The following is a 54,791-nucleotide window of genomic DNA, read 5'->3' on the forward strand; positions in this document are numbered from 1 at the left end:
CCCGCGTACAGGCCTCCGCCGCCCACCGCGACGACGATCGTGTCGATCGAGGGCTCGTCCTCGAGCAGCTCCTCGGCGAGCGTGCCGGCGCCGGCCGCGACCTCGACCTGGTCGTAGGCGTGCGCGAGCGCGGCCCCGGTCTCGTCGGCGAACTCGACGGACGCACGGTGCGCCTCGGCGAACTCGGCTCCCACCCGGCGGACCTCGGCGCCGTACGCCTCGATGCGGTCGACCTTGACCTGCGGCGCCGCCTCGGGGACGAACACGGTGGCCCGCACGCCCAGCTCGCGCGCGGCGAACGCCTGGGCGAGGCCGGCGTTCCCGCCGGACGCCACCACGATGCCGGCGTCGGTGATCTCCCCCGACTCGAGTCCGGCGAGCTGGCGGTTGAACGCACCGCGCGTCTTGAACACGCCGCAGTGCTGGAGCAGCTCGAGCTTGAGCCACAGGGAACCGTCCGCCGAGGTCTGCCACAACGGCGTGCGCCGCACGCGTCCTTCGATCCGGCTCGCCGCCGCCTGCACGTCCCGCCTCGTGACCGTCACGCCCTCCAGTATCCCGTGCCTAGACTCGGGCGGTGCCTCCCCGTTCGCCGCTGCCGCCCCGTCACGGGCTCCAGGCGGCCTGGCTGCGCACGCCCGACCGCGATACGCAGGGACCGCCGTGGCCGTCGATGGTCGCGTGGCTCGAGCACGAGGTCGCGCCGCATGCCGACGTCCACGCGATGCTGGCGGACGAGCGCTTCGTCTACGACGACCTGACGCCCGTACGTGTCGGCGATCCCTACGCGCCGCACACGTTCGTGTGGTTCCACCGCGACCTGCGCGACGAGGTCGAGGTCCCCGGCGAGATCCGCATCCTGCACCGCGACGAGCGGGTCCTCGTGGTCGACAAGCCGCCGTTCCTCTCGACGATCCCGCGCGGCCGCCACGTGCTGCAGAGCGTCGTCGTGCGGCTGCGCACCGAGCTCGACCTGCCCGAGCTGACCCCGCTGCACCGGCTCGACCGCGTCACCTCGGGCGTCCTGCTGCTCGCGACCGAGCGCCGCTGGCGCGGGCCGTACCAGACGCTGTTCGAGCACCGGCAGGTCAAGAAGACCTACCGCGCCCTCGCCCCGTGGCAGGAGGCGCTCGAGTCGCCGGTCGTCATCCGCAACCACCTGCGCAAGGACCGGGGCGCCCTCCGCGCCGAGGTCGTCGCCGACGCGCCGGTCAACGCCGAGACCCTCGTCGAGATGGAGGAGCGCCGCGGCGACCTCGCGGTCTACCGCCTCAGTCCCCGCACCGGACGGACGCACCAGCTGCGGATGCACCTGGCCGGGCTCGGCAGCCCGATCGTGAACGACCCGCTCTACCCGACCGTCGCCGACGTCTCGGTCGACGACTTCTCGAGCCCGCTCCAGCTGCTCGCGAGCGAGCTCGAGCTCACCGACCCGGTCGACGGCACCGAGCGCCGCTGGGTCAGCGGCCGGACGTTCCCGCTGACGTGACTCAGTGGCCCCCGCCGATGGCGGCGGGACCGGCCTCGCGGCGGATGTCGATGACGTGCCCCGTCATCGGCGCGACGAGGACGTCGAGCGAGCGACGCGCGACCTCCTCGGACGACAGCAGCGTGCCCTCGGGCTCCTCGCCGAACGCCTTGGTGCGCATCGGCGTGCCGGTGCGCTCGGGGTTGACGCAGTTCACGCGGACCTCGCCGGCCCACTCGTCGGCCAGCGCCTGCGTGAGGTTCACCGTGGCCGCCTTCGCCGAGGAGTACAGCGAGTAGCCCTTGCGGCCGCGCGTGTAGGACGACGACGTGAACAGCAGCAGCGAGCCGTTGGACTCGGCCAGCAGCGGGCGGAACTCCTGCGCGATGAAGATCGGGGCGAGGTAGTTGATCTCGGTGGCGGCCCAGATCGTCTCCTCGGACGTGTCGGCGAGGTCGCCGATCGGCAGCACGCCGGCGGTGTTGACGACGAAGTCGACCCGGCCGACCTTCTCCACGACCTCGCGCGCGGCCTCGGCGACGTCCTCGCGGCGGTCGACGTGCGTGCCCGTGGACGAGCGGGAGAACGCGAACACCCGGGCACCGTAGGACTCGGCGAGCTTCGCGATGTCGCCGCCGATGCCGTAGGAGCCGCCGAACACGACCATCGTCCTGCCCTCGAGCGCGGCGCGGTACTGCTCGTCGTCGAGCTCGTCCGGCGTCTCGGCCGAGGCCAGCTGGAACAGCTTGTCGGCGATGTAGACGTCGATCGGCTCGGTGACCTTCATGTTCCGCTCGTGGCCCTGGACGACCGCGATCGGCACGTCGGGGCGGTAGCGCAGCACCACGGTGCAGTCGTCGGTGGCGGTGAAGTCGGGGTCCTGCCACGCCTTCTCGTAGGCGTCGCGGATGATCGAGGACCGGAAGGCCTGCGGGGTCTGGCCGCGGCGCAGCAGGTCGCGGCGCAGCACGTCGGAGATCGTGTCGAGGTCGCCCGTGCGCTCGTCGTGCACCTGCACCACGGTGTCGGCCGACGGGATGGCGGTGTCGACGGCCTCGTACGTGCCGAGCGCGGCGACCACGTCGGAGATGATCGTCTGCGACACGAGCGGGCGCACCGCGTCGTGGAACAGGACGTTGCACTCCTCGTCGCCGAGCGCCTGCAGCGCCAGGCTGGTGGTCTCGTTGCGGGTCGAGCCGCCCTCGAGCACCTGCGTGACCTTCGGGTAGGCGCCGTCGCGCACGATCGCGTGCACGGGGTCCAGGTGGCCCTGGGCCATGAGGATGATGATCTCGTCGATCGCGTCGGCGGCCTGGAACACCGAGATGGTGTGCTCGAGGATCGTCTTGCCGGCGATCTTGATCAGCTGCTTCGGGATCGCCAGCCCCACGCGGGTCCCGGTGCCACCGGCGAGGATCACGGCCACGTTGCGCAATTCGGTCACCAGTCGAGGTTACCGGGGAGGAACTCCTTCAGGCGCCGGGGCGCATGACGGCGTCCTGCTGCTCGCGCTTCCAGGCGCGGAAGCCCTCCTCGGTCTCGCCGCGGCGCCAGTAGGCCGAGACGGAGATGTCGGTGCGCTCGACGCGGCCGTCGAGCAGGTAGGGACGCACGGACTTCAGCAGCGCGGACTCGCCGTGCACGAAGGCCTGCACGCGACCCTCGGGCCACGGCCAGGCGCGCACCGCGTCGTCGAGGAGCGTGGTGGAGCCGGGCGCCGCGCCGTTGCGGTGCAGCCAGCGCACGTCGGCCTCGCCCGAGCTCGGCAGGTCGATCTCGTGGCCAGGACCGTCGATCTCGACGAACGCCGTCGCGCGGGCGCCGGGCTCGAGGGACGCGAGGGACGCGGCGATGGCCGGCAGGGCCGACTCGTCGCCCACGAACAGGTGGTGGTCGGCGTCGGGTCGGGGCCGGTACGCGCCGCCGGGGCCGCGGAACCGCAGCGTGTCGCCGGGCTGCGCCGAGAGCGCCCAGGGCCCGGCGAGGCCCTCGGTGCCGTGCGTGACGAAGTCGATCGCGAGCTCGCGGGCCTCGGGATCCACCCACCGCACGGTGTAGGTGCGCAGCACGGTGTCGTCGCCGTCGGCGAACACCAGCTTGACGTAGGTGTCGGTGGAGTCGAGGTGGTGCGCCAGGTACTCGTCGAACGCGGCTCCGCCGAGCACCACGCGGCGCAGTCGCGGGGCCAGGTCCTCGGTGCGCTGGACGGTCAGTTCCACCTCGGTCTTCTGAGCCACGCTGTGTAGCCTAAACCGCGTGACCCAAGGCTTCGATCCCACGACGTTCGACACCCAGATCCGCCCGCAGGACGACCTGTTCCGCCACGTGAACGGGCCCTGGCTGCGCGACACGCCGATCAAGCCCGACCGGGCCACCGCCGGCGGGTTCGTGGACCTCGTCGACGAGGCCGAGATCCTCGTCCGCTCCATCGTCGAGTCCTGCGCGGCCGAGCCCGAGGACGACGAGCAGCGCAAGATCGGCGACCTGTTCGCCAGCTTCATGGACACCGAGCGCATCGAGCAGCTCGGCGCCGCTCCCCTGGCCGACGACCTGGCCGCCATCGACGCGATCGACTCGATCCCCTCGCTCGTGCGCACGATCGGCGCGCTGGAGCGCTCGGGCGTCAACAGCATCATCGGCCTCTACATCGCGCCCGACCGCGGCCAGCCCGACCGCTACGTCACGCACGTGGTCCAGGCGGGCATCGGCCTGCCTGACGAGTCGTACTACCGAGACGAGCAGTTCGCCGAGATCCGCGACGCCTACCGCGACCACGTCGCCGCGATGCTCCAGCTGGCCGGCTTCGACGACGCGAGCGACCGCGCCGACCGCGTCCTCGAGCTGGAGACCGCGATCGCCTCGCACCACTGGGACCGCGTCGCCGTCCGCGACGCCCAGAAGACCTACAACCTCAAGACGTTCGCCGAGCTCGGCGCGCTGACCCCCGCCTTTGACTGGCAGGCGTGGGCGCAGGCCGCCGGCATCGACCTGTCCGTCCTGGCCGAGGCCGTCGTCTCGCAGCCGTCCTACCTCGAGGGCCTCCAGGGCCTCCTCGACGAGGGGTCGCTGCCCGCGTGGCGCGACTGGCTGCGCTGGCAGCTGGTCCACGGCGCCGCGCCGTTCCTGTCCAACGACTTCGTCGAGACCAACTTCGCGTTCTACGGCAAGACCCTGCAGGGCACCGACGAGCTGCGTCCGCGGTGGAAGCGCGGCATCGGCTTCGTCGAGGGCTCGATGGGCGAGGCCGTCGGCAAGATCTACGTCCGCACCGAGTACCCCGCCGTGGCGAAGTCGCGCATGGAGGAGCTCATCGCGAACCTGCTCGAGGCCTACCGGATCAGCATCCGCGAGCTGCCGTGGATGAGCGACGAGACCAAGCAGCGCGCGCTGGCCAAGCTCGACGCGTTCACGCCGAAGATCGGCCACCCCGAGTCGTTCAAGGACTACGCGGCGCTCGAGACCGACCCGGCCGACCTCGTCGGCAACGCGCGTCGCGCGCAGTCCGTGGCGATGGACCGCGAGCTGGCCAAGATCGGCCAGCCCATCGACCGCGACGAGTGGTACATGACCCCGCAGACGGTCAACGCCTACTACAACCCGACGATGAACGAGATCGTCTTCCCCGCCGCGATCCTGCAGCCGCCGTTCTTCGACGCCGGGATCGACGACGCGGTGAACTACGGCGCGATCGGCTCGGTCATCGGCCACGAGATCGGCCACGGCTTCGACGACCAGGGCTCGCAGTACGACGGCACCGGCGCCCTGAGCAACTGGTGGACCGACGAGGACCGCGCCGCGTTCGACGGCCTCGCCGCGAGGATCATCGCGCAGTACGACGACCTCAGCCCCGAGAACGCCGACGGCCAGACCGTCAACGGCGCGCTCACGATCGGCGAGAACATCGGCGACCTGGGCGGACTCGGCATCGCGTACCTCGCGTTCAAGCTCGCGCAGGAGGGCAAGCCCGCCGACCCGATCGACGGCCTCACGCCCGACCAGCGCTTCTTCCTGGCGTGGGCGCGCGCGTGGCAGGGCAAGGTGCGGCCGGCCGAGACGATCCGTCGCCTCACGGTCGACCCGCACTCGCCGCCGGAGTTCCGCTGCAACCAGGTCGTGCGCAACATCGACGCCTTCTACGAGGCGTTCGGCGTGACCCCGGACGACGCGCTGTGGCTCGACCCGGCCGAGCGCGTCACGATCTGGGCCTGAGGTGACCTGGGCGCACCAGCGACGCGCCCTGGGCACGCTCGCGCTGGCCCAGGTCGTGGGCGGCATCGGCAACGGCGCCGGACTCGCCGTGGGCGCCCTGCTCGTCGAGGACGTCAGCGGGTCGGCCGGCTGGGCGGGCCTCGCCGTCGTCGCGATGACCCTCGGCGCCGCCGGCTTCACCGTGCCGCTGTCGAACCTCGCCGTGCACCGCGGGCGTCGGCCCGCCCTGACCGCGGGCTGGCTCGGCGGCGCGCTCGGCGCCGTCGCCGTGATCGCGGGCGGCGAGTGGCGCTCGCTGCCGCTGCTGCTCGTCGGGTTCCTGCTGTTCGGCGCCAGCACGGCGGCCAACCTGCAGTCGCGGTTCGCCGCCGCCGACCGGGCCGAGCCCGCACAGGTGGGCCGCTCGATCTCGCTGGTCGTGTGGGCCACGACGATCGGGTCGGTCGCCGGCCCCAACCTCACGGGTCCGGGCGCCGCGGTCGCCCGCGCACTCGGCATCCCCGAGCTGGCGGGCCCCCAGGTCTTCTCGGCGCTCGCCTTCACGGCTGCCGGGATCCTCACGTGGGTGCTGCTGCGGCCCGACCCGCTTCCGCGCCGCGACGCCGCCGCTCCCCCGCCGCCGCGGATCGCGGCCGCGCTGCCCCACGTCCGCGGCGCCACGGCGATCGCGATCACGTCCGTCGCGTTGTCGCACGCGGTCATGGTCGCGGTCATGGCGCTGACGCCGGTGCACATGTCCGGCCACGGCGCCGAGCTCTCGATCATCGGCCTCACGATCAGCCTGCACATCGCCGGCATGTTCGCGCTGTCGCCGCTGTTCGGCTGGCTATCCGACCGCTGGGGTCCCGAGCCCACGATCCTGCTCGGGCAGTCCGTGCTGATCCTCGCCTGCGGCATCGCGGGCACCGCCGGCTCGTCCGACGTGCAGATCACGATCGGCCTGATCCTGCTGGGCGTCGGCTGGTCGATGTCGGTGATCGCCGGCGCGGCCCTGCTCACCCGCAGCGCCGCCCCGGAGGTCCGGCCGCTGGTGCAGGGCTTCAGCGACCTCACGATGAACCTCGCCGGCGCGGCCGGCGGCCTGATCGCCGGCCTCGTGGTCGCCGTCTGGAGCTTCGGCGCGCTCACCGCCGTCGCCACCCTGCTGACGGTTCCCGTCGTCGCCACCGTCGTGCTCGCGTCCCGCGCGCCCGCTCGCGTCGACTGACGGATTCCCCGACACTCACCCTCGGCGGGCAGCCGGGACCACTAGGCTCGCCGCGTGACCGATCAGATCAGGTTCGTGCTCCCCGAGTCCGACATGCCCACGCACTGGTACAACATCGTCCCGGACTTTCCCACGCCGCCGCCTCCGCCGCTGCACCCGGGGACGCACCAGCCGGTCGGTCCCGACGACCTCGCGCCGCTGTTCCCGCCGGAGCTGATCGCCCAGGAGGTCACCTCCGAGCGCTTCGTCGAGATCCCCGAGCCCGTGCGCGACGTCTACCGCCAGTACCGTCCGTCGCCGCTCGTGCGCGCCCGGCGCTGGGAGCAGAGGCTCGGCACCTCGGCGCGCATCTACTACAAGTACGAAGGCGTCTCGCCGGCCGGCTCGCACAAGACGAACACGTCCGTGCCGCAGGTGTACTACAACGCCATCCACGGCATCACCCGCCTGACCACCGAGACCGGCGCGGGCCAGTGGGGCACGGCCCTGGCGTACGCGTGCTCGCTGTTCGGTCTCGAGTGCGAGGTGTGGCAGGTCGGCGCCTCGTTCGACACCAAGCCGCAGCGCCGCACCCTCATCGAGGTCTTCGGCGGCAAGGTCCACCGCTCCCCCAGCCGCCTCACGGAGTTCGGCCGCTCGTTGCCCGAGGACCACACCGGCTCGCTCGGCATCGCGATCAGCGAGGCCGTCGAGGTCGCCGCGCAGGACGAGACGATCAAGTACGCGCTCGGCTCGGTGCTGAACCACGTGCTGCTGCACCAGACGATCATCGGCGAGGAGGCGCTCAAGCAGCTCGCGCTGGCGGGCGAGGACGGCGCCGACCTCGTGATCGGCTGCGCCGGCGGCGGCTCGAACTTCGCCGGCCTCACCTTCCCGTTCCTGCGCGAGAAGCTCGCCGGCCACCAGTCGCCGCGGATCCTCGCCGTCGAGCCGGCCTCGTGCCCCACGCTCACGCGCGGCGAGTACCGCTACGACTTCGGCGACACGGGCGGCATGACCCCGCTGATGAAGATGTACACGCTGGGTCACGACTTCGTCCCGTCGCCGATCCACGCCGGTGGCCTGCGCTATCACGCGATGGCGCCGCTGGTGTCCCACGCCGTGCACGAGGGCCTGATCGAGGCGACGGCGCTGCACCAGAGCGAGTGCTTCGACAGCGCCATCGAGTTCGCGCGCACCGAGGGCATCGTCCCGGCGCCCGAGTCCTCCCACGCCCTGGCCCAGGCCCGCCGGGCCGCCTTGGAGGCCTCCGAGAACGGCACCGAGCCGGTCATCGTGGTGGGCCTGTCCGGTCACGGTCTGCTCGAGCTCGGCGCGTACGACTCGTACCTCAACGGCCGGCTCGAGGACGACCCGCTCTCGGACGAGGACCTGCAGGCGGCCCTGGCGAACGTCCCCGTCATCTGATCTGATGCGGGGCATGGCGATCGAGGTGCGCCCCGCCACGGAGTTCGAGGACGTCCGCACGATGGTGGGGCCCAAGCGGCCCGACTCCGACGTGTGCTGGTGCCTCAGCTACCGCGTGCCCGGCAAGGTCAACCGCGAGCTGCACCGGCAGGCCCGCGGCGAGAAGGTCCGCGAGCTGATGGCGCAGGGGCCGCCCGGCGTGCTGGCCTACGACGGTGACGAGGTCGTCGGGTGGGCCGCGATCCACCCGCGGGCCGACACCTCCTTCGCCACGAACCGCAAGATCCCGCACGTCGACGACCTCGAGGTCTGGAGCCTGTGGTGCGTCCGCGTCCGCCCCGGCCATCGCGGCCAGGGCATCGCGCACCACCTCGTCGAGGGCGCCGTGGCGTACGCGCGGTCCGAGGGCGCGCCCGCCGTCGAGGCGTACCCCGTCGACAACGAGGGGGCGAAGGTCGACCTCACGATGGCCTACGTGGGCACCCGTGCCCTGTTCGAGCGGGCCGGCTTCACGAAGGTCGCCGACACCGAGTCGGTCCTCAACCGGTTCCCGCGGGTGCTGATGCGCCTCAGCCTCTGAGCGGCCACGGACCCCATCGACGCGGCGTCGTCGGCACGTCCACCGGCTCCGGACTGCCGGACGACCAGCCTGCCTCGTAGCCCGAGTCCACCAGGTCGTCGTCGAACTCCACCTCGATCATCCAGGGAACGTCGCCGCTGGGCCCACTGCGCCACTCGCGCATCGTGCCCTCGACCAGCGCGAAGACCGCCCGCTCCAGCTCGTCGAGCAGGTCCGGAACGGATTCGTCGCAGGCGTCGCAGCCGCAGCCCGGCCACCAATTCCGGTACCGCAGGCCTGCGGTGATCTCGACGCCGGGAAGTCCCGCCAGTGGGAGGAGCACGGTGATTGGCGTGCCGTCGCCCGACGTCGGCGTGAGCGTGATCCGGGTCCGTTCGCCCTCCGGGTTCTCGGTCCGCTCTACGTCGTACGTGCGCTCGAGGTGGTCGATGAGCGCCCGGGCGACCTCGACGACCGGCGCGAACCGCTCCGGGTGCCGACAGGTGCTGTAGGAGTCCTCGGGCGGCTCCAGCCACCGGGAACCGTACTCGATCGGGCGTCCGTCGCCGTCGAGCCAACTTCCGAGGTCCAGTCTCGGGCGCACGTAGTTCCAGAGCCGCGTCCGCGGCACGGGGAACGGCAGCACGTGCGTCGCAGGATCGGCTCCGACCACGGAGGCTCCGCCGAACGCGTCCTCCACGACCGTCACCCGGTCGGTGGTCACCTCGCCGATGCGCACGGCGACGATGGCGCCGTCGGCCGTGAGGAGGGTGTAGGGATCGGCCAGGTAGCCGATGCCGCGCTCCTCCAGCGCTTGCTCGGCCTCGTGCCAGTCGACGCCGGGCGCCGTCACCCGCCGGCCGAGCAGGTCGTGGGCGACGACGCCGTCGCCCACGATCTCCAGCCAGCCGACCACCTCGCCGTCACCTCGGCGGTGCGGGATCCATCCCTCGGGCAGCATGCGCCAACTCTGTCAGAGTCCCGTCGACCATCTCCAGCACGCGGTCGCAGTGCCCGAGGACGTCGTGGTCGTGGGTGACCATGGCGACCGCGACGTCCGCGTCGCGCGCCCGGTCGGCCAGGACCTGCACCACCTCGTGGCTGCGGCGGCGGTCGAGGGCCGCGGTGGGCTCGTCGACCAGCAGCAGCGAGGGGTCGTTGACGAGGGCGCGCGCGATGCCCACGCGCTGACGCTCGCCACCCGACAGGTGGCCCGGGCGGTGCGTCGCCCGGTGCGCCATGCCGACCGCGTCGAGCACGGGCACGGGATCGACACGCCTCCGGCCGGCCAGCCGTCCGGCAAGGCGCACCTGGTCGGCGGCCGACAGCGCGGGCAGCAGGTTGCCGGACTGGAAGACGAAGCCGATGGTCGCCAGGCGGAACCGCGCCGCCGCCCCCTTCGACAGTGTCGAGAGGTCGGTGCCGTGCACGCGGACCGAACCCGAGTCGGGCTGCGACAGGGCACCGGCCACCGCCAGCAGCGAGGACTTGCCCGAGCCCGACGGTCCCACGACCGCGACGAGCTCTCCGGGGCGCACGGTCAGCGAGACGCCGTCGAGGGCGCGCACGCGCGAGTCTCCGTCGCCGAGCTCCAGCGTGGCGTCGACGATCTCGAGGGCGGGGGTGGGGTCAGTGGTCATCGTCGGCCTCCCAGCGCGGCGAGCGGGTCGATGCGAGTGATGCGCAGCACCGAGACGGCTGCGCCGAGCAGGCCAAGCACGATGGTGAGCGCGGAGGCGACGGCGATCGGGCCGGCCTCGAGCTCGAACGGCATCGCGGCGGGCATGACGGCGCCCATCGCGACGCCCGCGGCGACGCCGATGCCGGTGAAGACGACCAGGACGAGCGTGGCCTGGGCGAGGCTGTCGCGCAGCAGGTAGCGGCTGGAGGCGCCCATCGCGCGCAGCACCGCGAGGTCGCCGGCGCGCTGGATCGTCCAGACGGTGAAGAAGGCGCCCACGACGAGCGCGCAGATCACGTAGAGGAAGACCTGGATCATGCTGAGCGTCATCGTCTCGGCCTCGTACCCGGGCGAGGCGTTGAAGGACTCGGTGAGCGTCATGCTCGTCGTCCCGGCCTGCTCGTCGATCGCGGCGAGGTCCGGCTCGGCGCCGTCCTGCGCCTGCACGGCGATCGCGCTGTAGAGCGGGTAGTCGGCCGCCGCGACGGTCGCGGCGGTGGGCGCGCCGGGCTGGACGGCGTTCGACGCGATGAGCTGCCACGTCTCCAGCGGCAGGTAGGCGACGTCGACGTGGCCGAAGGTGGCCTGTCCCTCGGTGAACCCGACCACGGTCAGCTCCACGTCGATGCGGTCGAGCGTGACGACGGTGCCGATCCGGACGCCGTCGTCCTTCAGCGTCTCCGAGACGACGATGCCGTCCGGCGTGCCGAGTCCCTCACCGCTGGACGTGCCCGGGTTCAGGAATCCCCCGGCGTCGACACCGAAGAGCGTGAGGTCGACCTGCTGGTCCTCGTCGGTCGTGGAGTTCACGATGCTGACGCCCATCGGCTCGGCCGCGTCGACGCCCTCGGCGTCACGCCACGGCGCGAGCTGGTCCTCCTCGAGGATCGAGCGGCTGAAGGCGTTGTCCTTCATCGTGCCCTCGTCGAAGGCGACGGCGGTGACGGGCATGGCCTTCAGCCCGGACACACCGTCGTTGACCAGGCCGGTGGACAGGCCGGACAGCAGGACGACGAGCACGGAGATCAACGAGATCACCGTGCCCATCAGGACGAAGCGGCCACGGGCGAACCGCAGCTCGCGCAGCGCAAGGAACATGGGACTCCTCGAGGGTCGGCGCATCCCGACACACTGTCGGGAAGATACCGACAGTGTGTCACTCGAGCCCTGAGCGGTCAGTCTCGGGGCAGTCCCGACTCCAGCAGCGCGACGACGTCCGCGGCCGTCGACGCAGGATCGGCACCGTGCTGGACCGCCTGGACGCCTGCACCGAGGACACCGTGCACGAGGGGCACGAACCGCGCGGGCGCCCCGAGCTCGGCCGTCACCTCGGTGACCGGCCGCAACAGCTCGTCGTGCAGCACCATGAGGTCGTCGAGCCGGGCCGGCGAGAACTCGGCCTGGCGCAGGTGACCCTCCAGGTCGTGCTCGCCGTCGGCGGTCATCCGCATCGTCGTCTCGACGAGAGCCCGGAGCCGCTGCAGGCCGGGCTCGACGTCGCGCAGCGCCTCGGCCAGCGACTCGTTCCAGCGGCCGAACGCCTCGATCGCGACGGCCACCAGCAGGTCGTCCTTCGAGGGGAAGTAGTCGTAGAAGCTCGACCGCGACATCCCCGCACGCTCGGTGACCGTGCGGGGGTTGAGCCCCGCCGCGCCACCCTCCTTCAGGACGGCCTCGGCGGCGCGCACCAACGCGGCACGCTGTGCTGCGCGGTGCGCGCCGACCGTGGGCGCGGAGATCTTGGGCATCGGCCCATTATGGCCTGACGGTGACCTTCCGGGGCGCCGACGTCGAGGCCTTCGTCTGCGACGAGCCCACGTAGACCGCGCGGATCCGCTGGCCACCGGTCGAGCGCAGCCGGACCGTGGCGACGGCCTTGCCGTTCCTCAGGCTCACGGTCTTCAGGACGCGCCCGCCGGACACGAACCGGACCTTCCCCGTGGGCACGTGGCCCGCGGCGCGGACGGTCGCGACGACCTTGACCGGCTTGCCACGCTTCACACTGCCCTTCGCGGCGAGCGACGTCCGGCTCGCAGCCTTGACGACCGTGACGGTGACCGGCGTGCTCGTGGACGCCGCCGCCGAGGCCGAGCCCGTGAAGCGGGCCGTCAGCCGGTGGGTGCCGACCGCGAGGCGCGGCAGCGTCACCGTGGCCCTGCCACCCGTCACGCGAGCCCGCGCCACGACCTTCGACCCGTCACGCAGTTCGACCGAGCCGGCCGTGGCCGCTCCCCCGAGCGTCACCGTGGCGGCCAGGCGCGCACCGTACGCGGCGCGCGACGCCGAGACCTTCAGGCCCGTCGTCGTCGCGAGCTCCGCGCCGAACGCGGCGGAGGCCTTCCCGAGACGCAGGAACACCGTCTCGCCGGTGGCGTCCTTGAGGCCGTCGTTGTCGGTCACGGCGTACAGCGAGCCGTCGGCCGCGATCGTGAAGCCCTCGAGCTTCTCCTGCGTCCAGCCGTTCGTCGCCCGCAGCTGCGGGAGGACGTCGATGGCGAGTCGCTTCTCCACGACCGGCAGCTCGTCGCCGGAGTCCTTCGGGACCGAGAAGGTGTAGATCCGCTTGTTCCGGGCGGCAGGGCCGTTGAGCTTGTCGCGCTCGATGACCGCGAAGGTGTCGTCGTCGATCGCGGTGATCTCCGACAGGCCCACCCAGTCGCCGCTGCCGCGCAGCGGGCTCTCCAGCTCGTAGCCGAACCAGTGGAACGTGCCGTCGGCGACGTCGTACCGGCCGATCCGCACCACGTCCTCGCCGGTGAGCGGACGCTGGAGGGCGAACCAGACGTGCTCGCCGTCCGCGTCGTTCGTCGCGGTCACGCCCTCGAGACCCCACTTGCCCAGGCGCGCCGCGACGTCGGCGGGCAACGCGACGCGCTCCCGCACGGCCCCCGCGTCGTCGGTGCGCACGAGCACGTTGCCCGGGCCGGTCGCCCCTTCGGAGGCGAGCCAGAAGCCACCCTGGGGGCGCTTGATCAGGCCCTCGATGTCGAGCGCGGCCGGAGCCCCTCCGTCCGTGACCGCCACCGAGTCGGTGATCCGAGCCGGGGTGGCCGAGACGTCGACCCGGTAGAGCGTGCCGTTCTTGATCACGGTGTCGGCCGCGGTCCACAGCGTCTTCGCGTCCTTCGGGTCGCCGGACAGGGCGCCGAGCGCCTGCCAGCCGATCGGCGCGCCGCCCTGGTCGTCCGACACGATCGACGGGAACGCCGCCTTGCCGGGCTCCCAGGAGTAGAGGCCCACGGTGGCGCGGACGCCGACGCCGGCGTCGTCCGTCTCGCTGGACACCGCGAAGAGACCGCGCGACGGGATCGGCAGCAGGCCCTCGGGGCCGTTCGTCGTCGGCATGATCTGGACGAACTCCGGGTCGGCCGGATCGCTGACGTCGTACACGGCGACGAAGTTGCTGCGCTCGGAGCCGACGAAGGCGTACGGCGTGCCGTCGAACTCGGCGACCGCGAGGCCCTCCGGCTCGGCGCCCTTCTTGGCGGCCCGGTCGTCGTTGTGGAGGCCGTGCCGCACGGCGATCCGCTCGAAGGTGTTGCCGGCATCCCAGACGACGTCGCCGTCGGTGTCGAACACGGTCCAGCCGCGCGTGCCGCCCTTCCAGTCGCCCTCGTTGGCGGTGGCCAGGTGGTCGTCGCCGATCCAGGCGACGGCGTCGGGCTCGCGCGGGGCGGCGGCCAGTGAGTCGGTCAGCGAGATCGCGCCGTCCTTCTTCGCGTCGACGCCGGACAGCGCTACCGAGCCGGCGCTGAAGGCCTTCTCGACCTCACCTGTGGCGGTGTCGATCAGCACGATGCCGTTGTTCTCCTGGAGGGTCACGGCGAGCGTGCCCTTCCCGTTGATGGAGACGTACTCCGGCTCCGGGTCCGTCGGCTCGGCGATCCCGGCGGCGCCGAGCACCGCGGGGTCGAGGTCGACGCGGCGCAGGCTCCAGTCGGCCGGCGCGCCCTCGAGGTCGAGCAGCTGCACGAAGCCCGCCGGGGCCTGCGGCAGGTCGCCCTTGGCGCGGCCGGCCGGCGTCGCGTCCTCGTCGCGCTGGTTCTCGATCGCGATCGCCGCCACCGACGTGCCGGGGTCGAGGGCGATGGAGTCGGGCTGCCCGCCCAGGTCGATGCTGCGGACCCGCACGCCGTCGGACAGGCGCACGACGTCGAGCCGGCCGCTCGGCTCGGTGAAGGATGCGGAGGTGTCGACGACCACGAGGACGTACTTCCCGACGATGCTCACCGACGTGGGCTGGTCGTCGGCGTCGCCGAGCTCCTCCAGCGACAGCGAGCCCTCGCCGCGCGGCGACGACGGGTCGCTGATGTCGAGGAAGCCGATGCGCTTGCCGAGGGCATCGGTGTAGACGAGCGTCCGGCCGTCGTCGGACACCGCCGAGATCTCGGCGACCGTCTCGGCCGAGGCGGGGGTGCCCGCCGGGACGTTCTGGAACACGGGGTACGTCGCGACCCGGTGGAAGGACTTCTCGGGCGCCGCGTCCGCGGCGGAGGTGGTCAGGAGCGGGAGGGCCGTGGCCAGCACGGCGGTGCCGGCGAGGCACGCGAGGGAACGAGACACGGCGTCACCCTGACGGGCCCGGCCCAACTCCGGGCCGCGTCAGGCTGAACGCCGCGTGAACTCATTCCTGCCGGTCGGGTGGCGCCATGTCGCCGCCGGGACCACCGCCGGCCGGGCCACCGCCCCCGGGGCCGCCGCCCATGCCGCCGCCGGTGGACTCCCCCGCCGTGACCGACGCGACCTGCTGACCGTCGACCAGCACGGTGTACGTCCGCCCCGCCTCGATGTCGTCGTTCGCGACCACGAGGTTCGCGGCCGCCTTGGAGAGGGTGTGCGTCGCGACCTCCCGGCCGTCCTCGTCCTGCACGGTCACCTCGGCGCCGGCGGCCGCGGTGCCCAGGCTGGCCTGGAGCCAACCCTGCTCCGACCCGTCGGCAGGAGCCTCGGCCATGCCGGCGCTGCCGACCGCGACGAGCGATCCGCCGTCCACCGTCGTTCCGCCGGCGGCGTCGAGCGCGCCGTTCCCGTCGCGTGTCGGTCCGTCGACGACGACCGTGCCGCCCGTGATCGTGCTGGTGCCGTTCGAGTCCAGTCCGTCGCCCTCGGCGTCCACCGTGACAGTGCCGCCCGCGATGACCAGTTCGACGCCGTCCTCGGCCGCCATCGACTCGCCCGAGCCGCTGGACGCGTTGACGCCGTCGTCCGTCGCCGTGAGGTCGACCGTCCCGTCCGTGATGCTCACGACCGTGCCCTGGATCGCCTCCTCGGAGTCGTCGACGGTGACCTCGCCGCCGGAGATCGCCACGATCGCCCCGGCGTTGATCCCCTTCTGCGACGGGTCCTGCTCGTCCGCCGGGGCGGTCGCGGTGACGTCGAGGGATCCCGAGACCACCAGCGCGTCGGTCGTGGCCGAGATCCCGTCGTCGCCCACGTCCGCGGTCACCGTGGCGCCGTCGAGGAGGACGTAGCCCGTGCCGTCCTCGGTGTCGTCGTCCGACTTGAGGCCGTCGCCGCCGGCACGGATCTCGATCGTGCCGCCGTCGAGGGCGAGGTAGTCCTTGCCGCGGATGCCGTCGTCGCCGGCCTCCACCGTGATCTCGCCGCCCAGCACCACGAGTCCGTCCTTCGACGTGATGCCGTCGGCCTCCTGCGAGGTCACGGACAGGGCGCCCGAGCCCGCGATGGTCAGGTCGTCCGACGACCACAGCGTCGCGTTCGCCGCGTCCTCCTCCTCGTCGTCCGCCGCCGAGCCCGCGCCGTCGGCCAGCGCGTTCTGCGATCCCTCGGCCAGCACCACGGTCACCGCGTCGGCCTGCGTCACGACGAGGGGCGAGTCCGACTCCGACGTGATGTCGACGCCGTCGAGCACGAGCCTCACCTCGCCGTCCCCCTCGCTCGACACGACGACGCGGCCGTCGTCGAGCGAGCCGGACAGCACGTACGTCCCGGCCGCGGAGATCGTCACCGTGTCACCGTCGACCGTCGCCGCGCCCTCGTCCGAGCTGGTGGAGCCGCCGTCGGCGAGCGTGATGGTCGTGGCGCTCGCGGTGTCGACGGTGTCCTCGGCGTCGTCGCCGTCCGCGTGCGGCTCCGCGTTGTCGGCGAGGGCCTCCTGAGCCGTCACGGCGCCCGTGGCCGAGGTCGAGCCCGCGGCGGCCTCCTCACCACCGCACGCGGACAGCAGCAGCAGCAGTCCGGCGGCGGCGGTGGACAGAGCGATGCGGTGCTTCCAGGTCGAGGTCTTCATCGGATCTCCTTGAGGATGCGCGCCCACTTCAGGCGCGGCAGGTCGGGGTCGAGCGCAGCCAGACCGACCGCGAACTTCGAGAGGGTGGTGGGTCGGTGGCCCCGGCGCCACAGCAGCCGGTCGAACGCCGACGGGGTGGAGGGGCTCTTGGTCTCAACGATCGCGAGCCCCGGGCGCGCGAGGTGGGCGTCTCGCTCGCCGCGCAGGTCGGTCCAGCCGAGGTCGTGGTCGATCGTCACGCGGCTGCCCTCCGGCAGGAGCAGGGTGCGGCGTCGGTACGAGGTCACCACGACCGGCCGCAGGTCGGCGGCCGTTACGCCCGTGATCCGGCCGACCGCCAGGGCCGCGTCGACGAACGCCGCGTCGAGTCCGGGGTACTCGATCCGCTCCTTTACGGTGGTGCCGCGCGGTCCCGGGACCTTCACCTCGAGCCACGTCGTCCCGGTGTCCACGTACGAGCGGGAGCGCACCTTGAACCGGCGCCGGCGTCCCCGGCCCGCCAGGTGGAAGGCCGCGAGATCGGCGGTGTCGTAGTACGTCGAGCGGTAGGCGAAGGCGCGCCGTCCGTCGATCTCGAGCTCGCGCGTCCCCTCCGGAGCGGCGTCGAGCAGCGAGGCCACCTCGTCCGCCGGGACCAGGTACTTCCGGTCGACCCGCGTCAGCAGCGCGGCGTCGTCGACCAGCTCGTCCAGCCCGATCGGCGCGAGCCGCTCGGGGGCCACGAGCGTCATCGGGCGCCACCGTGGACGACGAGCGTCGTCGTGTCGTTCACCAGGTCGGTCCGCCGGACCTCGATCTTCGCCGGCTCGGCGCCCAGCAGCGCCTCGAGGTGCGCGGCCAGCTCACCGCGATCGGTGATGGCGCGGTCGATCACGAGCTCCTGGCGGCTGCCGCCGATCGTGAAGCGCTGGTGGTCGCCGATCCACAGCACCGCGAGCAGCGCCACCATGAGCGCCGGCGCGAGCCACGAGTCGGCCGGCGCGAGCCCGCCCAGCAGGCCCAGCGCGAGGGCCACGAAGTAGTAGGCGACCTCGCGCTGCGAGAGCTCCTCGGACCGCAGTCGGATGATCGACAACACGCCGAAGATGCCCAGCCCGAGTCCGGCGCTGACGCCACTCGAGGACAGCACCGCCGCCACGGCGAGGACGCCGACGTTGACCGCGAGGTACGCCACGACGAGCTCGCGGCGGCCGCCGCGTGGGAGGAACAGGACGAAGACCATCACCGCGACGGCGACGAGGTCGGCTGCGTAGCCCAGGTAGGAGTTCATGGTGAACAGCAGACCAACGGCACGTCAGCCGTCCATGTGGGCTCGTTGTGCGCCTGCTGTGGGCGCGGGCGTGCGTCAGGGCACGAGGACGATCTTGCCCCGCACGCCACCCTGCTCGCTGAGGCGATGCGCCTCGACGGCCTCGTCGAGCGGCAGCACCGCGCCGATCTCGACCTCGAACGAGCCGGCGGCGATGAGCGGCAGGACCACGCCGAGCGCCTCGTTCCGCCAGCCCTGCTGCTCGGGCGTCAGCGGCTCGGGCGAGCCGCCGGACCACGCCTGCAGGCCCAGCTCGTGGTACTGCGCGCCCTGGACGATCGTGCCGATGCGGGTGCGGTCGACCAGTGCGAGGCTGGCCTCCAGGGCCTCCTCGGTGCCGGCGCAGTCGAGCGAGACGGTGTAGCCCTCCGGAGCCGCCTCACGCAGTCGGTCCAGCAGGCCCTCGCCGTACGTCACCGGGACCGCGCCGAGCTCGCGCAGGCGGTCGTGGTTGGCCTCGCCGGCCGTGGCCACGACCTGCGCGCCGCGCGAGCGTGCCAGCTGGATCGCCGCCTGGCCCACGCTGCCCGAGCCGCCGTGCAGGAGCAGGCGATCACCCGTCTCCACGCCCAGCGAGTTCAGCACCTGGTAGGCCGTGGAGACCGGCACGCCGAGCGCCGCGGCCACCTCGAAGTCGACGCCTGCGGGGAGCGCCGTGAGGTTCGCCGGGTCGGCCAGCACGTGCGTGGCGTAGGTGCCCTGGGTGTTCTGCAGGACGACCGCGTCACCCGGGCCGCAGCCGTCGACGCCCTCGCCGACCGCCACGATGACGCCCGCGCCGTCGAAGCCCACGCGCCTCGGCTCCTCGAACGGGGGCGACGGCCGGATGCCGGCCCGCAGCTTCGTGTCGATCGGGTTCACGCCGGCGGCCCGGATGCCGACGAGCACCTGGCCCTCGCCGGGCAGGGGCTCAGGTCCCTCCGTCACCTCGAGGACCTCGGGTCCGCCGGTCTGGGTGTACGTCACGTAGCGCGCCATGCGACCAGTCTGGCGCAGACGCCCAGCGGCCGGGGACCGTCTCAGCCGCGGCGGTCGAGGTCGAGCAGGCCCCGGTGGGCCGCCTTCACCAGCCGGCGCGGCACGCGGTGGACGCGGCCGTCGATCTCCACGGGGACGAGGTCGGCTGCCGTGGCCTTCCACGACGAGCGGCGGTGACGGGTGTTGCTGCGGGACAGCTTGCGCTTGGGAACGGCCATGACGGCTCCTTCGGAGAGGGATGTGGTCGGGTCAGGCGGCGCGGCGGATGGGACCGAGCCAGGCCTCGAAGCCGTCCTCGGTCACCTCCCAGTACGGGCCGCGCTCGTGCATCTCGGCATCGGTGAGCACGCAGGACGCGAAGGCGCGCTCGAGCTCATCGCGACCGTCGTCCACGCCGACGACCGTGATCCGCGTGAGCGGACGGGTACGCCCCCACGTCTCGGTCGAGCCGACGCTGAGCTGGCCGCCGGCACCGTCCCACACGCAGACCTGCCCCGGGCGCGACGGCAGCCAGAAGCAGCCACGCGAGCGCCGGGGACCGCCCCCGAGGACGGCGATCGCGTCGCGGAGCCGCTCGGGGTGGAACGGCCGATCGGACGTGAAGTCCAGCACCCAGGCGGACGCGAGCCCGCGATCCGGCAGCGCGTCGCGACGCACCTCCGCGACCCACGACTCGTTCGCGCGGTGGTCGTGGACGCCCGCCACGAGAGGCTGGGTGTCGACCTGGCTGAACGACTCCACGACCGGCACGCCGGGCCGCACCAGCGCCCGGAGGACCTCGCGCTCCTCGGCGTCGAGGGTGTCCCCGACCGCCACGACGTCGGCGTACTCCACCATCGCGCAGGCGACCTCGGCCACCCCGCGGCTGTCGTCGGCGCGCACCGCGAGGTCGCGCTCGTTGACCAGGTCGTCGCCGAGGAGGTCGTCGAGCAGGGTGTCGCTCGACAGGGCCACGAGCGATGCGGCGATGCGCACGTGCGGCACCTGGCGTGGCGCCCAGCCGATCACCCGGCAGACCTGCACCGCCTCCGCCGTGACGGGCAGCTGGGCGATGATGGTCTCCCAGCGGCCGTCGGCGCCGAGCCGCTCCAGCGTCGGCACGACGTCCTCGCGGATCGCGCAGCTCACACAGGCGTGCTCGACGTCGATCTCGGTCCGCTCGACGACCCCCGTGGCGTCGCTGACGATCCGCCACAGGACCTCGCGCTCGGGGTCGATCACGTGGCGCACCGAGACCGCGCACGGCAGGTCCCACTGCAGGGCGATCGCCGCGGCGGCCATGGGCTCGTCCTCGACGCCGCTGACGAGGACCACGGGCACTGCCGGCGTCATCCCTGTCGCGCCTTCAGCCGCGGGTTGCGCTTGTTGATCACGTACGTGCGCCCGCGGCGGCGGACGACCTGCGACCCGGGCTGGTCCTTCAGCGACCTCAGTGAGTTGCGCACCTTCATCGGCTCGCTCCTTCCGTGGGGGTTCCGTAGCGGCGTCGGAAGCGCTCGACGCGGCCCTCGGTGTCGACGACCCGGCCGCGGCCCGTCCAGAACGGGTGGCTGGCGCTGGAGATCTCGACGTCGACGACCGGGTAGGTCACGCCGTCGATCTCGAGGCGCTCGTCGCTCGTGAGGGTCGAGCGGGTCAGGTAGGTGGTTCCGGCCGACTTGTCCCGGAAGACCACGGGCTCGTAGGTGGGATGGATGTCCTTCTTCACGGTCTCCTGCTAACGTCGTAGTTGACAATGATTATCATTCTACATCATGGAGGTGTGCATGTCGCGTGTCTGCCAGGTCACCGGCGCCCAGCCGGGATTCGGCCACCGGGTCTCCCATTCCCACCGGCGCACGAAGCGACGGTTCGACGTCAACGTCCAGACGAAGCACTACTGGGTGCCGAGCCTCGGACGGCGCGTCACGCTCACGCTCAGCCCGCGCGGCATCAGGACGATCGACCGCCGGGGCATCGATGCGGTCGTCGCCGACCTGCTCGCCCGAGGGGTGAGGATCTGATGGCGCGTCGCGGTCACGACGTGCGGCCCATCGTGAAGCTCCGGTCCACCGCCGGGACCGGGTTCACCTACGTCACGCGCAAGAACCGGCGCAACGACCCCGACCGGCTGCTGCTGCGCAAGTTCGATCCCGTCGTCCGCCGGCACGTCGACTTCCGGGAGGAGCGCTGATGGCGAAGCGGTCGAAGATCGTCGCGAACGAGCGCCGCCGGCAGGTCGTGGCGCGTCATGCCGCTCGTCGGGCCCAGCTGAAGGAGGCCGTCCGGACGGCCGTCACCCCGGACGAGGTCCGCTCGTCGGTGCGCGCCCTGGCCCGGCTCCCCCGCGATGCCAGCCCCGTCCGCGTCCGCAACCGCGACCAGGTCGACGGGCGTCCGCGCGGGCACGTGGGGAAGGCGGGACTGTCGCGGATCCGGTTCCGCGAGGCGGCCCACCGCGGCGAGCTGCCGGGGATCAAGAAGTCCAGCTGGTAGGCGTCGCCACCACCCGGAAACGCAGCAGGTCCGGATCCTCGGTGAGGATCCGGACCTGTGTCCTGTGGAGCATAGGAGATTCGAACTCCTGACCTCTTCCATGCCATGGAAGCGCGCTACCAACTGCGCCAATGCCCCTCTAACAACCTCCGTAAGATTACACGGCCGGTGCCGAGTTGCCCAAACCGGGGTCCGGTTCGTCGGCCTCGTCGTCCGACATGACCGGCTCGGGCAGGGATCCGGAGTTCCACTCCGAGAGCCGCCACTGCGACCACTCCTCGTAGCGGGCCTCCTGCAGCACCGACCAGTGGCAGTTCGACAGGCCGCCGAACTGGCGCCACGACTCCTCGGCGATGCCCAGGAACGACAGGATGCCCGTACGCAGGACGGCACCGTGGGCGACGACCACGAGGGTCTCCCCCAGCGGCAGCGCGTCGAGGTGGTCGCGCAGGGCGACCTCCAGACGGGCACCGGCCTGCGCGTGCGTCTCGGCGCCCTCGATGCGGGTCTCGTCGCCGTCGGCCCAGGCCTGCATCTCGGCTGGGAAGCGCTCCCACGACTCGCGCCACGTCAGTCCCTCGCGGGCGCCGAACGCGAGCTCGCGCAGGCGCGGGTCGAGCTCGACCTCCAGGCCCGTGCGGTCGGCGAGGGCCTGGGCCGTGTCGGCCGCACGCGACAGGTCGGAGCTGACGATCCGCACCGGGCGCAGCGACGCCAGACGGGCGGCCGCATCGACGGCCTGCTGGCGGCCGACCTCGTCGAGCGGGATGTCGGTCTGGCCCTGCACGCGGCCGGCCACGTTCCACTCGGTGCGCCCGTGCCGCCACGCGATGACGCGGCGGCCGGGGTTGAAGCCCGGCTTCACGACAGCTTCAGGTCGATGGTCGGGCAGTCGCTCCAGAGCCGCTCGAGGGCGTAGAACGCGCGCTCCTCGGAGTGCTGGACGTGGACGACGATGTCGCCGTAGTCCATGAGGATCCAGCGCGACTCGCGCTGGCCCTCGCGGCGGATGGTCTTGGCGCCGATCTCGAGCAGCTTCTCCTCGATGGAGTCCTTGACGGCGTTCATCTGCGGCTGGTTCGAGGCCGAGCACAGCAGGAAGACGTCGGTGATGGCCAGCTGCTCGGAGACGTCGAAGGCGATGATGTCGGCCGCCTGCTTGTCGGCGGCGGCGGCAGCAGCGGCACGAGTCAGTTCGATCGCGCGATCGGTGGCGGTCATACGGGGTCCTTGGGTGGGTCGTGGGGTTGGTAGAGGCCGTGCTTGCCGATGTACTGGACGACGCCGTCGGGCACGAGGTACCAGACCGGCTCGCCGCTGTGCACGCGTGCGCGGCAGTCGGTGGAGCTGATCGCCAGGGCCGGGATCTCGACGAGCGTCACCCGCTCCTTCGGCAGGCCCTCCAGGGTGGACTCGTCCATCTCGTGGCCGGGTCGCGTACAGCCGACGAAGTGGGCCAGCTCGAACAGCTCGCCGTGGTCGCGCCACGTGAGGATCGCGGCCATCGCGTCGGCGCCGGTGATGAAGTACAGCTCGTCGTTCGGGTACGTCGCGGCGAGCTCGCGCAGGGTGTCGATCGTGTAGGTCAGGCCCGCGCGGTCGATGTCCACGCGGCTCACCCGGAAGCGCGGGTTGGCGGCCGTGGCGATGACCGTCATCAGGTAGCGGTCCTCCGGCGGCGAGACCTCACGGTCGGACTTCTGCCAGGGCTGGCCGGTGGGGACGAACAGGACCTCGTCGAGGTCGAACCACGACTGCACCTCGCTGGCGGCAACGAGGTGTCCGTGGTGGATGGGATCGAACGTGCCGCCCATCACGCCGATGCGGCGGCGACGGTCGGTCATGCTCAGGTGTGCTCGCGACCCAATCCGAACAGGAACGTGATGAGCAGCAGCAGCATCAGGACTCCGAGGGCGATGCCGCCGACCACCCAGTGGTTGATCGCGGCCTCGCCGTGTTCGGCCACTTCCTCGGCGGCCAGCATCAGATCGAGCATGGGCGACAATCTATCAGCGCGTCTGACCGGTGCCGGTCACCACGTAGGTGGTCGTGGTCATCTCGGTCAGGCCCATGGGCCCGCGGGCGTGCAGCTTCTGCGTGGAGATGCCGATCTCGGCGCCGAACCCGAACTCCCCGCCGTCGGTGAACCGGGTGGAGGCGTTGACCATCACGGCGGCCGAGTCGACGCCCATCGTGAAGCGCCGGGCGGCGTCGAGCGAGCGCGTGACGATCGCCTCGGTGTGCCCAGAGGTGTAGCGCCGGACGTGGTCGACCGCCTCGTCGAGCGAGTCCACCACGCGGGCCGCGATCTGCGCGTCGAGGTACTCGGTGGCGTAGTCGTCCTCGGTGGCCTCGTCGACCCCGTCGAACGCGCCGAAGGCCTCGTCGCCGTGGATCGCGACGCCGCGGTGCTGCAGCTCCTTCACGACGCGGGGCAGGAACTCGTCGGCGACCGCGCGGTGCACGAGCAGCGACTCGGCGGCGTTGCAGACGCTGTTGCGCTGGGTCTTGGAGTTCAGGACGATGTCGAGCGCCATGTCGAGGTCGGCGTCCGCGTCGACATAGACGTGCACGTTGCCCGTGCCGGTCTCGATGACGGGCACGGTGGACTGCTCGACGACCGTGCGGATCAGGCCGGCGCCGCCGCGCGGGATGACGAGGTCGACCAGGCCCCGCGCGGTCATGAGGTCGGTGGAGGTGCTGCGGTCCTCGGCGCTGATGGCCTGGATCGTGTCGGCGGGCAGCCCGGCCGAGGCGACGGCGTCGCGCATGATCTCGACGATGACGGCGTTCGAGCGTCGGGCCGAGCGCGAGCCGCGCAGCAGCGACGCGCTGCCGGCCTTGAGACAGATGGCCGCGGCATCGGCGGTGACGTTCGGGCGGCCCTCGTAGATCATGCCGATCACGCCCATCGGCACGCGGATCTGCTGCAGCTGCAGGCCGTTCGGCAGCGTCGAGCCGCGCACGACCTCGCCGATCGGGTCGGGCAGCGCGGCGATGTCGCGCACGCCCTGCGCGAACGCGGCCACGCGGCCGGCATCGAGCGCGAGGCGGTCGATGACGTTCTCGGGCGTGCCCTCCGCCCGCGCCTCGGCCACGTCCTCGGCGTTCGCCGCGACGATGCGATCGGTGCCGGCGACGAGCGCCTCGGCCATCGCGGTCAGCGCCGCGTCCTTGTCCTTGCGCGTCGCGAGCGCCAGCACGCGCGCGGCGTCACGCGCGCGCAGAGCAGCCTCACGGACCTCGGTACCCATGCGGCGAGTCTAGTGGCGCGAACTAGGCTCGGGAGGTGCCCTCGTCCGACTCGCCGCTGCGCCGGTCCTGGCGGTCGCTGACCGAGTTCGCACCACACGGCCACGCCCACTGGATCGCGCTGCGGGCCGGTGTCAGCTTCGGCGTCCCGCTGCTCCTGCTGTGGGCGATCGACCGTCTCGACCTCGCCCTGCCGGCCACCTTCGGCGCCTTCACCGCGCTGTACGGGCGGGCGAACGCGTACCGGTCCCGCGCAGCCATGCAGACCTCCGCCGCGATGGTGCTCGTCGCCGCCGTCGCGCTCGGCACCACGCTGGCAGCCGCAGAGGTCGGGCCGTGGGTCCTCGCACTCGCGCTCACGGCGGCGGCCGCGCTCGCCACGCTCGCCTCGATCGCGTGGTCGTGGCACCCGCCCGGCGCCCTCTTCCCCGTCTTCGCCGTGGGTGCCACGAGCAGCACGGGTGCCGCCGCGAGCGAGGTCCTGCCGCACGTGGCCGTGGCCGCCGCGACCGCGGTGCTGGCCCTCGTGGTGGGCACGCTCGGCGCTCTCACGCCGTCGCGTCGCAGGCCGCGGTCAGCCTGGGACGCTCCCCTGCACCGCGCGCTGCACGGCCCGTGCACCCTGGAGGAGGTCGCCCGGGTCGCCCTCGTCGTCGGAGCGGCAGGAGCCTTCGCCGTCGCGCTCGACCTCGGTCACGCGTACTGGGCCGCGGTCGGCGGCGCGGCCGTGGCCTCCGGGCCCAGCACCGGTCACCAGGTCCTGCGCGGTCTGCACCGCGCCGTCGGCACGACCGTCGGCGTGGTCGTCGCGGGCGGGCTGCTCGCCCTCGAGCCGAACCCGCTCGCGACGATCCTCGTGGTCATCGTCCTGCAGGTGATCGCCGAGCTGCTGGTGGGTCGCAACTACGCCGTCGCCCTCGTCGCGATCACGCCGTGCGCCCTGCTGATGGTGAGCCTCGGCTCGGACGCCCCGGCCTCCACACTCGTGTTCGACCGGGTGGTCGACACGGTGCTCGGAGTCCTCGTGGGACTCGCGATCGTGCTGGGGTGGGACCGCTGGTTCACCGCACGGCGGCGAGGATCTCGGTGATGTACCCCGCCGATCGCTCCGAGCCGATGATCCCGGGCGCCATCTTGTTCATGACGTAGGAGAACGTCAGTCCACGGTCCGGGAGCATCACGGTCATCGAGCCGCCCCAGCCGCCCCAGAAGCAGATCCGCTCGTCCGGGAGGTACGGCAGCGTCTCCAGCTCGGGCAGGGCGAAGCCGATGCCGAACCGCAGCGGCACGCCCAGCACGAGGTCGACGCCGTGCGACTGCTCGCGGAAGATCTGGTCGATCGTGCCCTTCGAGAGCAGCCGGACCCCGTCGACCTCTCCCCCGCGCGACACGACCGAGAAGGCACGGGCCAGCGCGCGGGCGTTCGTGTGCCCGTTGAGCGCGCCCAGCTCGGCCCGACGCCACGGGATCGTGTTCGCGGCGTTCGCGTCGGCCACCGGACCCGTGAACGTCTTGACCATCGGCGAGTCCATCGCGACGGCGCTCAGGTCGATGTCCAGCGGCGGCGGGGGCACGATCTCGGCGATCCGGTCGTCGTCCTGCTCGGTGGCGCCGATCTGCAGGTCGACGCCGAGCGGGCCCGCGATCTCCTCGGCCACGAACCGCGTGAGCGTGCGGCCGCTGACCCGCCGGACGATCTCGCCCAGCAGGTGGCCCTGGTTCTGCGCGTGGTAGCCCGAGGCGGTGCCCGGCTCCCACCACGGCGCCTGCTCCGCCAGCCGCGCCGTCGACGCCTCGCGGTCGAACATGTCCTCCAGCACGAACGGCTGCTCCCAGCCCGAGACGCCCGAGGTGTGCGACATGACGTGGCGGACCAGCACGCCCTCCTTGCCGTTCTGGGCGAACTCGGGCCAGTACGTGGCCACCGGCGCGTCGAGGTCGACGAGGCCGCGCTCCACCAGCACGAGGACCGCCAGCGCGGAGATCTCCTTGGTGGTGGACCAGACGTTGACGATCGTGTCGCGGGCCCACTCGCGGGTGCGGGCGACGTCGGCATGCCCGCCCCACAGGTCGACGAGGGTCTCGCCGTCGAGGTCGACGGCAATGGCGGCGCCGAGCTCCTCGCCGGACTCGAGGTTCGCGGCGAAGAGGTCGCGCAGGCGGTCGAAGCGGGGGTCGGCGGTTCCGTGGGGGGTCATGTCTCTCTCTTTCCTTCCGGTCACCCGAGCAGGGCGACGAAGACCTGGTACGCCGCGTCGGCGTCGGGGGTGCCGCCCGTGATGAGGTCGGCGTAGATGAACGACTCGGCCACCCGGACGACGACGAACGCGAGCTCGTCGGACGGGAGGTCGACCGGTCCGGGCGGCTCGGTCTGGATGAGCTCGCGCACGAGGGCGAGCATTCGTGCCTGGTTGGGCTGCTCGGATGTGGTGAGGATGCGCAGCGCCCGGGCCGGGTCACGGTGCAGGAACGCGCGGAACCAGGGCTCGTCGATCAGCAGCTGCACATAGGCGCGCAGGATGCTGGCGGCCCGGTGCTCGGTCCCCGGCGGGTGCTCCGCCACGACCCGGGGCCAGGCGATCTGCTCGGTGGTCTCCCACAGCGCGTCGGCGACCAGGCGGTCACGACGGCCCACGCGCCGGAACACGGTGCTGCGGTCGACGCCCACTTCTGCGGCGACCTTGCCCACGTCGACCGGCTCGCCCGCGATCAGCGCGTGCCGGGCCGCTCGCACGAGCTGCTGCCGGGTCTGGTCCACGTCCCGCATCCTGCCGTATGACGTGGGTCACATGCAATGTTTTTCAGATTTGGTGCATCAGGTGGGCGGGAGCGCGTCGGCCCGGGCCGGATCCGTCGGGCAGACGTGCACGGGCTCCCCCGTCCACGCCGCGATCGCGGTGCGGTACTCCGGGGAGTGCTGGTAGCCGCCATGCGTCATCACGAGCGAGCCGGGATCGCCCGAGTCCGCGGGCCGCACCTCGAGCGTCGGGACGTCGAACACGGGGTGGTCGCGGTCGGAGTAGACGCGGTAGCCGAGCGGGTCGCCGCGGCGGAACAGGTTGACCCAGTGCGTCGGATCGCCGAGCTGGTGCCGCAGGCCGGTCGGCGCGGGCGACGCCTGCGGCCGTCCGTCGGGCACGTCCGGCCAGGCCTCGCCCAGCCTCGTCGGGCCCGGCGTCGGCACGTAGCCCAGGGCCGACGGACCCGCCGCCGCGGGGAACACGCGACCGTAGATCGCGCGGACCTGGCTGCCGTACGTGAGCAGCCGCAGTCGCGACGCCTGGCCGTTCAGGCGGCACGCCACCGCCACGCAGATCAGCGAGCCCTGACTGTGTCCGGACAGGACGACCGCCCGCTTCGGGTCGTCGCCCAGCGCCCAGCGTGCCCGCGCCGTGACCTCAGGGACGACCCGCTCGGCGTAGCAGGGCGGTGCGAAGGGATGGGCCGCCCGCGGCCAGAACGTGGTGACGTCCCACAGGATGCCCACGTTGCGGCGCGCCGTCGGCGATCGCCGGACCCGCGCGCCGGCCATCATCAGGCCGATGCTGCCGAGCAGCGCGACGTAGAGCGAGATCGTCGCGAGCGGCCGCAGCCCCGGGTAGACCGACCACGGCGCCCGGCCTCCCGATGAGAGGGCGAGCGTCGCCACGGCCAGGGCCGTCGTCACCATCCCCGAGCCGTCCAGCAGACGCTCGGCGCGGTGGGCCAGGCCCGCCGCGAGGCGCGCGTCGGTCACTCCGTCGCGATCCTGCGACGGCACCCGGAGGCTGTCGCGGCCCACGAGCCGCCGAATCGCGGGACCGGCCTTCGTCCGGTAGCGGACCACCATCACGACGGTCAGCAGGCCGCCCAGCACGAGCATCGAGGACTGCATGAGCGGCGTCCACACGAGCACCTGGGGCACGACGATCGGCGTCTGCGGCGGATCGGAGACCTTGAGCGCCACCTTCCCGTCGGCGGCCTTGACACGCAGGCACGGCACGAGCGCGTCGTCGCGGACGCAGGAGGGCGAGACGTCGAGGGCGCCGGCGGTCCGGAACCCCTTCGACTCGCCCGTGCACGGCTCCTGCGCCGGGTACGCGGGGTCGTCGGCACGACCGAAGCACGACCCGACCAGCCGGACCGTCCGCGTGCCCGGCGGCAGCACGAGGACGGCTCGGTCGACGAGCGTCGAGGCCAAGGAGTAGGAGGCCACGCCGTCGCTCTCCCGGGACAGTGCGTCGGCACGGATGGTGCCGTGGGTGACCCGCACGGCACCGCTCTCCAGGACGATGCGGGCTCCCTGCAGGCGGATGTCGCCGGACAGCGCCAGCCGCCGCTCCCCCTGCGCCGAGACGGGTGACCGCTCGTTGCGCACGGTGATGAGGTCGGCCACGGTCTGGGTGTCGCCGTTGAGGAAGTTCGCCGCGGCCACCGCTCCCGCCGACGTGAACAGCAGCGCCACCATCGTCGCGGCGCCGAGCATCACCGAGGCCCCCGCACCGCCCCAGGCCACGCGGCGATTGCGCTCCCTGCGGCTGCGGTTCCGGTGGAACATCAGCAGCACGACCCACGCCGCGACCGTCTCGACCGCCAGCACCCACGCGGGCACGAGCCAGCCGGACGCCACGACGAGCAGCACGCCGAGGACCACGACGCACGTCCAGCGCAGCCGCACGCGCCCGCCGACGAACACGATGACGTGCACGATCGTCAGCAGCACGAACAGCCCGATGAACCACAGGTTGGAGCCGTACCAGGCCAGGTCCTGCTGCGCGAAGGGCAGCTCGACCGTCCACAGCACGGCCAGGTGCACCACCACGACGCCGAGCGCCGCCCAGGCCAGGGCGTCGAGCGGCAGCCGTCGCATCATCCGTCCCGGACCCGTCCACGGGAAGACGCGGCGGCTGAGCCGTCCCTGGTGCGGCCGGTCGCGGTACTCCAGGTCGTCCTGGTCGACCGCCATCGTCCGCAGCACGACGACCGCCATGATGGCCGCCGCCGCCAGCGTCGTCGGCCACACCCGGGACGGCCCCTCGCGCACCAGCACGTGGATGCCGGTGAACAGCACGACCGTGGTCAGGCCGGCGGCGACGTGCAGGCGCTGCAGCCGGCGTGTGCGCTGCTCGCCCCGCCACATCAGGGGGTGCTCGAGGATGCTGGCCCGAGGCCGGCCACGCTCCTCATCAGTCATCGTCACGTCCGCCTCGTGCACCGCCGCCTCGTAGCGCGCGAGGCTCTGGAACGACAGCGCGACGAGCGTGAGCAGGGCACCGAGCGGGACCAGCGACATCACCGCGATGCGGGCGCCGGCCGACAGTCCGGCCACGCGGTCGAGCGCGTCGGGCAGGACGGGGCAGGCCACGGCGTTCGCGCGGAAGCACTGCCAGGCGACGAGGTCGATCGCGACGAAGCAGACGGTCAGCATCGCGATCACGGTGAGCAGCAGCGCGCTGATCCGGACGGCACGCATCCCCCACCGGGCCTGCCCGCTGTCCTCGCCGGCCTGGGTCCGTGCCCAGAACGCGAGGTTCACCAGCGCGAACGGCAGCAGGACGAGCCACAGGACCCGGGTCACCCAGCCGAGCACGCCGCGCACGCCCGAGGTGAGCTCGCCCCACGAGTAGGCCTCGAGTGCCATCCCGCGCGGCAGCGTGCGCAGCGGTGGGTCGGCGCCGTCGCGGATGCGGTAGAAGCCGGTCCGTCCGTCACCGGCGACCTGGACGACCTCGTCGGCCGGGACGCCCAGCATCAAGTCCGTCGGCGTGCCGCGCACGCCGTGCACGCGCAGCTCCATCACGACCGTGCTGGCGTCCTGACCGGACATGACCGACCTCCTGGGGTGACCGTGTCACCGAAGGAGAGTCACGGGCAAGCCCGCCTGATGCGTCAGGAGACGAGGATGAGGTCGTCGCGGTGGATGACCGCGCGCTCGCGCTCGGGACCGTGCTCGGCGGCGAGCTCGGCCGTGGAGCGGCCCAGCATGCCGGGCAGCTCGTCGCTGTCGTAGTTGACCAGGCCGCGCGCGATGACGGCGCCGTCGGGATCGACCACGTCGACGGGGTCGCCGGCGGAGAAGTCGCCCTCCACGCCCACGATCCCGGCGGCCAGCAGCGAGGCGCCGCGGTCGACGAGCGCCCGGCGCGCGCCCGCGTCGAGCAGCAGCCGACCTCTGGTCTCGCTGGCGTGCGCGAGCCACAGCAGGCGCGTGCCGCGTCGCTTGCCGGTGGGCTCGAACAGCGTGCCGACGGGCTCGCCCTCGACCGCCTCGACCGCACGGGCGGCCGAGGTGAGGCGGACGGGGATGCCGGCGGCCGTGGCGATCCGCGCGGCGTCGAGCTTCGTGACCATGCCTCCGGTGCCGACGGCCGAGCCGACGCGCGCGACGTCGATGTCGGCGAGGTCGGCCTCGGACCGCACCGTGGCGATCGGCCGGGAGTCGGGCAGGTCGGGGTGGCCCGTGTAGAGGCCGTCGACGTCGGACAGCAGGATCAACTGGTCGGCGTGGACGAGGTGGGCCACGAGCGCGGCCAGCCGGTCGTTGTCGCCGAAGCGGATCTCGGAGGTGGCGACCGTGTCGTTCTCGTTGACGACCGGCACGACGCCCAGCTCGAGCAGCTTCGCGAAGGTCTGGTGCGCGTTGCGGTAGTGGCTGCGGCGCGTGACGTCATCGACGGTGAGCAGCACCTGGCCGACGACCAGGCCCGCGGCCGCGAAGGCCTCGGAGTAGTGCGCGATCAGCGCGCGCTGGCCGACGGCGGCCGCGGCCTGCTGCGTGGGCAGGTCGCGGGGACGGCGCGGCAGGCCCAGGGGGCCGAGGCCGGCGGCGATGGCACCGGACGAGACCAGGACGACCTCGTCACCGCGGGCACGCACCGTGACGACGGCGTCGACGACGGTGCCGATGCGGTCGGGGTCGAGGTGTCCGTCCGGCGTCGTCAGCGACGAGGAGCCGACCTTGACGACGACCCTCACCGCAGGTCCTCGTCGTCGAGCTCGTCGTCGCCGGGGTACTCCTCACCGATCGTCCAGTCCTCGAGGACCGTGCTGGGGTCGAACGGCTCGGGCTCGCGGCCCTCGGCACGCAGCGCGGCCGCCTCGAGCTCCCAGGCGCGACGGGCGGCGAGCAGCTCGCGACGCTCGGCGTTCGTGCGGCGCGTGCTCTGGTCGATGCGCAGGTCCTCGCCGCGACGGCCGAGCACCTCGGCGCCGGCGGTGATCGTGGGATCGAAGTCGAACACGACCTCGTCGCGGCCCACCTCGCCGGCGTGCGCGGCACCGATGACGATGTCGTCGCCGGCCTTGGCGCCCAGGCCGAGCAGCTCGTCCTCGACGCCGAGGCGGTTGAGCCGGTCGGCGAGGAAGCCGACGGCCTCGTCGTTGCTGAAGTCGGTCTGGCGGACCCAGCGGGCGGGCTTCTCGCCGACGACGTGCCAGCGGCCGTCGATCTGCCTGACCTCGAACTCGCGGCCCACGCCCGACGGCGCCGGCGGGCGCAGCACGATGCGGGTGGCCTCGCGCTTCGGCTCGGCGGCGCGACGCGCGGCGACGATCTCGGCCATCGCGAACGACAGCTCGCGCAGGCCGGCATGGCTGGCCGCGGAGACCTCGAAGACGCGCAGGCCGCGCTCGCGCAGCTCGCCGATCACGAACTCGGCGATCTGGGCGGCGTCGGGGACGTCGGTCTTGTTGAGGGCGACGAGACGGGGACGGTCGCTGAAGTCGACGTCGGCGTACTCGCCGTAGCGCGCGAGCTCGGTCTCGATCACGTCGAGGTCGCTGAGCGGGTCACGGCCGGGCTCGACGGTGGCGCAGTCGATCACGTGCACCAGCGCGGCGCAGCGCTCGACATGGCGCAGGAAGTCGTGACCGAGGCCGCGACCCTCGCTGGCGCCCTCGATGAGGCCGGGCACGTCGGCGACGGTGAAGGTGGTGTCGCCCGCGCGCACGACGCCGAGGTTCGGCACCAGCGTGGTGAACGGGTAGTCGGCGATCTTGGGACGGGCGCGCGAGAGCGAGGCGATGAGACTGGACTTGCCGGCCGAGGGGAAGCCGATGAGGCCGATGTCGGCCACGACCTTCAGCTCGAGCGTGACCGTGCGCTCCTCGCCCGGCTCGCCCTTGAGCGCGAAGCCGGGTGCCTTGCGCTTGCTCGACGCGAGGGCGGCGTTGCCCAGACCGCCGCGACCGCCGGCCGCGATGACCAGGGAGGTGCCGGCGCCGACCAGGTCGGCCAGGATCTCGCCGCTCTCGTCGCGGATCACCGTGCCGTCGGGGACCTTCAGGACGAGGTCGTCGCCGTTGGCGCCGTTGCGGTTCGAGCCCGCCCCGGGCGCGCCGCTGGTGGCCTTGCGGTGGGGCTCGTGGTGGTAGTCGATCAGCGTGGTGACGTCGGACGCGACGACCAGGACGACGTCGCCGCCGTGCCCGCCGTTGCCGCCGTCGGGACCGCCGAGGGGCTTGAACTTCTCACGGTGGACCGACGCGACGCCGTGCCCACCGTTGCCGCCCGAGACGTGCAGGGTCACCTGGTCAACGAACGTGGGGATCGCCATGGGTGTCTCCTGGATGCGTCTGGGTGGGGAACGAGCCCCGAGAGGGAAATGAGAAGGGGGCAGTCCGCATCAGCGGACCGCCCCCTTCAGGAGGATCTGCGTGTCACTGCTCCGGAACGATGTTCACGACGCGACGGCCGCGCTTCGTGCCGAACTCGACCGCGCCGGGGGCGAGGGCGAACAGCGTGTCGTCGCCACCGCGACCGACGTTGGAGCCGGGGTGGAAGTGGGTGCCGCGCTGACGGACGATGATCTCGCCCGCGTTGACCAGCTGGCCGCCGAAACGCTTGACGCCGAGGCGTTGGGCGTTGGAGTCGCGACCGTTCTTGGTGGAGGCTGCGCCCTTCTTGTGTGCCATGTCGTCAGTCCCTTACTTGCTGATTCCGGTGATCTTGACCTGGGTGTACTTCTGACGGTGACCCTGGCGCTTCTTGTAACCGGTCTTGTTCTTGTACTTCTGGATGATGATCTTGGGGCCCTTGGCGCCGCCGATCACCTCGGCGTCGACCTTGACCTTGGAGGCGTCGGCACCGGCCGTCACCTGGTCACCGTCGACCACCATGACGGCGGCGAGCTGGACGGTGTCGCCCTCGGTCGCCTGGACCTGGTCGATCGAGATGACGTCGCCGACCGCGACCTTGGCCTGGCCGCCGCCATTGCGCACGATTGCGTACACCACGGGATTCCTCACTCTGTACTTACTGAAAAAGACTGGGTCGTGAAAGTCTGAAGGGCGCGCCGAGCGCACCGACTGTCGATTCTACTCGGGCGCCCCATCGTCGGTCAAAACGGGGGCGTCGGAAGCCTGCGCGGGCTGCTCCTGGGCCTGGGCTTCCGCGGGCTTCGGGGCGTCCTGCTGCGGTGCCTCGTCCTGGGGCTGCTCGTCCTTCGGCTGCTCGTCCTTCGGCTGCTCGTCCTTGGACTGGTCGCCCTTGTCCGAGCGCTGCTGGCGTCCGCCACCGTTGTTGCCACCGCCACCGTTGCCGCCGCCGTTGCCGCGGTTCGAGCGGCCGCCACGACGTCCACGCCGCTGGCCCTCGTCCTTCTTCGGCTCGACCGGCGCGTCCTGAATGACGACACCCCGGCCGTTGCACTCCTCGCAGTCGTGGCTGAACGACTCGAGCAGGCCCGTGCCGATGCGCTTGCGGGTCATCTGGACCAGGCCCAGCGAGGTGACCTCGGCGACCTGGTGACGCGTGCGGTCGCGACCGAGGCACTCGACGAGACGGCGCATGACGAGGTCGCGGTTGCTCTCCAGGACCATGTCGATGAAGTCGATGACGATGATGCCGCCGAGGTCGCGCAGCCGGAGCTGGCGCACGATCTCCTCGGCCGCTTCGAGGTTGTTCTTGGTGACGGTCTCCTCGAGGTTGCCGCCCGAGCCGGTGAACCGGCCCGTGTTGACGTCGACGACGACCATGGCCTCGGTGCGGTCGATGACCAGCGAGCCGCCGGACGGCAGGTGGACCTTGCGGTCGAGCGCCTTGTGGATCTGCTCGTCGAGGCGACGGGCGGCGAAGATGTCCTCATCGCCGTCCCAGCGCTTCACCCGCTCCTCGAGGTCGGGCGCGACGTGCGCGACGTAGCCCGCCACCATGTCCCAGGCCTCGTCGCCCTGGATCGTCAGTGACGCGAAGTCCTCGTTGAACAGGTCACGGATGACCTTGATCATCAGGTCGGGCTCGGAGTAGAGCAGCTGGGGCGCCTTGCCGGCGGTCACCTTGCTCTCGATGTCCTCCCAGCGGGCGGTCAGCGCGGCGATGTCGCGCTGCAGCTGATCCTCGGTGGCGCCCTCCGCCGCCGTGCGGACGATGACGCCGGCGCTCTCGGGCAGGGCCTCCTTCAGCAGGCCCTTGAGGCGCGCGCGCTCGTTCTCGGGCAGCTTGCGGCTGATGCCGTTGCTGCCACCGCCGGGCACGTAGACCAGGAAGCGTCCGGGCAGGCTGATCTGGCTGGTCAGGCGGGCGCCCTTCTGGCCGATCGGGTCCTTGGAGACCTGGACGAGCACGGTCTGCCCGGGCTGGAGCGCGTCCTCGATCTTGCGCTGCTTGCCGTTCTGGATGTTCGACCAGTCGACCTCGCCGGCGTAGATGACCGCGTTGCGGCCCGCACCGATGTCGACGAACGCCGCCTCCATGCTGGGCAGCACGTTCTGGACCTTGCCCAGGTAGACGTTGCCGATGAGCGAGGTCTGCGACTCGCGGGCGACGTAGTGCTCGACGAGGACGCCGTCCTCGAGCACCGCGATCTGCGTGTAGTCGTCGCGCTGGCGCACGACCATCTCCCGCTCGACGGCCTCGCGGCGGGCGAGGAACTCGGCCTCGCTGACGATGGGCGCGCGGCGGCGGCCGGCCTCGCGGCCCTCGCGGCGGCGCTGCTTCTTGGCCTCGAGGCGGGTGGAGCCGGTGACGCCCGTGATCTCGTCCTCGGCGGTGCGCCCCTCGCGGACCTTCACGACGGTGTTCTCGGGATCGTCGGGCGAGCCCTCGGCGCCCTCGCCCGCCCGGGCGCGGCGACGGCGACGACGGGTGGAGCCGGAGCCGGACTGCTCGTCGTCACCGGACTCGGAGGAGTCCTTGTCCTTCGACTGGGCGTCGTCGGAGCCGGACTCGGAGTCGTCGTCGGTGGTGTCCTGGTCGCTCTTGCGGCGGCGACGGCCTCCGCGGCGGCGACGGCGGCGGCCGCCCTCGCTGCCGTCGTCGTCCGAGCCGTCCTCGTCGTCGTCGGAGTCCGAACCGGAGTCGGCGTCGTCGGTCTCGGGGCGCTTGCGCTCGAGCGGCGGGGCCAGCTCGGTGGGCGGGGCCTGGAACATCGCGCCGACCGGCGGGCGCGTGCGGACCACGGGAGCGGGCTCGTCGGCCTCGCCGTCCTCGGCGTCCTCGTCCTCGTCGATCACCGGTTCGGGCTCGGGCTCCTCCTCGACCGGAGGCGCGAAGACCGCGGCGGGCGGCCCGGCGGGACGACCCGCGGCACGACGGCGCGTGCGGGTGGTGGTCGTGGTGGTGACGGGGGCCTCGGGGGTGTCCTCGCCGGTGGTCTCGGGCGTGTCGGCCGCGTCGTTCGGATCGAGCATGTGCTCTCCTTCGCCCGGCAGCGGCGCAGCCACCCACCGGGCTGGTCAACGGTCCCGCGGGACCTCAAGTCTGTCTGTAAGGACTCCGCCACGGCCTGTCACGCGGCGACCAGCCCGACCCGCCGCGGTCGACACCTGTCAGGGTGCGTCGCGGCCGGTGGCGAGCGGATCGCCGACCGTACCGTACTGCTCATCCAGCGGCCCTTGGTCCGAGCGGGTCGCCAGGGGCGCCTTCTCGATCGGCAGGCCGCACAGGGTGCGCAGTCCGGTGATCACGTCGTCCGGTCGTACCGACGGGGTGTCATGGCGTACGACCAGGTCCAGTATCGCACACCCGTGTGTGCCTGCCCGGGGATCGACGGCGAGACGCACGACCGCGGCCCGGCAGTCGAAGGTGCGCAGGCCCCGCTTCATCATGCGCTCGACGAGGACCTCGTCGCGGGCCAGGAAGGCCTCGACGGCGGTCCGTGCGTCCTCGGGCGAGACGTCGGGCAGCTCGATCGACCAGCGGCTGGCCTGGAGCAGGTCGGCCAGCGCGCCCCCGGGAGAGACGACCACGTCGACGACGTCGAGACCGTCGGGCAGGGCCGCGTCGAGGGCCGCGCGGACGTCGGCCGGCTCCATCGGGCGGGTCAGCCCGATCTCGGCGAACTCGGCCTCGCTGGCCGCGCCGGTGGGCGACGCCCCGGCGTAGGAGATCTTGGGGTGGGGCGTGTAGCCCGAGGAGTGGCCGATCGGCAGCGCCGCGCGCCGGATCGCGCGCTCGAAGGCGCGGGCGAAGTCGCGGTGGCTGGTGAACCGCATCCGGCCGCGCTTGGCGTAGCGGATGCGCAGCTTCTGCACGATCGGCAGCTGAGGATTGGGGGCCTCCGGATTGGGGGTGCCCTCGAGGGTCGTGCTGCCGTCGTTGCTCACCGCTCCAGCCTACGGCGCCTCGAATCACGGCTCCGACAGCCGTCGAAAGCGCGTAACATAGGTCACATGCGTCACACCATCGCCGTGCTGCTCACCGCCGGCGCCCTCGTCCTGGGCGCCGCGCCGGCAGACGCCGCGACCCCGACGAGGATCGCGGGCTTCACGAAGGCGGGCCAGGCCGTCAAGCCGGGGACCGCCCTGAAGTACTCGGTCAAGGTCACCGCGAAGGGTCGCGCGTCCAAGGCCCGCGTCGTCACGCTCCAGCGCCGCGTGAACGGCACGTGGGTCAAGGCCGACCGGGCCCGCACGAACCGCTACGGGCGCGTCGTCCTGCGCTACCGCGCCCCGGCGAAGGCCGGTGCCGCGATCGCCCTGCGGGTCCGCGTCTCGGCGAAGGGCTCGCTCAAGGCCGCCAACAGCCCGGCGAAGCGGGTCGCCGCCCGGGCGCCCTGGAAGCCGGACGCCCGGTCGCAGGAGATCCTCCGCCTCGTCAACGAGGCCCGCGCCTCCGAGCGCGAGTGCGGCACGAAGAGCTACGAGGCGCAGGCCCCGGTCTCGCTGAACCAGCGGCTGACCGCCGCCGCGCAGGGCCACGCGAAGGACATGGCCGTCCACGACTACTTCAGCCACACCGGCCGTGACGGCTCGACCGTCGCCAACCGCGCCGACCGGCAGGGCTACGCGTGGCGCGCCGTCGGGGAGAACATCGCCGCCGGGTACGACTCCCCCGCCGAGGTCATGCGCGGCTGGCTGGGCAGCCCCGGGCACTGCGCCAACCTCATGAGCGACGCCTTCACCCACCTGGGCGTCGGGTACGCCACGGACTCGTCGTCGACGTACGGCACGTACTGGGTGCAGAACCTCGGCGCGCCCCGCTGACGCCGCCCGCGCTGATCCTGACCCACCCGGCACGCCGTCCGCGGCGTGTGCGTAGATGGAGCACGTGCCCAACCAGCCCACCACTCCCGCCCCGAGCGTCGGCGGGCGCTGGCTGGTCGGAACCGCCATCGTCCTGCTCGCGCTGAACCTGCGCGTGGTGGTCGCCAGCCTCGGCGTCGTCCTGCCCGAGGTGCGCCACGACCTCGCGATGGCCCCCACCACGGCCGGGATCCTCACCACGCTGCCCGTCCTGTGCTTCGCCCTCATCGGCTTCAGCGCCGGGGGGCTCGTCCGCCGGTTCGGCCTGCATCACGCCTGCGTCGCGCTGCTGGCCGTGCTCGCGGCCGGCCTGGTCGCGCGGACCCTCCTCGACGAGACGCCCCTGTTCCTCGGCACGACCGCGATCGCCCTCGCCGGCGCGGCCGTCGGCAACGTCATCCTGCCGCCGCTGGCGAAGGTGCACTTCCCCGACCGCATCCCCCTCATCAGCGCCCTCTACGGCGCCGCGATCATGGGCGGTGCCACGATCGCCTCGATCACCACGGTGCCGATCAGCGAGGCGCTCGGCGGCTGGCGCCCCGGCCTCGCCGCGTGGGCGCTGCTGGCCGTGGTGACGATCCTGCCGTGGCTCACGCTGCTGCGGCACGACGTGCACACCGGCCCCGCCACGGCCGACCGGCTGCCGCTGCGCGAGATCACGCGGTCCCCACTGGCGTGGGCCATGGTCGCGTGCTTCGGCGCCCAGTCGGCCGCCGCGTACGCGCAGTTCGGCTGGTACCCCGAGATCCTCACCGACGGCGGCGTGGGCGAGCACCAGGCCGGCATCCTGCTGGGCGTCATCACCGGCGTCGGCATCCCGCTGACGCTCGCCCTGCCCTGGCTCATGGCCCGCACGGGCGACACCCCCGTGCTCCCGGTGTTCTTCGGCGTCGTGAGCGCCGCGGGCTGGCTCGGAGTGCTGCTGGCGCCGGCGAGCCTGCCGGTGCTGTGGTCGGTGCTGCTCGGCCTCGGCGGCGGCGCCTTCACGTGGGTGCTGGCCATGATCGGCAAGCGCACCCGCACGCCCGCGGCGACGACGGCGCTGTCCCTGCTCACGCAGGGCCTGGGCTACCTGCTGGCCGGGCTCGGCCCGTTCGGCGTCGGTGCGCTCCACGACGCCACGGGCTCGTGGACCGCGCCGCTCGTGGCGCTCATCGTGTCGGCCGGGGCGATCACGGCCGCCGGCATCGTCATCAGCCGTCCCCGGATGCTCGAGGACACGCTGCGCTAGGCGGGACCGACCGCCGCACCCGCCCCGGACCAGCTCTTGTGACGCCTTTCGCCCGTCCGAGGCGGATCCGGCCGAATCCCGTCACAAGAGTCGGGGCCGGGGCGGTCGGAGAGCCAGGGCGAAACGTCGGGCTAGTTCGAGTCGAACCGGCGGTCGAGCACGTCGATCGCGTACGACAGCACCGCGCCGGCAGTGCCGAGCACGAGGCGGGGGTGCTTCACGCCGCGGCGGACGAGGCCCTGCTCGAAGGCGCGGTCGACGGCGAATCCCACCGCCGTCGCTCCCCCGGCCAGCACCGCGACGCCCGTGCCGACGGCTGCTGACTGCGGAGCGGCGACCGGCTCGCGGTCGGCGTCGATGAGATCGGGTCGGGTGAGCGCGACGTAGGCGGCGCCGCCGGCGACCAGGCCCGTGCCCGCGACCAGCGCGAAGCGGACGGGACGCGGGGCGCGCCAGATGGGCACGATCGACGCCAGGCCCGTGAGGGCGGCGAACACCAGCGACTGGCGCGGAGACTGGTCGGCCATGTCAGACCACCGAGAGGGGCAGGAGCTTCTGGCCCGTGGGACCGATCTGGATCTCCAGATCCATCTCGGGGCACACGCCGCAGTCGAAGCACGGGGTCCAGCGGCAGTCCTCGACCTCGACGGCGCCGTCGGGGTCGATCGCGTCCTGCCAGTCCTCCCACAGCCACTCACGGTCGAGACCCGAGTCCATGTGGTCCCACGGCAGGACCTCGTCGTGGTCGCGCTCGCGCGTGGTGAACCAGTCGAGGTCGACGCCCTGCGGCTCCAGGACCTCGGCGGCCTGCTGCGCCCAGCGGTCGTAGCTGAAGTGCTCGCTCCAGCCGTCGAAGCGGCCGCCGTCGCGCCACACGGCCTCGATGACGCCGCCGACGCGACGGTCGCCGCGAGACAGCAGTCCCTCGACGATGCCGGGCTTGCCGTCGTGGTAGCGGAAGCCGATGGCCTTGCCGTAGCGCTTGTCGGACTGCACCGAGGCGCGCAGCTTGCGCAAGCGCTCGTCGGTGGTCTCGTGGTCGAGCTGCGAGGCCCACTGGAACGGCGTGTGCGGCTTGGGCACGAAGCCGCCGATCGAGACGGTGCAGCGGATGTCGCGGCGGCCAGAGACCTCGCGGCCGGTGTCGATGACGCGCTTGGCGAGCTCGCCGATCTGCAGGACGTCCTCGTCGGTCTCGGTGGGCAGGCCGCACATGAAGTAGAGCTTCACCTGGCGCCAGCCGTGCGAGAACGCCGCGGCGACGGTGCGGATCAGGTCGTCCTCGCTGACCATCTTGTTGATGACCTTGCGCATGCGGTCGCTGCCACCCTCGGGGGCGAACGTGAGGCCGGAGCGGCGGCCGTTGCGGCTGAACTCGTTGGCCAGCGTGATGTTGAAGGCGTCGACGCGGGTCGACGGCAGCGAGAGCGAGGTGTTGGTGCCCTCGTAGCGGTCGCCGAGCTGCTTGGCGACCTCGCCGATCTCGGAGTGGTCGGCGCTCGACAGGCTGAGCAGGCCGACCTCCTCGAAGCCGGACTGCTTGAGGCCGTTGTCGACCATCTGGCCGATCGTCCGGATCGAGCGCTCGCGGACGGGACGCGTGATCATGCCGGCCTGGCAGAAGCGGCAGCCGCGCGTGCAGCCGCGGAAGATCTCCACGCTGAAGCGCTCGTGCACGGTCTCGGCCAGCGGCACGAGCGGCTTCTTCGGGTACGGCCAGCTGTCGAGGTCCATCAGCGTGTGCTTCGCGACGCGGGTGGGCACGCCGGGTCGGTTCGGCACGACCGCGCCGATCTGGCCGTCGGGGCGGTACGAGACGTCGTAGAACTTCGGCACGTAGACGCCGCCGGACGCGGCCAGGCGCGCGAGCACCTCGTCGCGGCCGCCGGGACGGCCCTCGGCCTTCCACTCGCGGACGACCTCGCTGATCGCGAGGACGACCTCCTCGCCGTCTCCCATGACGGCGGCGTCGACGAAGTCGGCGATCGGCTCGGGATTGAAGGCGCTGTGGCCGCCGGCCAGGACGATCGGGTGCGACTCGTCGCGGTCGACCGCGTGCAGCGGGATGCCGGCGAGGTCGAGCGCCGTCAGCATGTTCGTGTAGCCCAGCTCGGTGGAGAAGCTGAGGCCGAAGAGGTCGAACGCGCCGACCGGGCGGTGGGCGTCGACCGTGAACTGCGGGATGCCGTGCTCGCGCAGCACGGCCTCCATGTCGGGCATGACGGCGTACGTGCGCTCGGCCAGGATGCCCTCGCGCTCGTTGAGCACTTCGTAGAGGATCTGGACGCCCTGGTTGGGCAGGCCGACCTCGTACGCGTCGGGGTACATCAGCGCCCAGCGGGCGTCGGCCTCGTCCCAGTCCTTGACGGTGGAGTTGAGCTCACCGCCGATGTACTGGATCGGCTTGGAGACTCCCGAGAGCAGCGGCTCGAGTCGGGCGTAGACGGAGTCGACAGGCATGACATCAAGGGTACGTGCCCACGCACGGGCCCCGGGACGCCTACTTCGTGACGGTGAGGGTCCGCACCACGCTGGTGGACGGCTCCAGGAGGTCGGTGCCGCCGAAGGAGGCGCTGACGGCGTGCTTGCCCACCGCCAGCTTCGGCAGCGTGACGACGACCTTGCCCTTCGACGCGGCGGTCAGGGTGACCGTGGCGACCTGCTTGCCGCCGACCAGGACGGCGACCGCGCCGGACGTCTGCGGCACCGTGCGACCGGAGTGGACCGAGATGGTCAGCTTCGCCTGCGCGGTCGACTTGATCGTCGTGGCGGACAGCGAGGTGCCCGTGATCGAGCGCTCCTGGACCAGCAGCGGGAGCGTCCCCGTGGCCGAGGCGGTCTGGTAGGTCGAGCCGCGGTACTGCACCGAGATCGCGCGGGTGCCGGGCGCCAGGACCGGCAGCGCCACCGTGACGGTGCCGCGGGCCGCGGCCGAGAGCGGCGCGGAGGCGACCTTCGCGCCGTCGGCCAGCACCCAGACCTCGCCCGCAGCGGGCGCGACGCCGCGTGCCGTGCCGACCGTGGCGACCACCTGGGCGAGCTCGTTCGAGCGCACCGCGGCCTTCGCCAGCGAGGCGCGGACGGTGGTGGGTTCGACGACCGCGAACGCCTGGGCCCTGGCCTTCGAGCGGCGGACGGTCTTGGAGCCCCAGTAGGTCGCCCGGATCGTGTGACGGCCGGGCGCGAGAGCGGGCAGACGGACGGTGACCTTGCCCTTCTTCGCCTTCGTCAGCTTCGGCGAGGCGATCCGCTTGCCGTCGACGTACACCGAGACGGCGTTGGTCGTGGTGCGCCCGTCCGTGGGCGTGACCGTGACCGTGGCCGTCGGGCGCGTTCCGACCGTGAACTGCTTCGCCGGCAGGACGATCGCGGTCCTCGCGGAGACGACCTTCGCCGGCTTCGTCACGACCACCTTGATGGTGGGGCTGGTGGCCTTGCGGACCTGGGCGCTGCCGTCGAACACCGCCGAGATCCACTGCTTGCCGCGCTTCATCTTGGGCAGCGTGACGGCGACCGAGCCGCGGTGGCCGGCCTTGAGGGTCACGGTCTTGACCGTGACGCCGCCGCGACGGACGCGGACCGTGCCCTGCGGCACGACGCCCTTCGCCGCCGCGACCTTCACGGTCACCTTCGGCTTGGCCGAGGTGGTGACCTTCGCCGGTCCGGAGACGGTGACCTTCGAGGTGACCGCCGGGGCCGGCGCGGGGGTCGTCGGAGCGGGGGTCGGGTCGGACTCGGCCGGCGGCGGGGCCGCGACGTCCTTGAAGTGGATGAACCGCTCGGGGTACCAGGAGGCGCCCGTCAGCACCTTGTACCGGCGGTACGTCTTGGACGTGTAGCTGTCCTCGGACAGGATCAGGAAGCCGGAGCCGACCTGCTCGACGTAGGCCACGTGGCTGGCGGCCTTCGACCATTGCGCGATCGAGCCGACGGCGGGTCGGTTGTCCACGAGGTAGCCGAGCTTCTTGGCGTTGGTGTGCCAGTCGCGGGCGTTGCCCATGAGGATCTTCGGCTCGGGCACCCCGGCCTTCTTCATCCGCCAGGCGGCGTAGTTCGTGCAGTTGTGCCCGGCGTACATCCGCCAGTGCATCTGGTGCATCACGTCGGCGTAGCCGGAGAGGTCGCACGTGGCGACCTCGGACTTGGTCTTGCCGGTGCAGATCACGGTGAACGCCTGCGCCGAGGTCGTGGTGGCGGTGAGCCCTGCCATGACGAAAAGGCACACGAGTCCCACGAGTCCCAACCGGCGCATGGGCGACAGCCTAGACCACCGACACGCCGAAATGAACTTAAAGTTGAACTTTAGGGTTGAAGTGTGTTAATGACACCGCTGTGATTCCAGGGCGCACAGCGGCCTCACAGGATGGACTCAGCCGTTCCCGCGCCCATCGGTCCACACTGGACCCATGAGCGTCGCCCCTGCCCTCACCCGTGTCGACGGCACCCCGGTGCGCGTCCTCGTGGTCGACGACGAGCCCAACATCGCCGAGCTGCTCCAGATGGCGCTGCGCTACGAGGGCTTCGACGTCCGCATCGCCGGCACCGGCCGCAAGGCGGTCGCCGCGGCGCGCGAGTTCGCGCCCGACGCGATGATCCTCGACTGGATGCTGCCGGACTACGACGGTCTCGAGGTCCTGGCGAAGGTGCGCGCCTTCTCCCCCGACGTCCCCGTCATCTTCCTGACCGCCCGCGACTCCGTGGAGGACCGCGTCGCCGGCCTCACCGCGGGCGGCGACGACTACGTCACCAAGCCCTTCAGCCTCGAGGAGGTCGTGGCGCGGCTGCGCGGCCTGCTGCGACGTGCCGGCGGGCGCCAGCAGGTCGAGACCCCGACGCTCGTCGTCGGCGATCTCGAGCTCGACGAGGACGGCCGCGAGGTCTCGCGCGGCGGCACGCCGATCGAGCTGACCGCCACCGAGTTCGAGCTGCTGCGCTACCTCATGCGCAACGAGCGGCGGGTCGTGTCCAAGGCGCAGATCCTCGATCGGGTCTGGGACTACGACTTCGGCGGCAACGACAACATCGTCGAGCTCTACATCTCCTACCTGCGCAAGAAGATCGACGCCGGGCGCGAGCCGATGATCCACACGAAGCGCGGCGCCGGCTACGTCCTGAAGGCGCCGGCGTCCTGATGCGGCCGCAGACCCTGACGGGCCGGCTGATCGCCTCCTCCGTCGCCCTGGTGACGGTCGTCAGCATGCTGGTCGCCCTGACCGCCACGATCATCATGCGGTCGTCGCTCATGGAGCGCCTCGACCGCGACCTGCAGCGAGCGGTCGAGCGGGCCGAGCGCGTCGAGGGACCGGGTGCCGGATCGAGCGGGCTCGTCACGGACTGCGGCGACCTGCCGACCCTGCCCCCGGGACAGAACGCCGGCAGCGTCACGGCCGTGTTCGGCTCGGCCTGCCGCATCGGCGTGCGCATCACCGACCGTGGCCAGCTCAGCCAGCTGTCCGCCGGGGCGGTGGACGCGATGAGCGAGGCCGAGGTCGGCTCCGAGCCGCGCACCGTGGAGCTGCCCGATCTCGGGTCCTACCGGGTCGCGGCGACGACCAACGCCACGGGCGACCGTGTGGCCTTCGGCCTGCCCACCGACGACGTCGACGACACGATCCGCAGCCTCATCGGCTGGGAGGTGCTGCTGTCGCTGCTGGGCATCGGCGCCGCCGCGGTGGTGGCGCGCGAGATCGTCCGCCGCCAGCTGCGGCCGCTGCAGCAGGTCGCCGCCGTGGCGCACGAGGTCGCCGAGACGCCGTTGGCCAGCGGCGACGTCGCCTCCACCCCGCGAGTGCCCGAGGAGCTGACCGACCCCGTGAGCGAGGTGGGCCGCGTGGGCGCCGCCTTCAACCAGATGCTCGGCCACGTCGACGACGCGCTCCACGCGCGGCACGAGAGCGAGCAGCAGGTGCGCCAGTTCCTCGCCGACGCGTCGCACGAGCTGCGCACTCCCCTGACCACGATCCGCGGCTACGCCGAGCTCACCCGCCGCACCGACGCCGACCCGAAGGAGTCCCTCGCGCGAATCGAGTCCGAGGTCGGTCGCGTGACGGCGCTCGTCGAGGACATGCTGCTGCTCGCGCGGCTCGACTCCGGGCGCCCGCTCGAGCAGCGCGAGGTCGACCTGACCCACCTCGTCGTCGAGGCCGTGGCCGACGCCCGCGTCGTCGACCCGCGCCGCAAGTGGCGCCTGGAGGTGCCGTCCGAGCCGGTCTCGGTCGCGGGCGACGAGCTGCGCCTGCACCAGGCCGTGACGAACCTGCTGACGAACGCCACGCGTCACACCCCGGAGGGCACCACCGTGACCGTGCGCATCCTCACCGGCCCGACGCGCGTGCAGGTGCACGACGACGGCCCGGGCCTGTCCGAGGACCTCGTCCCCGTGGTCTGGGAGCGCTTCACGCGCGGCGACTCGTCGCGCACGCGCAGCGCCGGCGGAGCGGGCCTGGGCATGTCGCTCGTGCGCGCCATCATGCAGGCCCACGGCGGAGACGCCTCGGTGCAGAGCCGTCCCGGCGACACCACCTTCACGCTCACGTTCGCCACTATGCTCGACGCATGGCTCAGAAACAGTCCATCCTCGGACGCATCTCCCAGTTGACGAAGGCGAACATCAACGCGCTGCTCGACAAGGCGGAAGACCCGCAGAAGATGCTGGACCAGATGGTCCGCGACTACACGAACTCGATCGCCGAGGCCGAGCAGGCCGTCGCCCAGACGATCGGCAACCTGCGCCTCGCCGAGGCCGACCACGCCGAGGACGTCGCCGCCGCGAAGGAGTGGGGCGCCAAGGCGATCGCCGCGTCCAACAAGGCCGACCAGCTGCGAGCCGGCGGCCACGCGGGCGAGGCCGACCGCTTCGACCAGCTCGCCAAGCTCGCGCTGGGCAAGCAGATCACCGCCGAGAACGAGGCCAAGGCCGCCGCCCCGATGATCGCGCAGCAGAGCGAGGTCGTCGAGAAGCTCAAGACCGGCCTCGTCGGGATGCGCACCAAGCTGACCGAGCTCAACAGCAAGCGCGACGAGCTCGTCGCCCGCCACCGCTCGGCGGAGGCCCAGGCGCAGGTCAACGACGCGATCAAGTCGATCGACATCCTGGACCCCACGAGCGAGCTGAGCCGCTACGAGGACCGCGTCCGTCGCGTCGAGGCGCAGGTGCGCGGTCAGCAGGAGCTGACCTCCTCCAGCCTCGACGCCCAGTTCGCCGAGCTGGAGGCCGACGCCGGCCAGCTCGAGATCGAGGCCCGCCTGGCCGAGCTCAAGGGGCTCGGCCAGGGCACCCCCACCCCTGAGGAGAACGCGTGAAGCTTACCGAGCGGTACGAGTACCCCGCCAGCCCCGAGCAGGTCTTCGGGCTGGTCAGCGACCAGACCTTCCGCGAGCAGTCGTGCGAGCGCCAGGGCGCCCGCGACTACACGGTCACCGTGGAGGAGCAGGGCGGCAGGACGGTCGTCACGATCGTGCGCACGATGGAGTCGGACATGCCCGACTTCATCAAGAAGCTCACGGGCGACTCGGTCACCGTGACCCAGGTCGAGAAGTGGGGCCCGGCCGATGCCTCGGGCGGTCGCACCGCCGACGTCTCGGTGGACATCCACGGCCAGCCCGCGCGCATGACCGGCACGTCCACGATCGCCGGCACCGCCTCCTCCACCACGATGTCGCTCGACGGCGACGTCAAGGTCTCGCTCCCGCTCATCGGTCGCCGCATCGAGCCCGAGGTCGCCAAGGCGATCTCCGCCTCGCTGCGCGACGAGGTGGAGTTCGGCAAGACCCAGCTGTGACGTCGAGGACCCGCGCGTGAGGTACGGCATCCTCGCGTTCGACGACGTCGAGGTGCTCGACGCGTGCGGGCCCTTCGAGGTGTTCTCGGTGGCGGCCCGGCTGCTGGGCCGCGAGCCCGCCCCCACCGAGCTCACCGTCACGCTCGTCTCGGCCCACCCCGGGCGATCCTCCGTGGTCGCCCGTGGTGGGCTGGTCCTGGGCACCCACGCCTCGCTCGAGGACGCGCCCGACCTCGACCTGCTGCTCGTGCCCGGCGGCGTCACCGACGCGGTGGAGCGCGACGCCCGCGTGATCGAGTGGATCGCCGCCCGTGCGGCCACGCCCACGATCGCGTCGGTGTGCACCGGCGCCTTCCTGCTGGCCGAGGCCGGCATCCTCACCGACCAGCGCGTCACGACGCACTGGGAGGACCAAGCCGCTCTGGCCAGGCGGTTCCCGCGCCTCGACGTCGTCGACGGACCGCGCTGGATCCGGCAGGGCGAGGTCTACACCTCGGCGGGCATCTCCGCGGGCATCGACCTGGCGCTGCACCTGGTCGACCGGATCGAGGGCGGCCTGGGCGCCCGGGTGGCGCGGCAGATGGACTACGACTGGCGGGCGTGAGCCCTCAGCGTGTGGCCAGCAGCGCGATGACCTGCGCGAGCTCCTGCGGCGCGTACCAGGCCAGGTCGCCGCTGGCGTCGGCGTCGACGTGGAACGACTGCACGTCCCGCAGCACGATCTGGCCGTCCTCGTCGTCGAGCTCGGCGCACACCACGACCGGCCCCTGCTCGGCCGCGGTCAGCAACGCGTCGTACTCGTCCTCCTCGTCCTGCGAGGCGGCGGTGACGCGCTCGGGCGTGATCGGCCGGTCGTCGGCCAGCGCGCGCAGCAGCTCGGCGTCGGCGGCCGCGTAGACGCGGGTCCTGCTCATGTGGGCCTCTTCCGTCCGCGCGGTGCCCGCGCTCGCCTCGGACCGATCGTCTCGGTCAGCTCCTCCAGGGCCTCCAGGATGCACTGGCCCAGCACGTCGGCGTCGGGCACCGACTCGCGGTCGGTGACGATGCCGAAGAACACCCGGCCGTCGTAGGACGTGACGCCCACCGAGATCGCCCGGTGCCCCGTGAGTGGGATCGCCGGGAAGATCTCCTTGAGCTGCTGGCCCGCCATGTAGACCGGGTCCTGCGGACCGGGCACGTTGGTGATGACCAGGTGGTAGGGCCGGTTCGCCTCGTCGGCGGCCACCCGGGCGCCCACCGTGTGGAAGGTGGAGGTGGCGAAGCCGGGCAGGTTGGCCAGCTTGTTGGCCGCCACCGCCGAGCCGGTCTCGCGGTGTCCCTTGAGCGCGTAGGAGACCTGGTGCAGCCGCACGACCGCGTTGGACTCCCCCACCGGCAGCGTGAGCATGAGCCCGCGCACGAGAGGGCCGAGCGACGTCGGGTGGCCGCCCTCTGCCTGGCCGTCGCGGGTGACCGACATCGGCACCATGGCCCGGAAGCTGGTCTTGGCGGTGACGGGCTCGGCGCGGGTGAGCATCCAGCCGCGCAGGCCGCCCGCGATCGCCGCGAGGATGACGTCGTTGACCGTGCCGCCGTGCTCATCGCGGACCCGCCGGAACTCGCTGAAGGGGGCGCTGACCGAGGTGAAGCGCCGGTGTCGCGACAAGGTGGCGGTGAGCGGGCCGTGCGTGGCGGCGTCAGGTCCCAGCACCGGCAGGTGCGAGGCGACGCGCGACCACTGGTACTCGCCGTTCCACAGCAGCTCGGCCGGGTGGCTCAGCTGGGAGCGCACCGAGCCGGCCAGCAGCTCGACCGTGCCGGGCGTGGCGCGCGGGGTCCACTCGTCGTGCGGGATCGTACGGTCGCGCTGGGTCTCCTCGAGGAGGACCTGCGCGAGGTCGACCGTGTGCGAGCCGTCGACGAGCGCTTGGTGCGACTTGAACAGCAGCGCCATCTCGCCGCCCTGGAGCCCCTCGATGAGGTAGAGCTCCCACAGCGGGCGCTCGTGGTCGAGCCGTCGGGCGATGAGCCGTCCGACGAGCTCGTGCAGGGCGTCGCGTCCGCCGGGCCGCGGGAGCGCCGAGCGGCGCACGTGCAGCGACAGGTCGAAGTGCTCGTCGTCGGCCCACACCGGCATGCCGATGCCGCCGGGGATCCGCCGCGGCACCTGGCGGTAGCGCGGCACGAGGTCGATGCGGTCGTTGATGACCTGGATCAGGCGGTCGTAGTCGAGGGGCCGGTCGCCCGGCTCGAGGATCGCCAGCGAGGCGACCTGACGGGGCGTCTCGGGATGGTCCTGGTGCAGGAACATCGCGTCGAGAGGGCTCAGTCGTTGCATGCGATCCCCTGCTGTCCTCGCCTCGGTCCGGTCCGCCGGTAGCCCAGAAACTTACCACCCGACCCACCCGTCGAACGGGCAACGAAAAGGCTGCGAGTCGCTGACAGCCCGGCCCTCACCGTGCCATCCTCCCCGGATGGAGACACGCACCCGAACGTCGGCGCCGGCGGTGACCGCGGCGCGCCGTCTCGCCGCCGCCTCGTGGGTCGGCGCCGCGCTGGGGCTGCTGGTGGGCGGCATCGGCGGCCGGCTGTTCATGGCCCTGCTGGCGAGCCTGAACCCCGAGGACCACGGGACGATCACCGACGACGGCTTCCCCATGGGCGAGTTCACGACGTCGGGGACGTTCCAGCTGCTGATGACCGGCGCGGCCCTGGGCGTCCTGGGCGCCGGCATCTACCTCGCGCTGGGCTGGCTCGCGCTCGGTCCGCCGTGGTTCCGTCGACTCTCGGTCGCCGTGGGCGGCACCGTGATGGTCGGCGCGGCGCTCGTGCACGACGAGGGCGTGGACTTCACCCGGCTCGAGCCGACGTGGGCCGCCATCGCGCTGACCTTGGCGGTGCCGCTGGTGTTCTGCCTGCTCATGCCGCCGGCCGTGGACCGGGCCGTGCGCGACGGCTCGGCATGGCAGCGTGGCGGCTGGACGTGGCTCGCGCTGGTGCCGTGGGTGTTCCCGCTCTTCCCGGTGACGATCGTCCTGGTGGCGGGCTGGCTGCTGTGGCGCCGGGTGGGACGTCGGATGCCCGAGGTCGCGGCCTGGCTCCTCCGCAGCCTGCTCGTGGCGCTGTTCGCCACCGGTGCCTTCGTGCTGGGCTCGGAGATCGTGGGCGTCTACGACGCGATCGGCGAGGGCAGCCTCCTGTGACCTGAGCCGCGTCACCGCGCCGCCACCAGCTCGGACGCGAGCCGCTCGACGCGCGACACGTAGCCCGAGGTCGGCGCGACCTCGCGGAGTGGACGACCCGTCATCAGGGCAAGGTCGTGACCAGCGCCGTCCTGGGGCAGGAACGCCCACGGCGTGACGCCCGTGAGCTCGCGGACCGTCTGGGCGACCTCGCGCTCGGTCCAGCCCAGCGAGGCCCGGAATCCGTTCAGGACCAGCCGCGGCGGTCGCCTCCACGGACCCGCGTCGTCGAGCGCGCGGACGAGTCGTGCCAGGCCCACCGGATCGACCCGGCCGACCGCCATCACCTCGTCGGCGAGGTCGAGCACGCGTCGGGTGACCTGGTCGCGCGACGGCCCCTGACCCATCGCCGGCTCGACCCCGAAGCCGCAGTCGACGACCACCAGCTCGTGGTCGCGGCGCAGGTCGCGCAGCACGGCCTCGAGGGCGTCGGGCCGTAGGTGGTGCCACATGTCCGAGCGGGGCAGGCCGGTGAGCAGGTCCCAGTGCGGGGCGAGCCGCAGCAGGTGCGTCCCGGCCACGCCCGCCCGCCCACGATTGACGTCGCGGCAGGCGGCCATGATCCCGCTGACCTCGTCGAGGACCCCGAGCAGCTGGCCGAGTGACCCGCCGTAGACGTCGGCGTCCACCAGCGCGGTGGAGCGACCCGTCGCCGCTGCCGCCGCCGCGAGCGACACCGCGAGGGAGCTGCGGCCCGGTGCGCCGGTGGCGCCCCACACCGCCACGAGCAGGCCAGGCTCGCTCTCGCGCTCCGGCTCGGGGACCGGTGTGGCCGCCTGCGCCAGCGCCCCGAGCCGCGCCGACTGGTCGATCCCCAGGGGCGAGCCGTCGCCCTCGACGGCGGCCGGCCGGACGCCGAGCTGGAGCAGTCGCTGCACGACACCCGCGTCGAGGCCGGGACTGTCGACGGCGACGAGGGCCAGGTCGAGGCGGTGCGTTCCGGCCGTGGCCAGCAGGTCGGCGACGTCGACGCAGCGGCGGACCAGCACGAGTCGCGGGTCGGACTCGATCTCGGCGAGCGCCGCCGCCTCCCAGTGCGCCCCGCACGCCGCGACCGCGACGCGCAGGGACCCGGTCGCGCTCACGGGACCCGCACGACGGTGAGGTGACCGGTGCCCAGCGCGGCGACCACGTCGCCGCCTGGTCCGCCACGGCCCGTGTCGACGACGAGGGTGCGCGAGCCGGTGCCGTCGACCCCCGACAGCGAGACGACCGGGACGTCGACGAGGACGCGCCGCGTGGACCGGCTCGGGTCACCGCTCTCGCCGGGCCCCGCCCACACGTCGACCCGGTCGCCAGCGGCGAGGTCCGGCGGGGCGGTGCCCGCGGGCACCGCCATCGCCAGCTCGCGACCGCGGTCGACCGATGCCGTGACCGCGTCGCGCGTGACGAGCGTGCCGGGGCCGGCGTCGCGCGCCCACACGCCGCGCGGCACGCCGTCGCGGGCCGGCACGAGCGAGTCGGCCGCCGCCGCCTCCACCCGACCGGCCACGGGCGACAGCTGCGAGGGATCGACCGGGTCGCCGGCCCTCACCTCGGCGCGAACGAGCCAGTAGTCGGTGGAGTCCCGCGCGGTGGCGACGAGCCAGCCGCCGGCGACGGCGGAGGCCAGGACGAGGACCGCACCGAGCACGAGTCGCGGCTGGCGCCATCTGGAGATCGAGGTGCGCCGGGCGAGCGCGCGCCGGGACGTGTCACCCCCCGTGACATGCATGGGCCAGTCATACGGGGTCGCGACCCGCGGCTGCCACCGGTCGTCCACAGTCCGGGCGTGACGTGCGCCTCGTCGCCGGTGCTGCGTGTGAGAATGGGCGCCATGGCCCCCGAGCACCAGTTCCTCACGGCGAACGACGTCGCCGAGACCCTCAAGGTCGACGTGCGGGTCGTGTGGGGACTGCTGAAGTCGGGCGAGCTGCGCGGCTTCCAGGTGGGCGGACGCAAGATGTGGCGGATCGAGGCCAGTGCCCTCGAGGACTACATCGCCCGGCAGTACGAGCGCACCGCGCGAGAGACCTCGGTCAACGCGGCACGAGAGCCGCGATCCACGCCCACGGCAGACTGACCCGCCGCCCGGCGGCGGCCACCTGCACGAAGTCCGCGCCGACCTCCACGATGGGTCCCTCGACGGTCCGGCCGTCCCGCCGCACCACGCGCACGTCCACGCCCGCGTCGCGCACCGCACGGGCGACCTGGCGCCGCGTCCTCGAGACCGTCGGTGCCGCGGCAGCACGACCGTCGTGCCCGACCACGGCCGCGATCGCCTCGGGCAGCACGACGATGCGGGACGTCTCGTCCTGCACGAGCACCACATCGCCGACCCCGGTGACCCGTCCACCGATCTCGCCCAGGCCCACGACGTCGAGCCGGACGTCGGCACCCCCGAGCAGGTCGGTCCACGCCAGAGCGGCCCACTGCTCGTCGCGCAGGTCCTCCGCGAGGGCGTCGCGCTCGTCGGCGTGCTCGTCGATCGCCGCGCCCTCTAGGTCGGCGAAGAGTCGGTCCCAACGCATGAGGACACCGTAGGGCCTCGCATGGAGGCCCCACGGTGTCCTCGGGGGAAGGGGCGGGTCAGGCCTCGATCGCGGTGCTCTCGCTGGCGCCGCCGATCTGGATCTTGCGCGGCTTCGCCCGCTCCGCGACCGGGATGCTCAGGCGCAGCACGCCGGCGTCGTAGGCGGCCTCGATCCGCTCGAGATCGAGGTTGTCGCCCAGCACGAGCTGGCGGCTGAACGCGCCACGGGGGCGCTCGGAGGCGAGCATCTCCCAGTCGCCGTTGCGCGCGACGCGCTCGGCGCGGACCGTCAGCACGTTGCGCTCGACGTCGAGGTCGATGCTGTCCTTCGTCACGCCCGGGAGGTCGAACTCGACCACGAAGGTGTCGCCCTCGCGCCAGGCGTCCATCGGCATGATGGCCGGTCGGTTCGTCGTCCCGAAGAGCTGCTGGGTCAGGCGGTCGAAGTCACGGAACGGGTCGGTGGTGCGGATCATCATCGTCGTCTCCTCCTCGCTGGGTGGTGATGGGTTCATCCGTTAAAACCTATATTCGTCATTTCATATTCCTTGTCAAGTAGAGTTCAGTTCCAACGGAGGTGGAGCATGCGCGACGACGACGAGGCCGGGGTCTACGCGATCTCGGTGGCGGCCGAGATGGTCTCGATGCAGGTCCAGAACCTGCGCGTGTACGAGCGTCGCGGCCTGCTCGAGCCCACCCGGACGCCCGGCGGCACCCGCCGCTACAGCCGCACCGACCTGCGGCGCCTCGTACGCATCCGCGACCTGCTGGCCGAGGGGCTGAACCTCGCCGGCATCGAGCGCGTGCTCGCCCTCGAGGAGCAGCTGGCCCGGCTCCAGAGCGAGAACCGGCGGCTGCGCTCCCGCGCTTCGTCCTGACCTGATCTCCACAGGCCGTCAACGCACCCGTTGACGGCGGGGTCGGCATGCGCTTCGCTGGTCGCCATCACACGCCATCTGTCGTCAAATGCCTCCATCGGGCGTCAGTGGCTCATCGATCGGGGGATCGGATGCACGACCTGACGACCATGGGGCCGGAGGCTGCACTGCGCACCGTGCTCACCGCCCTGTTGCTGGCCTGGGCCGCCTGGTGGTGCGTCGGGCTGCTCGCGGCACTCGTCGACCGCAGGCTCGCGGCGCGACTCGCCCCTCCCCTGCTGCGCGCCCTGCTCGCCACCGGCGCCGTCATAGCGGTGCAGGCGCCGAGCCACGCCAGCACCAGCGACGTCGACGCGCTCCAAGGGCTGTCCCTGCCCGAGCGCCCGCCGACGGCTGCCCCGCAGCCGGAGCCGGCCCGAGCCCCCGCCGCGTCCGCACACGTCGTCGCACCCGGCGAGAGCCTGTGGTCCATCGTGCGCGAGCGCTCCCCCGTCGCCGACGACGCCGCCGTGAGCGACCGGGTCCGCGCCTGGCACCGCGCGAACCGCGCCGTCATCGGCCCCGACCCCGACCTGATCCATCCCGGACAACGCCTCGACCCGCCAGGAGCACGATGATCACCGCCACCGCCCTCGCCACCGACCCGTTCGCACCGCGCCAGGTGCCGCTGCCCTTCACCTCCTCGGCACCGCTCCTGCCGGTGCCGGTGGAGCGCGGAGACGCCAGCGAGCTGCGCCACCGGTGCGCCCGCTTCACGCAGGCGCTGGCCGAGGTGATCACCGGTGTTCGGCCCGTGCGCCAGCTCGGGCCGTGGCTCAGCCGCGACGTGTACGAGCAGCTGCACCGCTACGTGACCGACCGGTTCGTCTCCGGCGGCCCGCGCCACAGCCCACGGGTCGTGTCGGTGCACATCGCCATGGTCGACGTCGGTGC

General features: G+C 72.4%; 60 protein-coding genes and 1 tRNA gene (2 of these 61 running past the window's edge). 21 read left to right on the plus strand and 40 right to left on the minus strand.

Going from position 1 to position 54,791, the window contains the following annotated elements:
- Window positions 1-545, minus strand: partial view of a threonine/serine dehydratase gene (locus tag O3S82_RS11905; RefSeq protein WP_269303042.1) — the 5' portion only. It extends 388 nt beyond the left edge of the window; 545 of the gene's 933 nt are visible here — the first part of the coding sequence; the start codon lies at window positions 543-545; its stop codon lies beyond the left edge, outside the window.
- A gap of 128 nt (window positions 546-673) precedes the next feature.
- Between O3S82_RS11905 and O3S82_RS11910 the strand changes: the two genes are divergently transcribed.
- Complete coding sequence (locus O3S82_RS11910; protein WP_442864731.1) at window positions 674-1,489, plus strand: pseudouridine synthase; 816 nt, start codon at window positions 674-676, stop codon at window positions 1,487-1,489.
- A 1-nt stretch (window position 1,490) separates the two neighbouring features.
- On the opposite strand, the gene O3S82_RS11915 is transcribed toward O3S82_RS11910, so the two are convergent.
- Together O3S82_RS11915 and O3S82_RS11920 are read right to left on the minus strand one after the other, a co-directional pair.
- The gene (locus tag O3S82_RS11915) at window positions 1,491-2,912 is read right to left on the minus strand and encodes a bifunctional cytidylyltransferase/SDR family oxidoreductase (RefSeq protein ID WP_269303046.1); all 1,422 of its coding nucleotides are present in this window, start codon (window positions 2,910-2,912) and stop codon (window positions 1,491-1,493) included.
- A gap of 28 nt (window positions 2,913-2,940) precedes the next feature.
- Entirely contained in the window at window positions 2,941-3,705 is a 765-nt protein-coding gene (locus tag O3S82_RS11920) for a siderophore-interacting protein (protein WP_269303048.1), read from the minus strand.
- A gap of 19 nt (window positions 3,706-3,724) precedes the next feature.
- Between O3S82_RS11920 and O3S82_RS11925 the strand changes: the two genes are divergently transcribed.
- Genes O3S82_RS11925 through O3S82_RS11940 form a run of 4 tightly spaced genes read left to right on the plus strand, consistent with a single transcriptional unit; the run spans window position 3,725 to window position 8,871 of the window.
- A complete protein-coding gene (locus tag O3S82_RS11925) occupies window positions 3,725-5,677 on the plus strand; it encodes a M13 family metallopeptidase (RefSeq protein ID WP_269303050.1) in 1,953 nt (650 codons plus the stop codon).
- A gap of 1 nt (window position 5,678) precedes the next feature.
- On the plus strand, window positions 5,679-6,884 hold the full coding sequence (locus tag O3S82_RS11930; RefSeq protein ID WP_269303052.1) for an MFS transporter: 1,206 nt from the start codon (window positions 5,679-5,681) through the stop codon (window positions 6,882-6,884).
- Between the two features lie 54 nt (window positions 6,885-6,938).
- The gene (locus O3S82_RS11935) at window positions 6,939-8,291 is read left to right on the plus strand and encodes a TrpB-like pyridoxal phosphate-dependent enzyme (RefSeq protein WP_269303055.1); all 1,353 of its coding nucleotides are present in this window, start codon (window positions 6,939-6,941) and stop codon (window positions 8,289-8,291) included.
- Between the two features lie 13 nt (window positions 8,292-8,304).
- Window positions 8,305-8,871 (plus strand): GNAT family N-acetyltransferase, encoded by a 567-nt coding sequence (locus O3S82_RS11940; protein ID WP_269303057.1) that lies wholly within the window; start codon window positions 8,305-8,307, stop codon window positions 8,869-8,871.
- Here O3S82_RS11940 and O3S82_RS11945 read toward each other — a convergent pair.
- From O3S82_RS11945 to O3S82_RS12005, 13 genes are all read right to left on the minus strand, one after another.
- On the minus strand, window positions 8,861-9,811 hold the full coding sequence (locus O3S82_RS11945) for a DUF6226 family protein (RefSeq protein WP_269303059.1): 951 nt from the start codon (window positions 9,809-9,811) through the stop codon (window positions 8,861-8,863). The two genes, O3S82_RS11940 and O3S82_RS11945, sit on opposite strands and share 11 nt — an antisense overlap.
- Entirely contained in the window at window positions 9,774-10,490 is a 717-nt protein-coding gene (locus tag O3S82_RS11950; RefSeq protein WP_269303061.1) for an ABC transporter ATP-binding protein, read from the minus strand. The genes O3S82_RS11945 and O3S82_RS11950 overlap by 38 nt, the downstream gene beginning before the upstream one ends.
- Window positions 10,487-11,629, minus strand: a complete 1,143-nt coding sequence (locus O3S82_RS11955) for an ABC transporter permease (protein ID WP_269303063.1) — start codon at window positions 11,627-11,629, stop codon at window positions 10,487-10,489. Before O3S82_RS11955 ends, O3S82_RS11950 begins: the two co-directional genes overlap by 4 nt.
- 77 nt (window positions 11,630-11,706) lie before the next feature.
- Window positions 11,707-12,279: a TetR/AcrR family transcriptional regulator gene (locus tag O3S82_RS11960; RefSeq protein WP_269303065.1), complete on the minus strand. Its 573-nt coding sequence runs from the start codon at window positions 12,277-12,279 to the stop codon at window positions 11,707-11,709.
- A gap of 7 nt (window positions 12,280-12,286) precedes the next feature.
- On the minus strand, window positions 12,287-15,094 hold the full coding sequence (locus O3S82_RS11965; protein WP_269303067.1) for an esterase-like activity of phytase family protein: 2,808 nt from the start codon (window positions 15,092-15,094) through the stop codon (window positions 12,287-12,289).
- Between the two features lie 61 nt (window positions 15,095-15,155).
- A complete protein-coding gene (locus O3S82_RS11970) occupies window positions 15,156-16,781 on the minus strand; it encodes a carbohydrate-binding domain-containing protein (protein ID WP_269303069.1) in 1,626 nt (541 codons plus the stop codon).
- Window positions 16,778-17,512, minus strand: coding sequence for a polyphosphate polymerase domain-containing protein (locus O3S82_RS11975; RefSeq protein WP_269303071.1), 735 nt, complete (start codon window positions 17,510-17,512; stop codon window positions 16,778-16,780). The genes O3S82_RS11970 and O3S82_RS11975 overlap by 4 nt, the downstream gene beginning before the upstream one ends.
- On the minus strand, window positions 17,509-18,051 hold the full coding sequence (locus O3S82_RS11980; protein ID WP_269303073.1) for a DUF4956 domain-containing protein: 543 nt from the start codon (window positions 18,049-18,051) through the stop codon (window positions 17,509-17,511). Before O3S82_RS11980 ends, O3S82_RS11975 begins: the two co-directional genes overlap by 4 nt.
- Window positions 18,052-18,126: 75 nt before the next feature.
- Complete coding sequence (locus O3S82_RS11985; protein WP_269303075.1) at window positions 18,127-19,068, minus strand: quinone oxidoreductase family protein; 942 nt, start codon at window positions 19,066-19,068, stop codon at window positions 18,127-18,129.
- Window positions 19,069-19,109: 41 nt separating this feature from the next.
- Entirely contained in the window at window positions 19,110-19,286 is a 177-nt protein-coding gene (rpmF, locus tag O3S82_RS11990) for a 50S ribosomal protein L32 (protein ID WP_269303076.1), read from the minus strand.
- A 31-nt stretch (window positions 19,287-19,317) separates the two neighbouring features.
- On the minus strand, window positions 19,318-20,400 hold the full coding sequence (locus tag O3S82_RS11995) for a CobW family GTP-binding protein (RefSeq protein ID WP_269303078.1): 1,083 nt from the start codon (window positions 20,398-20,400) through the stop codon (window positions 19,318-19,320).
- A complete protein-coding gene (gene ykgO, locus O3S82_RS12000) occupies window positions 20,397-20,519 on the minus strand; it encodes a type B 50S ribosomal protein L36 (RefSeq protein ID WP_179423598.1) in 123 nt (40 codons plus the stop codon). Before ykgO ends, O3S82_RS11995 begins: the two co-directional genes overlap by 4 nt.
- Window positions 20,516-20,776: a type B 50S ribosomal protein L31 gene (locus O3S82_RS12005; protein ID WP_269303079.1), complete on the minus strand. Its 261-nt coding sequence runs from the start codon at window positions 20,774-20,776 to the stop codon at window positions 20,516-20,518. The genes ykgO and O3S82_RS12005 overlap by 4 nt, the downstream gene beginning before the upstream one ends.
- 58 nt (window positions 20,777-20,834) lie before the next feature.
- Between O3S82_RS12005 and rpmB the strand changes: the two genes are divergently transcribed.
- From rpmB to rpsN, 3 genes are read left to right on the plus strand one after another with little or no spacing between them, the layout of a single operon-like run.
- Window positions 20,835-21,071 carry a 50S ribosomal protein L28 gene (rpmB, locus tag O3S82_RS12010; protein ID WP_269303080.1) on the plus strand — a complete coding sequence of 79 codons (237 nt, stop codon included), beginning with the start codon at window positions 20,835-20,837 and terminating at the stop codon, window positions 21,069-21,071.
- On the plus strand, window positions 21,071-21,241 hold the full coding sequence (gene rpmG, locus O3S82_RS12015; protein ID WP_179423592.1) for a 50S ribosomal protein L33: 171 nt from the start codon (window positions 21,071-21,073) through the stop codon (window positions 21,239-21,241). The genes rpmB and rpmG overlap by 1 nt, the downstream gene beginning before the upstream one ends.
- The gene (rpsN, locus tag O3S82_RS12020) at window positions 21,241-21,543 is read left to right on the plus strand and encodes a 30S ribosomal protein S14 (RefSeq protein WP_269303081.1); all 303 of its coding nucleotides are present in this window, start codon (window positions 21,241-21,243) and stop codon (window positions 21,541-21,543) included. The genes rpmG and rpsN overlap by 1 nt, the downstream gene beginning before the upstream one ends.
- Before the next feature lie 65 nt (window positions 21,544-21,608).
- On the opposite strand, the gene O3S82_RS12025 is transcribed toward rpsN, so the two are convergent.
- The 6 genes from O3S82_RS12025 to O3S82_RS12050 all read right to left on the minus strand — a co-directional run bounded on the left by O3S82_RS12025 (window position 21,609) and on the right by O3S82_RS12050 (window position 24,797).
- Window positions 21,609-21,681: transfer RNA gene (locus tag O3S82_RS12025), tRNA-Ala, on the minus strand.
- Between the two features lie 19 nt (window positions 21,682-21,700).
- Complete coding sequence (locus O3S82_RS12030) at window positions 21,701-22,408, minus strand: histidine phosphatase family protein (protein ID WP_269303083.1); 708 nt, start codon at window positions 22,406-22,408, stop codon at window positions 21,701-21,703.
- The gene (rsfS, locus tag O3S82_RS12035) at window positions 22,405-22,764 is read right to left on the minus strand and encodes a ribosome silencing factor (RefSeq protein WP_269303085.1); all 360 of its coding nucleotides are present in this window, start codon (window positions 22,762-22,764) and stop codon (window positions 22,405-22,407) included. The genes O3S82_RS12030 and rsfS overlap by 4 nt, the downstream gene beginning before the upstream one ends.
- Complete coding sequence (nadD, locus tag O3S82_RS12040) at window positions 22,761-23,387, minus strand: nicotinate-nucleotide adenylyltransferase (protein ID WP_269303086.1); 627 nt, start codon at window positions 23,385-23,387, stop codon at window positions 22,761-22,763. The genes rsfS and nadD overlap by 4 nt, the downstream gene beginning before the upstream one ends.
- 2 nt (window positions 23,388-23,389) lie before the next feature.
- Window positions 23,390-23,539, minus strand: coding sequence for a hypothetical protein (locus O3S82_RS12045; RefSeq protein ID WP_179423582.1), 150 nt, complete (start codon window positions 23,537-23,539; stop codon window positions 23,390-23,392).
- Window positions 23,540-23,552: 13 nt separating this feature from the next.
- Entirely contained in the window at window positions 23,553-24,797 is a 1,245-nt protein-coding gene (locus O3S82_RS12050; protein ID WP_269303089.1) for a glutamate-5-semialdehyde dehydrogenase, read from the minus strand.
- A 35-nt stretch (window positions 24,798-24,832) separates the two neighbouring features.
- Here O3S82_RS12050 and O3S82_RS12055 point away from each other — a divergent pair, with 35 nt between their 5' ends.
- Window positions 24,833-25,885, plus strand: coding sequence for an FUSC family protein (locus O3S82_RS12055; protein WP_269303091.1), 1,053 nt, complete (start codon window positions 24,833-24,835; stop codon window positions 25,883-25,885).
- On the opposite strand, the gene O3S82_RS12060 is transcribed toward O3S82_RS12055, so the two are convergent.
- The 9 genes from O3S82_RS12060 to O3S82_RS12100 form a co-directional block, all read right to left on the minus strand.
- Window positions 25,857-26,993 carry a serine hydrolase domain-containing protein gene (locus tag O3S82_RS12060; RefSeq protein WP_269303093.1) on the minus strand — a complete coding sequence of 379 codons (1,137 nt, stop codon included), beginning with the start codon at window positions 26,991-26,993 and terminating at the stop codon, window positions 25,857-25,859. The genes O3S82_RS12055 and O3S82_RS12060 overlap by 29 nt on opposite strands.
- Window positions 26,994-27,013: 20 nt before the next feature.
- Window positions 27,014-27,553, minus strand: a complete 540-nt coding sequence (locus O3S82_RS12065) for a QsdR family transcriptional regulator (protein WP_179423574.1) — start codon at window positions 27,551-27,553, stop codon at window positions 27,014-27,016.
- Between the two features lie 57 nt (window positions 27,554-27,610).
- On the minus strand, window positions 27,611-30,601 hold the full coding sequence (locus O3S82_RS12070; RefSeq protein ID WP_269303096.1) for a hypothetical protein: 2,991 nt from the start codon (window positions 30,599-30,601) through the stop codon (window positions 27,611-27,613).
- 62 nt (window positions 30,602-30,663) lie between these two features.
- Complete coding sequence (gene proB, locus O3S82_RS12075; protein WP_269303098.1) at window positions 30,664-31,749, minus strand: glutamate 5-kinase; 1,086 nt, start codon at window positions 31,747-31,749, stop codon at window positions 30,664-30,666.
- Entirely contained in the window at window positions 31,746-33,329 is a 1,584-nt protein-coding gene (gene obgE / locus O3S82_RS12080; RefSeq protein WP_179423568.1) for a GTPase ObgE, read from the minus strand. The genes proB and obgE overlap by 4 nt, the downstream gene beginning before the upstream one ends.
- A gap of 103 nt (window positions 33,330-33,432) precedes the next feature.
- Complete coding sequence (rpmA, locus tag O3S82_RS12085) at window positions 33,433-33,687, minus strand: 50S ribosomal protein L27 (protein ID WP_179423566.1); 255 nt, start codon at window positions 33,685-33,687, stop codon at window positions 33,433-33,435.
- Window positions 33,688-33,699: 12 nt separating this feature from the next.
- Window positions 33,700-34,005: a 50S ribosomal protein L21 gene (gene rplU, locus O3S82_RS12090; protein WP_179427982.1), complete on the minus strand. Its 306-nt coding sequence runs from the start codon at window positions 34,003-34,005 to the stop codon at window positions 33,700-33,702.
- 84 nt (window positions 34,006-34,089) lie between these two features.
- Window positions 34,090-36,402, minus strand: a complete 2,313-nt coding sequence (locus O3S82_RS12095) for an Rne/Rng family ribonuclease (protein WP_269303101.1) — start codon at window positions 36,400-36,402, stop codon at window positions 34,090-34,092.
- Between the two features lie 138 nt (window positions 36,403-36,540).
- On the minus strand, window positions 36,541-37,317 hold the full coding sequence (locus tag O3S82_RS12100; protein WP_269303103.1) for a TIGR03936 family radical SAM-associated protein: 777 nt from the start codon (window positions 37,315-37,317) through the stop codon (window positions 36,541-36,543).
- 66 nt (window positions 37,318-37,383) lie between these two features.
- On the opposite strand from O3S82_RS12100, the gene O3S82_RS12105 reads away from it, so the two are divergent.
- Window positions 37,384-38,196 (plus strand): CAP domain-containing protein, encoded by an 813-nt coding sequence (locus tag O3S82_RS12105; RefSeq protein ID WP_269303105.1) that lies wholly within the window; start codon window positions 37,384-37,386, stop codon window positions 38,194-38,196.
- 55 nt (window positions 38,197-38,251) lie between these two features.
- Window positions 38,252-39,466, plus strand: a complete 1,215-nt coding sequence (locus O3S82_RS12110; RefSeq protein ID WP_269303107.1) for an MFS transporter — start codon at window positions 38,252-38,254, stop codon at window positions 39,464-39,466.
- A 131-nt stretch (window positions 39,467-39,597) separates the two neighbouring features.
- Here the strand turns inward: O3S82_RS12110 and O3S82_RS12115 are convergent, their stop codons facing one another.
- The 3 genes from O3S82_RS12115 to O3S82_RS12125 are packed head-to-tail and all read right to left on the minus strand — an operon-like array spanning window position 39,598 to window position 43,676.
- A complete protein-coding gene (locus O3S82_RS12115; protein WP_179423558.1) occupies window positions 39,598-39,993 on the minus strand; it encodes a hypothetical protein in 396 nt (131 codons plus the stop codon).
- Between the two features lies 1 nt (window position 39,994).
- On the minus strand, window positions 39,995-41,926 hold the full coding sequence (locus tag O3S82_RS12120; protein ID WP_269303110.1) for a TIGR03960 family B12-binding radical SAM protein: 1,932 nt from the start codon (window positions 41,924-41,926) through the stop codon (window positions 39,995-39,997).
- Window positions 41,927-41,966: 40 nt separating this feature from the next.
- Window positions 41,967-43,676, minus strand: coding sequence for an Ig-like domain repeat protein (locus O3S82_RS12125; protein WP_269303112.1), 1,710 nt, complete (start codon window positions 43,674-43,676; stop codon window positions 41,967-41,969).
- A 196-nt stretch (window positions 43,677-43,872) separates the two neighbouring features.
- On the opposite strand from O3S82_RS12125, the gene O3S82_RS12130 reads away from it, so the two are divergent.
- From O3S82_RS12130 to O3S82_RS12150, 5 genes are read left to right on the plus strand one after another with little or no spacing between them, the layout of a single operon-like run.
- Window positions 43,873-44,598 carry a response regulator transcription factor gene (locus tag O3S82_RS12130; protein WP_179423552.1) on the plus strand — a complete coding sequence of 242 codons (726 nt, stop codon included), beginning with the start codon at window positions 43,873-43,875 and terminating at the stop codon, window positions 44,596-44,598.
- On the plus strand, window positions 44,598-46,064 hold the full coding sequence (locus tag O3S82_RS12135) for a sensor histidine kinase (protein WP_269303115.1): 1,467 nt from the start codon (window positions 44,598-44,600) through the stop codon (window positions 46,062-46,064). Before O3S82_RS12130 ends, O3S82_RS12135 begins: the two co-directional genes overlap by 1 nt.
- Complete coding sequence (locus O3S82_RS12140) at window positions 46,022-46,768, plus strand: PspA/IM30 family protein (RefSeq protein WP_179423548.1); 747 nt, start codon at window positions 46,022-46,024, stop codon at window positions 46,766-46,768. Before O3S82_RS12135 ends, O3S82_RS12140 begins: the two co-directional genes overlap by 43 nt.
- Window positions 46,765-47,247, plus strand: a complete 483-nt coding sequence (locus O3S82_RS12145; RefSeq protein WP_179423546.1) for a DUF2505 domain-containing protein — start codon at window positions 46,765-46,767, stop codon at window positions 47,245-47,247. Before O3S82_RS12140 ends, O3S82_RS12145 begins: the two co-directional genes overlap by 4 nt.
- Before the next feature lie 16 nt (window positions 47,248-47,263).
- A complete protein-coding gene (locus O3S82_RS12150) occupies window positions 47,264-47,851 on the plus strand; it encodes a DJ-1/PfpI family protein (protein ID WP_179423544.1) in 588 nt (195 codons plus the stop codon).
- 4 nt (window positions 47,852-47,855) lie between these two features.
- Here O3S82_RS12150 and O3S82_RS12155 read toward each other — a convergent pair whose 3' ends face one another.
- Window positions 47,856-48,161, minus strand: coding sequence for a hypothetical protein (locus O3S82_RS12155; RefSeq protein WP_269303116.1), 306 nt, complete (start codon window positions 48,159-48,161; stop codon window positions 47,856-47,858).
- Window positions 48,158-49,564 (minus strand): wax ester/triacylglycerol synthase family O-acyltransferase, encoded by a 1,407-nt coding sequence (locus tag O3S82_RS12160; RefSeq protein ID WP_269303117.1) that lies wholly within the window; start codon window positions 49,562-49,564, stop codon window positions 48,158-48,160. The genes O3S82_RS12155 and O3S82_RS12160 overlap by 4 nt, the downstream gene beginning before the upstream one ends.
- A gap of 136 nt (window positions 49,565-49,700) precedes the next feature.
- Here O3S82_RS12160 and O3S82_RS12165 point away from each other — a divergent pair, with 136 nt between their 5' ends.
- A complete protein-coding gene (locus O3S82_RS12165; protein ID WP_269303119.1) occupies window positions 49,701-50,429 on the plus strand; it encodes a hypothetical protein in 729 nt (242 codons plus the stop codon).
- A gap of 11 nt (window positions 50,430-50,440) precedes the next feature.
- Here the strand turns inward: O3S82_RS12165 and O3S82_RS12170 are convergent, their stop codons facing one another.
- Complete coding sequence (locus tag O3S82_RS12170; RefSeq protein WP_269303120.1) at window positions 50,441-51,553, minus strand: AAA family ATPase; 1,113 nt, start codon at window positions 51,551-51,553, stop codon at window positions 50,441-50,443.
- Window positions 51,550-52,182: a hypothetical protein gene (locus O3S82_RS12175; protein ID WP_269303123.1), complete on the minus strand. Its 633-nt coding sequence runs from the start codon at window positions 52,180-52,182 to the stop codon at window positions 51,550-51,552. The genes O3S82_RS12170 and O3S82_RS12175 overlap by 4 nt, the downstream gene beginning before the upstream one ends.
- A 102-nt stretch (window positions 52,183-52,284) precedes the next feature.
- Here O3S82_RS12175 and O3S82_RS12180 point away from each other — a divergent pair, with 102 nt between their 5' ends.
- Entirely contained in the window at window positions 52,285-52,530 is a 246-nt protein-coding gene (locus O3S82_RS12180) for a helix-turn-helix domain-containing protein (RefSeq protein WP_223302971.1), read from the plus strand.
- On the opposite strand, the gene O3S82_RS12185 is transcribed toward O3S82_RS12180, so the two are convergent.
- Together O3S82_RS12185 and O3S82_RS12190 are read right to left on the minus strand one after the other, a co-directional pair.
- Window positions 52,487-52,978 (minus strand): hypothetical protein, encoded by a 492-nt coding sequence (locus O3S82_RS12185; protein WP_269303125.1) that lies wholly within the window; start codon window positions 52,976-52,978, stop codon window positions 52,487-52,489. The two genes, O3S82_RS12180 and O3S82_RS12185, sit on opposite strands and share 44 nt — an antisense overlap.
- A gap of 58 nt (window positions 52,979-53,036) precedes the next feature.
- Window positions 53,037-53,459, minus strand: coding sequence for an Hsp20/alpha crystallin family protein (locus O3S82_RS12190; RefSeq protein ID WP_269307060.1), 423 nt, complete (start codon window positions 53,457-53,459; stop codon window positions 53,037-53,039).
- Between the two features lie 105 nt (window positions 53,460-53,564).
- Here O3S82_RS12190 and O3S82_RS12195 point away from each other — a divergent pair, with 105 nt between their 5' ends.
- From O3S82_RS12195 to O3S82_RS12205, 3 genes are all read left to right on the plus strand, one after another.
- Window positions 53,565-53,858, plus strand: coding sequence for a MerR family transcriptional regulator (locus O3S82_RS12195; protein ID WP_179423528.1), 294 nt, complete (start codon window positions 53,565-53,567; stop codon window positions 53,856-53,858).
- A 131-nt stretch (window positions 53,859-53,989) separates the two neighbouring features.
- The gene (locus O3S82_RS12200) at window positions 53,990-54,475 is read left to right on the plus strand and encodes a LysM peptidoglycan-binding domain-containing protein (RefSeq protein ID WP_269303128.1); all 486 of its coding nucleotides are present in this window, start codon (window positions 53,990-53,992) and stop codon (window positions 54,473-54,475) included.
- Window positions 54,472-54,791: the 5' portion of an Rv3235 family protein gene (locus O3S82_RS12205; protein ID WP_269303130.1), read on the plus strand. The gene runs 124 nt beyond the window's last position; 320 of the gene's 444 nt are visible here — the first part of the coding sequence; it begins with the start codon at window positions 54,472-54,474; the stop codon falls past the right edge of the window. Before O3S82_RS12200 ends, O3S82_RS12205 begins: the two co-directional genes overlap by 4 nt.

The sequence above is a fragment of the Aeromicrobium sp. HA genome (assembly GCF_027171405.1).
GTDB classification, from domain to species: domain Bacteria; phylum Actinomycetota; class Actinomycetes; order Propionibacteriales; family Nocardioidaceae; genus Aeromicrobium; species Aeromicrobium tamlense.

Bases quoted from the DNA above. Each gene is read 5' to 3' on its own strand.
- O3S82_RS11910 (WP_442864731.1), top strand. From the start codon at position 674: ATGGTCGCGTGGCTCGAGCACGAGGTCGCGCCGCATGCCGACGTCCAC.
- O3S82_RS11940 (WP_269303057.1), top strand. From the start codon at position 8,305: ATGGCGATCGAGGTGCGCCCCGCCACGGAGTTCGAGGACGTCCGCACG.
- O3S82_RS11945 (WP_269303059.1), bottom strand. From the start codon at position 9,811: ATGCTGCCCGAGGGATGGATCCCGCACCGCCGAGGTGACGGCGAGGTG.
- O3S82_RS11950 (WP_269303061.1), bottom strand. From the start codon at position 10,490: ATGACCACTGACCCCACCCCCGCCCTCGAGATCGTCGACGCCACGCTG.
- O3S82_RS11955 (WP_269303063.1), bottom strand. From the start codon at position 11,629: ATGTTCCTTGCGCTGCGCGAGCTGCGGTTCGCCCGTGGCCGCTTCGTC.
- O3S82_RS11960 (WP_269303065.1), bottom strand. From the start codon at position 12,279: ATGCCCAAGATCTCCGCGCCCACGGTCGGCGCGCACCGCGCAGCACAG.
- O3S82_RS11970 (WP_269303069.1), bottom strand. From the start codon at position 16,781: ATGAAGACCTCGACCTGGAAGCACCGCATCGCTCTGTCCACCGCCGCC.
- O3S82_RS11975 (WP_269303071.1), bottom strand. From the start codon at position 17,512: ATGACGCTCGTGGCCCCCGAGCGGCTCGCGCCGATCGGGCTGGACGAG.
- O3S82_RS11980 (WP_269303073.1), bottom strand. From the start codon at position 18,051: ATGAACTCCTACCTGGGCTACGCAGCCGACCTCGTCGCCGTCGCGGTG.
- O3S82_RS11985 (WP_269303075.1), bottom strand. From the start codon at position 19,068: ATGGCGCGCTACGTGACGTACACCCAGACCGGCGGACCCGAGGTCCTC.
- rpmF (WP_269303076.1), bottom strand. From the start codon at position 19,286: ATGGCCGTTCCCAAGCGCAAGCTGTCCCGCAGCAACACCCGTCACCGC.
- O3S82_RS11995 (WP_269303078.1), bottom strand. From the start codon at position 20,400: ATGACGCCGGCAGTGCCCGTGGTCCTCGTCAGCGGCGTCGAGGACGAG.
- ykgO (WP_179423598.1), bottom strand. From the start codon at position 20,519: ATGAAGGTGCGCAACTCACTGAGGTCGCTGAAGGACCAGCCCGGGTCG.
- rpmB (WP_269303080.1), top strand. From the start codon at position 20,835: ATGTCGCGTGTCTGCCAGGTCACCGGCGCCCAGCCGGGATTCGGCCAC.
- rpmG (WP_179423592.1), top strand. From the start codon at position 21,071: ATGGCGCGTCGCGGTCACGACGTGCGGCCCATCGTGAAGCTCCGGTCC.
- rpsN (WP_269303081.1), top strand. From the start codon at position 21,241: ATGGCGAAGCGGTCGAAGATCGTCGCGAACGAGCGCCGCCGGCAGGTC.
- rsfS (WP_269303085.1), bottom strand. From the start codon at position 22,764: ATGACCGCCACCGATCGCGCGATCGAACTGACTCGTGCCGCTGCTGCC.
- nadD (WP_269303086.1), bottom strand. From the start codon at position 23,387: ATGACCGACCGTCGCCGCCGCATCGGCGTGATGGGCGGCACGTTCGAT.
- O3S82_RS12045 (WP_179423582.1), bottom strand. From the start codon at position 23,539: ATGCTCGATCTGATGCTGGCCGCCGAGGAAGTGGCCGAACACGGCGAG.
- O3S82_RS12050 (WP_269303089.1), bottom strand. From the start codon at position 24,797: ATGGGTACCGAGGTCCGTGAGGCTGCTCTGCGCGCGCGTGACGCCGCG.
- O3S82_RS12060 (WP_269303093.1), bottom strand. From the start codon at position 26,993: ATGACCCCCCACGGAACCGCCGACCCCCGCTTCGACCGCCTGCGCGAC.
- O3S82_RS12070 (WP_269303096.1), bottom strand. From the start codon at position 30,601: ATGTCCGGTCAGGACGCCAGCACGGTCGTGATGGAGCTGCGCGTGCAC.
- obgE (WP_179423568.1), bottom strand. From the start codon at position 33,329: ATGGCGATCCCCACGTTCGTTGACCAGGTGACCCTGCACGTCTCGGGC.
- rpmA (WP_179423566.1), bottom strand. From the start codon at position 33,687: ATGGCACACAAGAAGGGCGCAGCCTCCACCAAGAACGGTCGCGACTCC.
- O3S82_RS12095 (WP_269303101.1), bottom strand. From the start codon at position 36,402: ATGCTCGATCCGAACGACGCGGCCGACACGCCCGAGACCACCGGCGAG.
- O3S82_RS12105 (WP_269303105.1), top strand. From the start codon at position 37,384: ATGCGTCACACCATCGCCGTGCTGCTCACCGCCGGCGCCCTCGTCCTG.
- O3S82_RS12110 (WP_269303107.1), top strand. From the start codon at position 38,252: ATGGAGCACGTGCCCAACCAGCCCACCACTCCCGCCCCGAGCGTCGGC.
- O3S82_RS12115 (WP_179423558.1), bottom strand. From the start codon at position 39,993: ATGGCCGACCAGTCTCCGCGCCAGTCGCTGGTGTTCGCCGCCCTCACG.
- O3S82_RS12120 (WP_269303110.1), bottom strand. From the start codon at position 41,926: ATGCCTGTCGACTCCGTCTACGCCCGACTCGAGCCGCTGCTCTCGGGA.
- O3S82_RS12125 (WP_269303112.1), bottom strand. From the start codon at position 43,676: ATGGCAGGGCTCACCGCCACCACGACCTCGGCGCAGGCGTTCACCGTG.
- O3S82_RS12130 (WP_179423552.1), top strand. From the start codon at position 43,873: ATGAGCGTCGCCCCTGCCCTCACCCGTGTCGACGGCACCCCGGTGCGC.
- O3S82_RS12135 (WP_269303115.1), top strand. From the start codon at position 44,598: ATGCGGCCGCAGACCCTGACGGGCCGGCTGATCGCCTCCTCCGTCGCC.
- O3S82_RS12140 (WP_179423548.1), top strand. From the start codon at position 46,022: ATGGCTCAGAAACAGTCCATCCTCGGACGCATCTCCCAGTTGACGAAG.
- O3S82_RS12155 (WP_269303116.1), bottom strand. From the start codon at position 48,161: ATGAGCAGGACCCGCGTCTACGCGGCCGCCGACGCCGAGCTGCTGCGC.
- O3S82_RS12160 (WP_269303117.1), bottom strand. From the start codon at position 49,564: ATGCAACGACTGAGCCCTCTCGACGCGATGTTCCTGCACCAGGACCAT.
- O3S82_RS12165 (WP_269303119.1), top strand. From the start codon at position 49,701: ATGGAGACACGCACCCGAACGTCGGCGCCGGCGGTGACCGCGGCGCGC.
- O3S82_RS12175 (WP_269303123.1), bottom strand. From the start codon at position 52,182: ATGCATGTCACGGGGGGTGACACGTCCCGGCGCGCGCTCGCCCGGCGC.
- O3S82_RS12180 (WP_223302971.1), top strand. From the start codon at position 52,285: ATGGCCCCCGAGCACCAGTTCCTCACGGCGAACGACGTCGCCGAGACC.
- O3S82_RS12185 (WP_269303125.1), bottom strand. From the start codon at position 52,978: ATGCGTTGGGACCGACTCTTCGCCGACCTAGAGGGCGCGGCGATCGAC.
- O3S82_RS12190 (WP_269307060.1), bottom strand. From the start codon at position 53,459: ATGATGATCCGCACCACCGACCCGTTCCGTGACTTCGACCGCCTGACC.
- O3S82_RS12195 (WP_179423528.1), top strand. From the start codon at position 53,565: ATGCGCGACGACGACGAGGCCGGGGTCTACGCGATCTCGGTGGCGGCC.
- O3S82_RS12200 (WP_269303128.1), top strand. From the start codon at position 53,990: ATGCACGACCTGACGACCATGGGGCCGGAGGCTGCACTGCGCACCGTG.